This window comes from Streptomyces afghaniensis, from assembly GCF_044327915.1.
GTDB classification, from domain to species: Bacteria; Actinomycetota; Actinomycetes; order Streptomycetales; family Streptomycetaceae; genus Streptomyces; species Streptomyces afghaniensis.
The window spans coordinates 279,652-336,419 of the sequence record NZ_JBIRGJ010000007.1 but is presented as its reverse complement, the minus strand read 5'-3'; the positions used below and the strand labels follow the sequence as shown (position 1 = coordinate 336,419).

Sequence of the window (56,768 nt, the reverse complement as noted above, 5' to 3'; positions counted from 1 at the left end):
CGTCCAGGGCGTTCTGGTACAGCTCGCGCACCGCCAGCATGGGATCGCCGTAGAGCTGGGTGCCCATCAGCAGGGGCCGGATCTCGTCCTCGGCCAGCCGGAAGCGTTCCAGCGGCTGCTTGTACCGCTCGGCCACGGGGACGAGCTGGTCGGTGGTGACGCGCTCGGGGAATCCGCGCAGCAGGGCCGGCGGGGTCGTACGGGCCTTCTGGCACTCCTGGTGCAGCAGGCTCACCGTCGCGTTCGTCCGCGCGGCGAGCTCCTCGACGGCCACGTGCAGCGCCGGATGAGGGCAGGCGAACCGGACGGTGAGTTCGTAGGGGCCGTCGTCCTGTTCGCCCAGGAGCGTCACGTCGTAGCCGAAGTCGGCGGACAGGGCGGCCACCACGTCGTCCGGGTCCAGGGGTTCGTGGGCGCCGAGGTGGTCGACGAGGACGCTCGACATCCGGCGCGGGTCGGCGGCCTGGAGGCCGGCCGTCCACAGCAGACGGGCGAGGTCCGAGGCGCGCCACTGGTTCCCGGGCACCGGCGGGTAGGTGCTCCAGTCGTCCCCGCCGCGTGCGTCGTTGATGCGCGGGCTGGTGCTCGGGTGGACCGTCAGATGGCCGAGGACCTGGCGCACCTGGCCGTCGATGGTGAGCCTGGTCGCCTCTCTGACCGGTGCTCCGGTGGGGTCGGCGGCCGCGTCCAGGATCGCGCTCACCAGCAGGTCGAGGATCGTGTCCACGGCCGAGTAGTCGCCCGTGCGTTCCCACAGCAGGTCCCAGTCGGTGATGAAGCGGTGCCGCAGCCAGTGGTCGGCGGCCGCCGTCTGCTCCTTCAGACCGCGGCGGCGCAGCGTCGCGACGGTGCGCCGGACCTGGGAGTGCGCGCGGGCCACGTCGTGGGCGGCGTCCCGGACCAGGCGGTCGTGGCCTTCGAGGGCATCGTCCGCGGCGCTCTTGACGTCCATTCCCTCCGGCATCGTCCGGCGCAGCTCTTCCAGCGCGATCGCGACGACGCCCTCCTGCACGACGGGCGCGGCGAGCAGCGCCGCCGTCTCGGCGGGCGAGAGCTGGTCGCGGCCCTCCAGACGGGCCCGCTTGACCAGGGTCTCCGTCCGGTCGACCACCCGGACCGGATAGGTGGGGTCGGTCCACGGGTCGTCGCGGTGCGCACCCTCGGTGGAGAGGGAGTCCACGATGTGCTCGACCAGCTCGCCGAGCCGCTTCTTGACCCGCTCGTGCACGGCCGGGGTGCCCGACGTGTACTCCCACAGGGACGACTGCTCGATCATGGTCGTCCACCGGTACGCCTCCTGCGCGCCCTCGCACAGCACGGGGCCCGGGCCCTCCGCGTTGAGGCCGTGCGGGAAGTACCGGTCGACGGTGGGCGGCATGACGCCCGCGTCGGACGCGTTCCGGCGCACCGTCGTGCGGGTGTAGCGGACGAGGTCGGCGAAGGTGGTGGGCTGGGTCGTCGGCGCGAGCGCCTTGGCGAGCGCCCGGCCGAACCAGCTGCCTTCCTGGGGGTCGGCGTAGGAGCGCTCGCCCCGGCTGCAGCTGTACAGCCAGTACACGTCCTCGGCGGCCGAGAGCACGGTCTTCCTGCTCTGCTCGGCCAGGGGCGTGGGCTCCTCGGTGCGGCAGATGTCCAGGCAGACGACCATCGTCACGCCGGCGGGCAGCCCGTCGAGCAGTCCCTCGGGGTCGGCGGCTATGAGCGTGCGGTCGAGGAGCGCCCGGCCACCGGCCGGGTCCGTACGGCCCGGCTGTACGTCGGCGGGCAGGAGATGGTCCCGCTTGCCGACGGTCGTGCCGTGACAGGACACGTAGAGGAACGCCGTGTCGCCGGGGGAGCACTCGTCGAAGAACTCCTGGAGGGCGCCGAGCAGTTCGAAGCCGCCCGGATCGTGCAGCGGCCGAACCTCGTAGTGTGACTGGCGCAGCGCACGGCTCACCAGTTCGACGTCCTCGACGGCGCTGTCCAGAGCGGGGAAACGCCGGGCCAGATGCTCGTCCCGCTCCAGCGCGGGGGTCCGCCCCACCCCGACGACCAACGCCCGCCGTCTGCCCGCTCCAGGGGCCTCAGCCTGTCCCGGTTTCACGCGTCCCCCTCATGCGATTCACGAGTAGGACATCATCGCAGAGCACGGGGGCCGGGGTGCCGTACTCTCGGGAGCCGTCCCCGGTGATCGACAGCCGGCGACCGAGGGGGGAGGGCCCGGATGGCCGCGATCAGTCTCAGCAAGGTGGAGGAGACCGCGCCCGCGCTGGTCAGCCTGTACAAGAGCGCCGGGGTGTCGCTGCGCAATCACGGCCTCGACGGCCTGCGGGCCGCGGTCTATCTCGTGGTCGACCACTCCGGCTCGATGAGGCCGTACTACAAGGACGGCAGTGTGCAGGCGCTGGCCGACCGGGTGCTCGGGCTGTCGGCGCACCTCGACGACGACGGCACCGTGCCCGTGGTGTTCTTCTCCACCGACGTCGACGCCGAGACCGAGATCGCCCTGGCCGGCCACCAGGGGCGGATCGACCGGATCGTGGCCGGGCTCGGGCACATGGGCAAGACCAGCTACCACCTGGCGATGGACGCCGTCATCGACCACTACCTCGACAGCGGGGCGACCGAGCCGGCCCTCGTGGTCTTCCAGACCGACGGCGGGCCCATCAACAAGCTCGCCGCGGAGCGGTACCTGTGCAAGGCGGCGAGGCTGCCGCTGTTCTGGCAGTTCATCGGCTTCGGCGACCCGGGCAGCAAGCAGTTCGACTTCCTGCGCAAGCTCGACGAGCTGGCCGTGCCGGGCAAGCGCGTCGTGGACAACGCCGGGTTCTTCCACGCGGGTGAGGATCCGCGGAAGGTGCCGGACGCCGAGCTGTACGACCGGCTGGTGGGCGAGTTCCCGAAGTGGCTCGTGGCTGCCAGGGCCCTGGGGATCGTGCGGGATCCCGGCAGCCGCTGAGCTGCCTGCTCGCTCCCCTGGCCCAACCGACCCGCCCCTTGGCCCAACCGCCCGTACGCCCCGTTTGCGCCGCCGCGCTGCCGTGCCACGCTGGGAAGGATCCCATGGGGAGGCGACGACGTATGGGCGACGACGGCGCACGACGGGTGTACGGGACGGCTTCCGCTCGCCGGAGCCCTCCGGCCGGCAAGGGCGAGAAGCTCGCCGACTGGGCGGACGGGCGGCTCGGGCTCTACGGGCTGGCCAGGGCCAACATGCGCAAGGTCTTCCCGGACCACTGGTCCTTCATGCTGGGCGAGGTCACCCTCTACAGCTTCGTGGTCCTGATCCTCACCGGCGTCTACCTCACGCTGTTCTTCGAGCCGAGCATGCAGGAGGTCGTCTACCAGGGGTCCTACACGGAGCTCAACGGCGTGCTCATGTCCAGGGCGTTCGAGTCCACCCTGGACATCAGCTTCGACGTGCGCGGCGGGCTGCTGATGCGGCAGGTCCACCACTGGGCGGCGCTGGTGTTCATCACGGGCATGATGGTGCACATGATGCGGGTGTTCTTCACGGGCGCCTTCCGCAAGCCGCGCGAGCTCAACTGGGTGTTCGGCTGGACCCTGCTGATGCTCGGCATCATCACCGGCCTGACCGGCTACTCCCTCCCGGACGACCTGCTGTCCGGCACCGGCCTGCGCTTCGCCCACGGCGCGATCCTGTCGATCCCGATCGTCGGGACGTACGTGGCGTTCTTCCTCTTCGGCGGGGAGTTCCCGGGCGACGACATCATCTCGCGCCTCTTCCCGGTCCATGTGCTGCTGCTGCCCGGGATCATGCTGGGCCTGGTGACCGTCCATCTGATCCTGGTCTTCTACCACAAGCACACCCAGTTCCCGGGGCCCGGACGCAAGGAGCGGTCGGTGGTCGGGATGCCCTTCCTGCCGGTCTACATGGCCAAGGCGGGCGGCTTCTTCTTCCTCGTCTTCGGCGTCCTGACCGTCATGGGCGCGATCGCCCAGATCAACCCCGTGTGGGCCTTCGGCCCCTACCGCCCCGACCTGGTCACCACGGGCGCCCAGCCCGACTGGTACCTGGGGTTCTCGGAGGGGCTGATCCGGGTGATGCCGGGATGGGAGATCAATCTGTGGGGGCACACGCTGGTGCTCGGCGTGTTCATCCCGTTCGCGCTCTTCCCGCTGGTCATGCTCGCCATCGGTGTCTATCCCTTCATCGAGGCGTGGATCACCGGCGACAAACGCGAGCACCACATCCTGGACCGGCCGCGCAACGCGCCCGTGCGCACCGGCCTGGGCGTGGCCTGGCTGACCCTGTACGCGGTGCTGCTGATCGGCGGCGGCAACGACATCGTGGCCACGCATCTGCATCTGTCCATCAACGTGATCACCTGGTTCGTGCGGATCGGCGCCTTCGTGCTGCCGGTCGTCGCTTTCATCGTCACGAAGAAGATCTGCATGGGCCTCCAGCGCCGCGACCGCGCCAAGGTGCTGCACGGCAGGGAGACCGGCACCATCAAACGGCTGCCGAACGGCGAGTACATCGAGGTGCACGAGCCCCTCTCGCGGGCGGAGCTGTTCACCCTCACTCAGCACGAGCAGCGCCCGCCGTACGTGATGGGGCCCGTGGTCGACGCGGGCGGCGTGCACCGCAAGGTCAAGCGGTCCGAGCGGCTGCGCGCCCGGCTCGCGAAGGCGATGTTCGGGCCGGACGCGCGGATCGAGAAGCCGACCGTGGAGGAGTACCGGCAGATCACCAGCGGCGATCACCAGCCGCACTGACGACCAGGGCCCGGCACGTGTGGGGATCGCCCCAGGCGGTGCGCAGGGCCCGGGCCTTGGTCAGCCACAGCGACAGGCCGTACTCCGCCGTGTAGCCGATCGCGCCGTGCAGTTGCAGTGCGGTGCGTGCGGTGCTGTACGCCGCCTCGCACGCGGCGGCCTTGGCGGCGGCGACCTCGGCCGGCCGCATGGTCAGGGCGGCCCCGAACACCAGCGGGCGGGCGAACTCCAGGCCGGTCTTGGCGTCGGCCAGCCGGTGCCTGACCGCCTGGAACGACCCCACGGGCACCCCGAACTGGCGGCGCTGCTTCACGTGGGCGACGGTCCGGTCGAGGAGTGCCAGGCCCACGCCCAGGGCCTGTGCGGCGGTGGCGAGGCGGGCCCAGGCCAGGGCCTGTTCCGTGAGCGGCCCGGCAAGGAGGAGTTCGCCGCCGGGGGCGAGGGGCGTGAGGCGGCGGGCCGGGTCGAGGGAGGGCCGGACGGGACCGTGGCCGGGGGACAGGCGGATGCCGTCGGGGGAGCAGGCGAGACGGAGACCGGCTGCGTCACCGTCGAGGGCGTACGACGTCCCGGCCCCTACCGTCGCGATCGTCCCGCCCGACGCCAGCGGCGGCAGCAGTCGCTCGGCCGTGCCCGGATCCGCACCGCTGAGGAGCATCGCCGCCGTGACCGTCTCGACCAGCGGCCCCGGTACCGCGTGGCGGCCCAACTCCACGAACGCCACGGCCAGTTCCACCGGTCGCGGCCCCAGGCCGCCGTCGTGGGCCTCCGGAACGGCCAGCGCGAACACGCCCGCCTGCGCGACACGGGACCACAGCGCCCGCCCGCTCGTATGGTCGCCCCGGCTCCAGTCCCGTACCACCGCCCGTGTGTCCGCCGCCGTGAGCAGGGCGTCCAGCGAGGCGGCGAAGGCGCGCTGCTCGGCGTCGAGGAGGAAACGCATCAGCGGCGGCCCTTCGGCAGTCCGAGCAGGCGCTCGGCGATGATGTCGCGCTGGATCTCGTTCGTGCCGGCGTAGAGGGGACCGGCCAGGGAGAAGACATAGCGCTCGGCCCAGTCCGTGTCGGCGAGCTCGCCCTCCTCGCCGAGAAGGTCGAGGGCCGTCTCGTGCAGCGCGATGTCGTACTCCGACCAGAAGACCTTGTTCAGGCTGGACTCGGGACCGATCGGCTCGCCGTCCAGGAAGCGGGAGGCGGCGGCGTAGGTGAACAGCTGGTAGGCGCGGGCGCCGATCAGGGCGTCGGCCACGCGGTCCCGGGCGCTCTCCGGGCTGCCCTGTGCCCGCCAGAGCCGGTGGAGCCGGTCGGCGGCGGCGAGGAAGCGGCCGGGGGAGCGCAGCATCAGACCGCGTTCGCTGCCCGCCGTCGACATCGCGATCCGCCAGCCCTGGCCGGGCTCGCCGATCGCGTCCTCGTCCGGCACGAACACCTCGTCCAGGAAGAGCTCCGCGAAGGCCGGCTTTCCGTCGAGGCGGGCGATGGGGCGGACGGTCACGCCGGGGGCGCGCAGGTCGAACATCAGGTACGCAAGGCCCTGGTGGGGTTTCGGCGCGTCCGGGTCGCTGCGGAACAGGCCGAAGGCGCGGTCCGCGAAGGCGGCCCGGGACGACCAGGTCTTCTGTCCCGTCAGCAGCCAGCCACCTTCGGTGCGCACGGCTTTCGAGCGCAGGGACGCCAGGTCCGAGCCGGCCTCCGGCTCCGACCAGGCCTGGGCCCAGATCACCTCACCGGTGGCCATGGAGGGCAGCACCCGGGCCCGCTGCTCGGGCGTGCCGTGATCGAAGAGCGTCGGGGCTAGCAGATGGATGCCGTTCTGGCCGACCCTCCCGGGTGCACCCGCCGCGTAGTACTCCTCCTCGAACAGCAGCCACTGGACCAGCGTGGCGTCCCGGCCGCCGTACTCCCTCGGCCAGTTCACCACCGACCAGCCGTCCGCGGCGAGCTCCGCCTCCCAGGCGCGGTGAGCGGCGAAGCCGTCCTCGGTCTCCAGGGAGGGGAGCGGCTCGGACGGCACGTGCGCGTGCAGCCAGGCGCGGGCCTCGGCGCGGAACGCCTCGTCGGCGGGGGAGTGGGTGAGGTCCACGACCGGCGTCCTCCTTCCCGGACCGGTATCTTCCCTAACAAGTGTTTGGTAGGTTAGCGTGCTGCCATGACAAACGTCGAGGCGCCGACCAGGGTTCCCGGACACGGGCTGCTCGGCGGGCGCACGGCCGTCATCACCGCGGCGGCGGGCGCGGGGATCGGCGGGGCGACCGCCCGTCGTCTCCTGGAGGAAGGCGCCCGCGTGCTGATCAGTGACGCGCACCCGCGGCGGCTGAAGGAGTACGAGGCGGAGCTGTCCCGGGAGTTCGGGGGCGCGGTGGCGTCCGCCGTGTGCGATGTCACCGACGAGTCGCAGGTGCGGGCGCTGTTCGACACCGCCGTCCAGCAGCACGGCCGGCTCGACGTGGTCGTCAACAACGCGGGCCTCGGCGGGACCGCGCCGCTCGCCGACATGACCGACGAGCAGTGGTCGAAGGTCCTCGACGTGACCTTGAACGGCACCTTCAGGTGCACCCGGGCCGCCCTGCGCCGGATGCGGAACACCGGCGGCGTGATCGTCAACAACGCCTCCGTGGTGGGCTGGCGCGCCCAGGCGGGACAGGCGCACTACGCGGCCGCGAAAGCGGGAGTGATGGCGCTGACCCGGTGCGCCGCCGTCGAGGCCGCCGAGTACGGGGTGCGGGTCAACGCGGTGTCGCCGAGCCTCGCCATGCATCCCCACCTCGCGAAGGTGACGACCCCCGAACTGCTGGAGGAACTGACGGCCCGCGAGGCCTTCGGGCGCTGCGCCGAGCCCTGGGAGGTGGCCAACGTGATCGTGTTCCTGGCGTCGGACTACTCCTCGTACATGACGGGCGAGGTCCTCTCCGTCAGCAACCAGCACCCCTAGGACCCTTCTGATGGATCTCCGCAGCGTCGGAAGGGCTCCAGGACAATGGACAGCGTGCCGACCAAGAAGAAGCCCCAGGTGACAGCCGACCCCCCCGCCGCCCCGGACCGCCGCAGCGAACTCCTCGGCACCGCCGCCGAGGTTTTCGCCGAGCAGGGCTACAACGCCACCACCGTCCGCAAGATCGCGGACCACGCGGGGATGCTCGCGGGCAGCCTCTACTACCACTTCGACTCCAAGGAGTCGATGCTGGAGGAGATCCTGCGCACCTTCCTCGACGAGCTCTGGGACGGCTACGACGCCGTGCTGGGTGCCGGACTCGGGCCCCGTAAGACGCTTGAGGCCCTGGTCACCGAGTCGTTCCGGGAGATCGACCGGCATCGCGCGGCCGTCGCGATCTACCAGAAGGAGAGCAAGCAGCTCGTGTCGCAGGAGCGGTTCGCGTTCCTCGCCGAGTCGCAGCGCAGATTCGAGAAGGCGTGGCTGTCCACCCTGGAGCGCGGCGTCGCCGAGCGGGCCTTCCGGGCCGACCTCGACGTCCGGCTCACCTACCGGTTCGTGCGCGACACGGTGTGGGTGGCCGCGTCCTGGTACCGCCCGGGCGGCCAGCACAGCCCGGACGAGATCGCCCGGCAGTACCTGTCGATGGTGCTGGACGGGATCGCCGTACGCGAATAGCCATTGTCTGTCAGGGAGTTGCCATGGCCGAGGCCTACATCGTCGAAGCGGTCCGTACACCCGTCGGGCGGCGCGGGGGAGGACTGAGCGGGGTCCACCCGGCTGACCTCGGCGCCCACGTCCTCAAGGAGCTGATGACCCGCTGCGGCGTCGACCCGGCCGCCGTGGAGGACGTCGTCCTCGGCTGCCTGGACGCCGTGGGGCCGCAGGCCGGGGACATCGCGCGGACCTGCTGGCTGGCGGCCGGGCTGCCCGAGGAGGTGCCGGGCGTGACCGTCGACCGGCAGTGCGGTTCCTCGCAGCAGGCCGTGCACTTCGCGGCGCAGGCCGTGCTGTCCGGCACCCAGGACCTGGTCGTCGCCGGCGGGGTGCAGAACATGTCGATGATCCCCATCGCCTTCGCCACCCGGCAGGCCGCCGAGCCGCTGGGGCTGACCGAGGGCCCGTTCGCGGGCAGTGCGGGCTGGCGGGCGCGGTACGGGGACAAGCCCGTCAACCAGTTCGCGGGCGCCGAGATGATCGCCGCGAAGTGGGGGATCGACAGGCGGGACCAGGAGGAGTTCGCCCTGCGGTCCCATCAGCGGGCGGTGCGGGCGATCGACGAGGGCCGCTTCGACCGCGAGACCGTGCCGTACGGGAAGGTCACGGCCGACGAGGGCCCGCGCCGGGACACCTCCCTGGAGAAGATGGCCGGACTCAAGCCGGTCATCGACGGCGGCACGATCACCGCCGCCTGTTCCTCGCAGGTCTCCGACGGGGCGGCGGCGATGCTGCTGGCCTCCGAGCGGGCCGTGCGCGAACACGGGCTCACCCCCCGCGCGGGGGTGCACCATCTCTCGGTGCGCGGCGAGGACCCGATCCGCATGCTCACCGCGCCGATCCCTGCCACCGCCCACGCCCTGAAGAAGACCGGCATGACCATCGGCGACATCGACCTCGTGGAGATCAACGAGGCCTTCGCCCCGGTCGTCCTGGCCTGGCTGAAGGAGACCGGCGCGGACCCGGAGAAGGTCAACGTCAACGGCGGTGCCATCGCCCTGGGTCACCCGCTCGGCGCGACCGGCGTGAAGCTGATGACGACGCTGCTGCACGAACTGGAGCGCACTGGCGGCCGGTTCGGCCTGCAGACCATGTGCGAGGGCGGCGGACAGGCCAATGTGACGATCATCGAGAGGCTGTGAGACGCCTGCGGGTGTCCTCGGCCTCCCGCATGATCCGCTCCACCAGCTCCGCGCACGAGGGCAGGTCGCCGATCACCCCGGCGACCTGCCCGGACGCCATCACCCCGAGATCCGTACGGCCGTCCACCATGGACGCCTTGAGGAGCATCGGTGTGTTCGCGGCGAGCAGGACCTGGCTCCAGGTCAGGTCCTTGCCGTGCCTGAGGGCGAGACCGTCGCGGACCATGCGACGCCAGGTGAGGCCGGAGAGCCGCCGGAAGCGGGACGCCCTGCGCGTCGCGTGGAACAGGGCCCGCACATGGCCCGAGTTCTCCAGCGCGTCCACCAGCTCCGTGCGCAGCATGCGGTGCGGAAGCCCGTCCACCGCCCTGGTGACCGTCACGTCCCGCACCGTCGCCGCCAGGTACCGGGCCTTCACCGCCTCCGGCACCGTCGAGTCCGAGGTGAGCAGGAACCGCGTGCCCATGGCGACGCCCGCCGCGCCATAGGCCAGCGCCGCGACCAGTCCCCGCCCGTCGAAGAACCCGCCCGCCGCCACGACCGGTATGTCCACGGCGTCGACCACCTGCGGCAGCAGCACCGTCGTGGCCACCTCGCCGGTGTGCCCGCCGCCCTCCCCGCCCTGCACGAGGACCGCGTCCGCGCCCCACCCGGCGACCTTCTCGGCGTGCCGGCGCGCCCCCACGGTCGGGATGACGACGACCCCGGCCTCCTTGAGCTCGCCGATCAGCTCCCGGGAGGGGGCCAGGGCGAAGGAGGCGACCCGGACGCCCTCCTCGATCAGGATCCGCACCCGGTCGCCGGCGTCCGCCGCGTCCGCGCGCAGGTTCACTCCGAACGGAGCGTCGGTGCGGGCCCGGACCTCCCGGACGGCCGCGCGCAACCGGGCGGGCGTCATCGTCGCGGAGGCGAGGATGCCGAGAGCGCCCGCGTTCGCCGTGGCGGAGACCAGGCGTGGCCCCGCCACCCAGCCCATCCCGGTCTGCACGATGGGGTGGCGGACGCCGGTCAGCCGGGTCAGTGCCGTCTCCATCACGCGGCGACCTCCCTGGTACGCGTGCCGGCCGGGTCGACGACCTCGCGGATCAGCCGGAGCTCCTCGGCGGTCGGCTCGCGGGTCGGCGGCACCTGGTCGGGGACGGTCAGCTCGAAGCCCGTCGCCTCCCTGACCTGCTCCACCGTGACACCCGGATGCAGCGAGGCCAGCCGCATCGAGCGGTCGGGGGTGGCGAAGTCGAAGACGCCCAGGTCGGAGACGACCCGCGGAATGCGGTGGTGACGTGCCCCGGCCGAGTGGTCGTACCCCACTCCGCAGACCAGGTCGACCCGCTCGACGAAGACCCGCCGGGAGTGCCGCGGGATCCAGTAACTGGTCGGATGGTTGAGGGTGTTGACCGGTGCGCCGCGCACGCCGAGCAGCTGCCGCCGGGGCCGCTCCCAGTCGCCGATGCAGGAGATGTTCTGGTTGCCGAACCGGTCGATCTGGCTCGCGCCCATCATCACGTGCCGCCGGCCCCCGGTGACCAGGGCCAGATGCTGCCGGTACGGCAGCCAGCCCTCGGTCGTCCCGTCCGGGCGGACCAGCAGCGCCTCGCCGTCGGTCAGCAGCAGGTCCGGCGCGAAGGTGAGCCGGGCGAGCCGGGCACCCACGGACGGGATCAGCCCCATGGGACTCGCGAGCACCTCACCGTCGCCCCGCCAGGCCTCGGCGCACGCGACCACGCAGTACTCGGCGCGGGTGACGCCCGTCATGTCCCCTCCCTGACGGCCGACTGGTACGCCTGCTCGTCCCCGGCGAGGAAGCGGCCGGCGAACTGAGGCCAGGGTGTCGTCGCGTACGTCTTCTGGAACGCCTCGTCCCGGCCGTAGTCGGGCGCGCAGGACGTGAAGTGCGCCCCGTTCGGCGCCTCCACGACGCCTGTCACCGTGTGCCGCTTGACCAGGAGGGTCTGCGGCGGTGCCGCCTTCGTCAACTCGGCCGTGTCGACGATCCGTTCGCAGCTGACGTACGCCGTGTCCGCAGCCTCGCAGAACAGATCGTCGAAGTAGGGGTCCGGGCCCAGGTACTGCCCGTTGCCCAGCGGGTCGGCGCGGTTCACGTGCACCAGGGCCGCGTCGAGGCGCAGGGCGGGCATCGCCACGAAGGTCTCCCCGTCCTCGTACGGTGAGGTGACCGTCCGCAGGCCGGGGTTGACCCGCATCACGTCCGAGCCGAGGCCGGCCCGCACGGGCAGGAACGGCAGCCGGTTCGCCGCCGCGTGCAGGCCCCACATGAACATCGCCTCGTCGATCTCCGTCAGCGCGAAGGCGCCATGCTCCCGGGCCGCGCGGTAGTGCGGCTCCAGGGGGATCGAGTCCAGGGTGACGAAGGCCGTGACCAGCTTCCGGATCCGCCCGGCGGCGGCCAGCATGCCGACGTCAGGGCCGCCGTACGAGACGATCGTGAGATCGGTGATCCGGGACCGGAGCAGTGCTCTCACCAGGGCCATGGGCTTGCGGCGCGAGCCCCAGCCGCCGATGCCGAGGGTCATCCCGCTGGACAGGCGGGACACGGCCTCGTCGGCCGTCATCGTCTTGTCACTCACCTAAGCGCCCTCCTTCCGGGAACTCCCGGAACTCCCGGAACCCCCGGAACTCCCGAAGGTGCCTCGCACCCGGTCGCCCACGCCGCTGAGCCCCGCCTCGAAGGTGAAGCCCTGCTCGAAGCGGTAGCTGCGGCGCACGTCGACCGGGTCGATGCCGTTCAGGGCGGCCTTGGCCAGGCGGAGCAGCCGCCCGTCCTTCGCGGCGATCTCGCGGGCCAGCTCCAGGGCGGCCGCCCGTAGTTCCTCGCGCGTGACCACCCGCCACACCGATCCGTGCGCGTGCAGTTCCGCCGCGCTCGCCGTGCGCGCCGTGTAGTACAGCGCCCGCATCAGGTGCTGGGGGACCAGCCGGGCCAAGTGCGTGGCCGCGCCCAGCGCCCCGCGGTCCAGCTCGGGCAGCCCGAACACCGCGTCCTCGCTCGCCACGATCGCGTCCGCGTTCCCCACCAGGCCGATGCCGCCGCCCAGGCAGAAGCCCTGCACGGCCGCGACGACCGGCACCTCGCACTCGTAGACCGCCGCGAAGGCCTCCGCGCAGCCGCTGTTCGCGCCGAGCAGCGTCCCGTGCCCGTCGTCCGCCTGGATCTCCTTGATGTCCACGCCCGCGTTGAACCCCCGCCCCTCGGCCGTCAGCACCACGCACCGCACCTCCGGGTCGCGCCCGGCCGCGCGCACCGCGTCGGCCAGGGCGAACCAGCCGGCCACCGGCAGGGCGTTCACCGGCGGGAAGTCGACGGTGACGACGGCTATGCCCTTCTCCTCGCGCGAGGTGGAGACACCCATGGCCGCATCAGCTACCTTTCCACCAAACGTTTGTTAGGTGGAAGGTAGCAGCGAATGGAGCTGGACGGGAAGGTCGCCGTCGTCACGGGCGGGACCCGGGGCGTCGGGGCCGGCATCGCGCGTGCCTTCGTACGGGCGGGCGCCGAGGTCGTGGTCTGTGCCCGCCGCCCGCCGGAAGTCCCGGTGCCGGGAGCGCAGTTCGTGCCGCTGGACGTCCGGGACGCCGAGGCCGTCCGGCGCCTGTGCGGCGAGCTGCCGCGGCTGGACGTCCTCGTCAACAACGCGGGCGGCAGCCCCCACCGCCCGCTCACCCACGCCGACGCCGACCGGCACGCGCGCGTGGTGGAGCTCAACCTCGTGGCTCCGCTGACCGTGTCCCTCGCCGCGTACGAGCACCTGCGGCGGGCCAGGGGCTCGATCGTCATGATCGGCAGCGTCAGCGGGGGCCGCCCCTCCCCGGGCACCGCCGCCTACGGCGCCGCGAAGGCGGGCCTGGAGAGTCTCGCCCGCTCGATGGCCGTGGAGTGGGCCCCCGACATCCGGGTCAACACGCTCGTCGTCGGCATGGTCCGCACCGAGCTGTCCCACCTCCACTACGGCGACCAGGACGGCGTCGCCGCCGTCGCCCGCACCGTCCCGCTCGGCCGTCTCGCCGAGCCGTCCGACGTCGGCCGGGCCGCCGTCTTCCTCGCCTCGGACGCCGCCGCCTACATCAGCGGGGCGAGCCTGCTCGTCCACGGCGGCGGGGAGCGCCCCGCCTTCCTGGACGCCTCGACGGCGAACGTCCTGGACGCCTCGACCACGAACAAGGAGACCTGAGATGACAGGAGAGCCGGGATGAGCGGAATCTGCGACGGGCGGGTCGTCGTCGTCACCGGCGCGGGCCGGGGGCTCGGCCGCGCCCACGCCCTCGCGTTCGCCGCCGAAGGCGCGCGGCTCGTCGTCAACGACCTCGGCGTCGGCCTCGACGGCACATCCGGAGCCGACGGGACGGGCGGGCCCGACAGCCCGGCGGCCCGCGTCGCCGAGGAGATCCGCGCGGCGGGCGGCGAGGCGGTACCGCACGGCGGCGACATCGCCACGACCCAGGGCGCGGCCTCCCTCGTCCGGACGGCCCTGGAGACGTACGGCCGGCTCGACACGCTCGTCAACAACGCGGGCTTCCTGCGCGACCGGATGCTGGTCAACCTCGACGAGGACGACTTCGACGCCGTCGTACGCGTCCACCTCAAGGGCCACTTCCTCCCCCTGCGGCACGCCGCCGCGCACTGGCGGTCCGAGGCCAAGGCGGGCCGCCGGCCCGAGGCCCGGATCGTCAACACCAGCAGCGGAGCCGGCCTGCTGGGCTCGGTCGGACAAGGCAGCTACAGCGCGGCCAAGGCCGGGATCGTCGCCCTGACCCTGGTCGCGGCGGCCGAACTGCGCCGCTACGGCGTCCAGGTCAACGCGATCGCCCCCGCCGCCCGGACCCGTATGACGGAGCGCACCTTCGCCGACACCATGGCGGCGCCCGACTCGGGCTTCGACGCGATGGCCCCGGAGAACGTCTCCCCCCTGGTCGTCTGGCTCGGCTCGGCCGCGAGCGCGGGGGTCACGGGCCGGGTCTTCGAGGCGGAGGGCGGCCGGATCACGGTGATGGAGGGCTGGCGCCCGGGCCCGAGCGCGGACAAGGCGGAACGGTGGGCTCCGGCGGAGGCGGGGGAGGCGGCCCGGAAACTCCTGGCGGAGGCGGGCGAGCCGGGGGGCGTGTACGGGGCGTAGGAAGACCGGCGAGCGATCCCTTTCCCACCCCCGCGCACACCTACGTGTCGCACTCCAGCACGCTCCGGCACAACGCACACCGCGCCCGCACCCGCCCCCGCACCGGCACCCTGATCCGCTGATGGCAGGTCGGACAGGGAAACGACACCCGCAGCCGCCCGCCCCCGTCGGGAGTGAACGAGTACCGCACACCCGGCTGCGGCGGGCCGGCCGGCGCGTGCCGCCGGTCGCGCGCGTACCGCCTGCGCCCCGCCCACCCCGCCGCGGTCAGCGGCGGCTGCTGCTCATCGCGTCGGGCCAGCTCCATCCCCTTCACGTACGCCGTGTACGCCTGCGGGCTGGTGAACCACACCGAGGGGTCCTCGCCGAAGACCAGCGCGCGCTTGGCCAGTACGTACCCGAACTCCTCCGGCGTGAGATACCCCAGCTTCTGGGACGACGCCCGGTCCTCCCGGTACGCGTCCAGCAGCAGCCAGCCCGCGCCCAGATACGTCGTCGCCGTGTCCGTCAGGATCTCGTTGTCCCGGACGCCGGGGAACGACAGGTCGAGGCGGTGCAGGTACACATGCATCACCTCGTGCGCCAGGGCCGCCCCGATGTCCCGCCGATGCGTACGGAACCGGTCGTTCAGCTCCACGAAGTACTCCGGCCCGGCCGCGAGCTCGACATTCGCCGCGTGCCGCATCTCCCGGAAGCTCACGATCAGCCGGGCGTCCGGCAGCCGGTAGTGCCGCACCAGCTCGTGCGCCACCCGCTGCGCCCCCAGATACAGGTCGTCGGTGTCGCAGAACGCCACGTCGGCGGGGAGCACACTGGTCGCGAACGTCTGGATCGTGTCGTACGACAGCCGCCTGTACAGCGCCGTGATGGCGGCCCGCACCGTCTCCAGATGCGGGTAGCCGTGCTCGACCGGCCCGTCGTTCGCCACGCCTCACCCCCAAGACGCCCTGAACCCGGTTCCACTGTACGGAAGTGTGACGCCCCTGGGGCCGCGCCGCGGCTGTGAAAACCGGTCGTCGCCGCCCCGGGCCGCTGGCAGAATCCGGGTCGTGACCGGCGAACAGCGCTCCGTCGCCGCCTCGCTCCAGGTGGGCGGCCAGGACGACGCACTCGAGAAGCGGCTCGACGAGGAGCTCACCGCCTTCAACACCGCGGCCGCCGACGGTGCCACCACCGAGCCCCTCTCCGTCCGCGTCGCCGACGAGACCGGCGACCTGATCGGCGGGCTCACCGCCTGGACCTGGGGCAGCCTGGCCTGCGTGGACATGCTCTGGGTGCGCGCGGACCAGCGGCACGCCGGCTGGGGCAGCCGCCTGATGCGCGCCGCGCAGGAAGAGGCCGTCCGGCGCGGCTGCACGGACATGATCGTCTCCACGTACAGCTTCCAGGCGCCCGGCTTCTACCCGCGGCTCGGCTTCCGGGAGCGGGCCCGCATCGAGGGCGTGCCCGGCGGACACGAGGACGTCTACTTCCACAAACGGCTGAGCCCCGCCGAGTCGTGAGACGGCCCGCGGCCGCCGGGCGTGCGCCCCTTAGGCTGACCTGCCATGACCACCAGCAACACCGGCACCGGTGACGTCGACCCTGCCGTCGTTACGGAACTCGCGCGCCTGCGCGACAGCATCGACAACATCGACGCGGCCGTCGTCCACATGCTCGCCGAGCGCTTCAAGTGCACCCAGCAGGTCGGCCACCTCAAGGCCCGGCACCAGCTGCCGCCCGCCGACCCGGCCCGTGAGGCCCGCCAGATCGCCCGGCTGCGTGCCCTCGCCGAGAACGCCAAACTGGACCCGGCCTTCGCGGAGAAGTTCCTGAACTTCATCGTCGCCGAAGTCATCCGCCACCACGAACGCATCGCGGACGAGACGCTCAACGGGTCGGCACCGGGCGGTAACTGACCCGGCCCGGTCCCTGACCCGCCCAGGCCAAGGATCAAGTCAGGTCACCCCTTGAGGAATTCGGTGATCTGCGGGGCGATCTTCTTCGGTGCCATGACGACCGCGCCGTGGTTGAGGCCCGGCAGGGTGCGGTGGTCGGCCTGCGGCAGGATCTCGGCGACGGCGCGGGCGGCGCGCTGGAAGGCGGCCGGGCTCCTGCCGCCGGTCAGCACCCGGGTGGGCACGCTCGCGCCCTTCCACTCCTCGGCGTTGAGCGGCTTGCCCTGCTGGGTGTCGCCCATGACCGCGATGTCGTAGGGCAGGGTGTGCGCCAACCCGGTGAGGTTCGCCCACACCTTCGGCATCAGCCTCATGAAGAACACGGCGATCCCGGGCATGCCCTGCACCCTCGTCATGAAGTACTTGACCGCGTCGCTGTCGCGGCCCTGCGCGAGCAGCGCGGTGACCTGCCGCGCGAGGTCGCCGGGCGGGCCGTCGTCGCCGTCGGCGACCACGAACGGCGGCTCGTACAGGGCCAGGCGGTCGATGTTCACTCCGGCAGCGGCCGCACGCAGGGCGAGGACCGCCCCGGAGGACGAGCCGAACAGTGACGCCGAGCCGCCGGCGTGCTCGACCAAGGCGGCGATGTCCTCGATCTCGCGCTCGACGGCGTAGGCGCCGGCGTCACCGCTGGCGCCCCGGCCGCGCCGGTCGTAGTTGATCACTGTGAAGTGCTCGGCGAGGAGGGCGGCGAGCCTGGTGGTGTCAGAGCGGTCGGCCAGGGCCGAGGCCACCAGGACGACAGCCGGCCCGCTGCCCGACTGCTCGAACGCGATCTCCGTGCCGTCGGCGGAGACGACACGAACGCCGGCCCCGGCTGCCTGCCCTCGGGTTGCTTTCATGACCTTCTCTCCCGTTCCCATGGGGTCCGTCCCGCTGCGGCGTGAGCCGCTGCCGTTGAGACCCCTGTGGTACGGAAAACTCATCGGTACCCACGGGCGGATGCGTCTGCCGAATCCCCGCCCGCTCCCCCGGGGGAGTGACACCGCGCCCCGCGCGGGGCATGCTGCGCTGTGCACAGCATGTCAGCTGACGAGTACTGCCCGTCAGTGTCCCGGACTTACTCTGGATCCTCCACGAGGGAGGGGCGTCGGGCCATGCCGTCGGATACCAGGATCCTCATCGTCGACGATCACGAGGACACGCTGTACGCGCTGGAGAGCGCCCTGGCCCCGCTGGGCTATCAGCTCGGCCGGGCCACCAGCGGCGACGAGGCGCTCAAGGAGGTGCTGCGCGGCCAGGTCGGCCTGCTCCTGCTCGACGTGCGCATGCCCGGCGTGAGCGGACTGGAGGTCGTGCGCTACATGCGGGGCGTGGAACAGACCCAGCACATCCCGGTGATCCTGCTCACCGGCTTCGGCCCCGACCAGGAACTGACCACCGCCGCCTTCGGCCTCGGCGTCGCCGACCTCGTCATGAAACCCGTGGACCCCTGGGCCCTGCGCACCAAGGTCCGCTACCTCTACGACGCCCACCAGCACCACCTCGCCCTGGAGCAGGAGGTGCGCCGGCTGCGCGCCCAGGTCCGGGAGCACACCGAGACCGCCGCACACCCCCAGCGGCCCGCCCTGCCCCACCCCGAGGCGCGCGTACCGCCCCAGCGGCCCGCGCAGGCGCACGCAGGGGAGCTCGAAAAGGACCGCACGTAGACCGGACATCGGTCGCATACCGATCCGCCTCTGTGCCATGCCAGTGCCATCAGGCAGCATGTCCTGCATGTCCGTACTGACGCGCGACGAAGCGCAGACCCGAGCAGGGCTCCTCGACGTCCACCGCTACACGATCGAACTCGACCTGACCACCGGGGACGAGACCTTCGACTCCCGCACCCTGATCAGGTTCAGCGCCCGCGCGGACGGGGACACCTTCGTCGAGGTCAGGCCCGCCGAGCTGCACTCCGTCACCCTCGACGGACAACCCCTGGACCCGGAAGCCCTCGACGGCAACCGGCTGCCCCTGAAGAACCTCACCGCCGGCGAACACGAACTGCGCGTGCACGCGCACATGCGCTACTCCCGCACCGGCGAGGGCATGCACCGCTTCACCGACCCCACCGACGGCGAGACCTACGTCTACACCCAGCTGTTCATGGAGGACGTCCAGCGCGTCTTCGCCGCCTTCGACCAGCCCGACCTCAAGGCCGTCTTCGAACTGTCGGTGCGCGCCCCGGAGGACTGGACCGTCCTCGCCAACGGCGTCACCGAGCACACCGGCGACGGCCTCTGGAAGGCCGCCGCCACCCCGCTGATCTCCACCTACCTCGTCGCCGTCGCCGCCGGCCCCTGGCACTCCGTGCGCACCGAGCACCGCGGCCTGCCCTTCGGCCTGCACTGCCGCCGCTCCCTCGCCCCCTACCTGGACACCGACGCCGACGAGCTCCTCGACGTCACGCGCGCGTGCTTCGACCGCTACCACGAGAAGTTCGACGAGCCGTACCCCTTCGACTCCTACGACCAGGCCTTCGTCCCCGAGTTCAACGCGGGCGCCATGGAGAACCCCGGCCTGGTCACCTTCCGCGACGAGTTCGTCTACCGCTCCGCCGTCACCGACACCGAGCGGCAGACCCGCGCCATGGTCGTCGCCCACGAGATGGCCCACATGTGGTTCGGCGACCTCGTCACCCTCAAGTGGTGGGACGACATCTGGCTGAACGAGTCCTTCGCCGAGTACATGGGCTACCAGACCCTCACCGAGGCCACCCGCTTCAACGACACGTGGACCGACTTCGGCGTCAGCCGCAAGGCCTGGGGCTACGACGCCGACCAGCGCCCCTCCACCCACCCCGTCGCCCCCGAGGCCGTCGACGACACCGCCTCCGCGCTGCTCAACTTCGACGGCATCTCCTACGCCAAGGGCGCCTCCGCGCTGCGGCAGTTGGTCACCTGGCTCGGCGAGAAGGACTTCCTGGCCGGCATCAACACCCACTTCGCCCGCCACAAGTTCGGCAACGCCACCCTCGCCGACTTCATCGACTCCCTCGCCGGCGCCACCGAACGCGACGTCCACGCCTGGGCCGACGCCTGGCTGCGCACCACCGGCGTCGACACCCTCACCCCCCGCGTCACCCCCGGCGAGAACGGCACCTGCGCCCTCACCGTCGACCGCACCGGCAGCCGCCCCCACCGCATCGCCGCCGGCCTGTACGACCGGGACCTCGGCGACGACGGCAGGCAGCTCGTCCTGCGGACACGTCTCCACCTGGACCTGCCGCAGAGCGACGCCCACCCCATCGGCAAGCGCCCCGCCCTGCTCCTCCTCAACGACGGCGACCTCAGCTACGCCAAGGTCCGCTTCGATCCCGAGTCCTTCGAGACCATCCGCAAGGACCTGTCCGGCCTGCCCGAACCGCTCACCCGCGCGGTCGTCTGGAACGCCCTGCGCGACGCCGTCCGCGACGGCGAACTGGCGCCCGCCGCCTACCTGGAGACCGCCCGGGCCCATCTCCCGCTTGAGACCGACCTCGCGATCGTCCAGGGCGTGCTCGCCTTCGCGTCCACGTACATCACCGACCGCTACGTCACCCTCGAGGAGCGGCCCGCCGCGCTCGCCACGCTCTCCGAGCTGTGCCGCGACCTCATCCGCCGCACCGAGGACGGCGACAACCCCGGCCTGCGCCTGATCGCCGTACGCCACCGCATCGACGTCACCGCCCACCCGGACACCATCGCCGCCTGGCTCGCCGACGGCACCGTGCCCGGCGGCCCGGAACTCGACCCCGAGCTGCGCTGGCGCGTCCTGGGCCGGCTCGCCGTCCTCGGCGCCGTCGACGAGGCCGCCGTCGCCGCCGAACTCGAACGCGACCCGAGCGCCACCGGCCTGGAGGGCGCCGCCCGCTGCCGGGCCGCCCTGCCCGACCCGGAGGCCAAGGCCCGCGCCTGGGAATCCATGTTCGGCTCCGACGACCTGTCCAACTACCTGTTCACCGCCACCGCCCAGGGCTTCTGGCAGCCCGAACAGGCCGACCTGGTACGCCCGTACGTGCCGCGCTACTACACCGACGCGGTCGACCTGGCCGACCGACGCGGCCCGGCCATCGCCGAAGCCGCCGGCCGCTGGGCCTTCCCCGCCGACACCGTCGACCCCGCGAACCTCCGCCTCGGCGAGGAGTGCCTGCGGGACGCGGCGCCGATCCCGGCGCTGCGCCGCAAGCTCGTCGACCAACTCGACGACCTGGCACGGGCGTTGCGGGTCCGCCAGGGCAAGGAGGTCTAGGACCGGCGACGTAGGGCGCGGGCGGGCCGGCTGGTCCCTGACGACGATGCGGCGGGCCGGCCGGCCTTCATAGCCTCGGGCAGACAACGACGATCGAGCCCGAGGAGCCCTTCGTGATCGCAGTGACCGGCCCCACCGGAAACGTCGGCCGTGCCCTGGTCGAACGTCTCGTCACCGCCGGACGGCCCGTGCGGGCGCTCACCCGCGACCCGCAACGCGCCCGCCTGCCCGCGGCCACCGAGACGGTACGGCTCGGCCTCGACGAGCCGGCCGCCCAGTTCGAAGGCGTGACCAAGCTGTTCCTGTACGTCCAGGCGGGCGGCGACCGCACGGCCGGCCTCCTGGCGGCGGCCCGTGCCGCCGGAGTGCGTCACGTGGTCCTGCTGTCCTCCGGGATCATCGACTCGGGCGCCGACGAGACCCACCCCATCCACGTCATGCACGCCGGCGCCGAGCAGCAGGTCCGCGACAGCGGCCTGGAGTGGACCTTCCTGCGCCCCAACGCGTTCGCCGCCAACGCCTTCCAGTGGGCCCCGCAGATCCGCACCGGCGACACCGTCCGAGGCGTCTTCGCCGACGGACAGGCCGCCCCGGTCCACGAGGACGACATCGCCGCCGTCGCCGAACGCGCCCTCCTCGACGACGGCCACCAGGGCGCAGCCCACCGCCTCACCGGGCCCGAGGCGATCACCAACGCCGGGCAGGTCGCGGCGATCGGCCGGGCCCTCGGCCGCGAGCTGCGCTTCGCCGAGATCCCACCGGACCAGGCCGGCCCCGAACTGTTCCCGCACGTCCCGCCGGACATGCTCCGGGCCCTGATGGACAGCTTCGCCGCCACGGTCGGTACACCGCCGGAAATCACCGGCACGGTAGGGGAGATCACCGGCCGGCCGGCCCGCCCCTTCGCCGTCTGGGCCGAGGACCACGTGGACGACTTCAAGGGCTGAGACGGCCGGAACCCTGCAGCGGCCTCTTCCGTACGGAAGTACGTCCATCCGGTTTTCTCGTACGGAAGTACCTCCATCCGGGTCCGGTCGTTGGGCTTTTCGGGCGCGTCGCCCCGCGCCCCGGAGGACAGCCCATGAGCACGCCGCCCCTCGCCTCAGGTCCCGAAGGCCCCCGCGCCCTGCGGCCGTTGCTCGACACCGTGCTCGACGCGCTGGACGAGGGCGCCCGGGCGCGCGGCGGCCCCCTGCCGGCGGGCGGGCCGGACGCCGTCGCGGCGCGGATGCGGGAGGCGCTGGGCGAGGCCCTGCCCGACAAGGGCGACCCGCACGCCCTGCGCACCCTCGTCCGCGCCTTCGCCGAGGGCGCCGCCGACCCGGCACACCCCCGGTGCGCCGCCCACCTCCACTGCCCGCCCCTCGCCCTCGCCACCGCCGCCGACCTCGCGGCCTCGGCCCTCAACCCGTCCCTGGACTCCTGGGACCAGGCCCCGGCCGCATCGGAACTGGAGACCCTGGTCGCCGGAGCGCTGGCCACGGAGATCTACAGGGCCGGGTCAGACGCGGGCACGGACCCCGACTCCCTGATCACCACCGGCGGCACCGAGTCCAACCAGCTCGCCCTCCTCCTCGCACGGGAGACCTACGGCGGGACCGTGCGGCTGGTGTGCGGGGCCAACGCCCACCACTCGCTGGCGCGGGCCGCCTGGCTGCTCGGACTGCCCGACCCCGTCGTCGTACCCGCCCCGGCCGGCACACTCCACCCCGCCGCGCTCGACGAGGCCCTCTCCCACCTGCCCGGCCCGCTGCTCGTCGCCGCCACCGCCGGCACCACCGACGCCGGACTCATCGACCCCCTGCCCGAGATCGCCGCCCGCTGCGCGGCGCACGGCGCCCGGCTGCACGTCGACGCCGCCTACGGCGGAGGCCTCCTCTTCAGCGACCGCCACCGCACCCGGCTCGCCGGGCTCGACACCGCCGACACCGTCACCCTCGACCTGCACAAACTCGGCTGGCAGCCGGTCGCCGCCGGCCTCCTGGCCGTCAAGGACCGCCGCGACCTCACCGCCCTGCGGCACCGCGCCGACTACCTCAACGCCGCCGACGACACCGAGGCCGGCCTGCCGGACCTGCTCGGCCGGTCCCTGCGCACCACCCGCCGCCCCGACGTCCTCAAACTCGCCGTCACCCTCAGGACCCTCGGCCGCGGCGGCCTCGGCGCGCTCGTCGACCAGGTCTGCGCCATTGCCCGGGAGTTCGCCGCCCTCGTCGACGAGCACCCCGGCTTCGAACTCCACGCCCGGCCCGCCATCAGCACGGTCCTGTTCCGGCCCGCCGGCGCCACCGACGACACCGTCGCCGCCGTACGCCGCGCGCTCCTCACCGACGGCCGCGCCGTCCTCGGCCGGGCCCTCCTCGACGGTCGGCTCTGGCTCAAGGCCACCCTGCTCAATCCCCACACCGGGCCCGCCGACCTGGCCGCGCTGCTGCACCTGGTGTCAGCGCGGCAAGCGACACTCGTGGAAGGACACACCCCCCGATGAACCCCGCACAGACCCCCGGCCCCGACGCCCCCCGCGACCTGGTCGGCATCGGCATCGGCCCGTTCAACCTGTCCCTCGCCGCGCTCGCCCACCCCCTCGGCGAACTCGACACCGCCTTCTACGAGCAGCGCCCCGCGTTCGGCTGGCACCCGGGCCTGCTCATCGAGGGCGCGACCATCCAAGTGCCGTTCCTCGCCGACCTGGTGAGCCTGGCCGACCCCACCAGCCCCTGGACCTTCCTCAACTACCTCAGGTCCCGTGAGCGGCTGTTCCCCTTCTACTTCGCCGAGCGCTTCCACATCCAGCGCGCCGAGTACGACGCCTACTGCCGCTGGGTCTGCGACAACCTCCCGGCGCTGCACTTCGGCCACCAGGTCGACGCCGTCCGCTGGAACCCCGAACAGGACGTCTTCGAAGTCGACTTCACCCAGCTCGACGCCGACGGAGAAGGCGAAGCCCTCGGCCGTACCCACGCGCGGAACGTCGTCCTCGGCATCGGCACCGAACCCTACGTCCCCGACCCCCTCAAGCCCCTCGTCGAGGCCCCCGGCGTGCCCGTCGTGCACGCCGCCGACTACCTCCACCACCGCGCGGCCCTCCTCGCCGCGGAACACGTCACGGTCGTGGGCATCGGACAGTCCGGCGCCGAGATCTTCCTCGACCTGCTGCGGGGCAGGCCCGCCGGACGCGAGAAGCTCCACTGGCTCGGCCGCACCGAGGCCTTCGCACCGATGGAGTACTCCAAGCTCGGCCTGGAGCACTTCACCCCCGACCACACCCGCTACTTCCACGCCCTGCCCGAGTCCGCCCGCGACCGGCTCGTCGCCGGACAGTGGCAGCTGCACCAGGGCATCGACGCCGCCACCATCACCGCCATCCACGACGAGTTGTACCGCCGCACCCTGCACGGCGGCTGGCCCGACGCCGTCCTCACCCCCGGCGTCCGGGTCCGCACCGCCGGCCGCGTCGCGACGACCAAGGTGGAACTGCACCTGGAGCACGGCCCGCAGGACAGCCGCTCCCGCCTCACCACCGACGCCGTCGTCCTCGCCACCGGCTACCGCGAACGCCCCCTCGACCGCGTCCTGGCCGGCCTCGACCCCTACATGCGCCGCGACAGCCGGGCGCGGCCGCGCATCGACGAGGACTACCGCCTCGTCCTCGACCCGTCCGTCACCGGCACGGTGTACGTCCAGAACGCCGAGACCCACACGCATGGCGTCGGCACCCCGGACCTCGGCCTCGCCGCCTGGCGCAGCGCGATCATCCTCAACTCCCTGACGGGCAGGGAGGCCTACGCGCTCCCGCGCCGCACCGCCTTCACCACCTTCGGCCTCACGCAGCGGCAGCAGGTCCCGCCGCCCCGTGAGGCACCGGTGCTGACCCCGCTCGTCGACGACCGAAGGTGACGAAGCACGCGGCTCAGAAGACGGGCGTGCCGTTCCGCGTCAGCCTCCAGTCCACCGCCGCGAACCCGGCCGGGTCGACGGCCCCCTTCGCCTTCACCCAGGCGATCATGGTGTTGCGGATCTCCTCCGAGTTCGACCACAGCACCGGGGCGGCGGCGACATGCGGGAAGTTGCCGCCGCCGTTGGCCCGGTAGTTGTTCACCGCGAACACGAACTTCGCGTCGTCCGCGAGCGGCTGCCCCTCGAAGCGCACGTTCGTCACCCGCGAACCGGCCGGCTTCGCGATGTCGATCTCGTACGAAAGGCCGCTCACCACGTCGTAGTTGTAGTCCGGCGTGCCGTTCGCGTTGGTCAGCTTCGCCGGGTCCACCGGAGCACCCGGCGCCGTCTGCACGTAGTAGTTCGCCGAGAACTCCAGGTACGCCTTCATCTGCGCACCCGTCATCAGACGCGCCTCCAGCGTGTTCTCGAAGACGTACAGCCCCGCCACGTCCCGGATGGTCACCTCGCCCGCCGGGATCCGGGCGGACCGCGAGAAGCACGCCGCCTGCGACAGCACCGGCAGCGCGGCGTGCTCCGTGCCCGCCAGGGCCTGCTTCACCGTGTCCGCCTGGATGTGGTTGATCAGATCGATGATCGGCACGTCCTTGTACGGCGCCTCGGCCGACGTCATCTCCGCCGCGTTCGTGCCGATGACCTGGTTGACGTACGCCACGACCTTCTCGTGCTCGTCCGACAGCAGCCGGACGATCTCCGGGTCCTCCTGAACGGTGTTGGAGTTCAGGACCTGGGCACCCACCTTCTCGACCTTCCAGCAGCCCTTCTCCCAGACCAGCTCGAAGTCGAAGAGCGTCAGCCGCTGACCCCACTTGAGCGGCTCCGACAGCACGACCTGCTTGCCGGTCTTCTTGTTGGTGACGAAGTACTCGGGGATCTCCGTGTGCGCGTGCCCGACCAGGATCGCGTCGATGCCCGGCACCTGCTCGGCCACCAGCCCCGCCGCGTTCTCGATGTACGGCAGCTGGTCACCGTAGGACGACGTCCCCGACGAACCGCTGTGCGCCGACACGATGACGACGTCCGCGCCCATCGACCGCAGCTTCGGCACCCACTTCGCCGCCTGCTCCTCCAGCCCCGGGAACGTCATCTTCCCCTGCACGTTCGCCTTGTCCCAGATCGCGATGCCCGGGTTGGTCAGACCCAGCACCGCCACCTTCACGTCACGCCCGAACGGCGTACGCAGCCGGTGCATGCTGTACGGCGGGAAAGCGGGCCGCAGCGTCTTCGCGTCCAGCGCGTTCGCCCCCAGCAGCGGGAAACGGCACTGCTGCTGGAACTTCCGCAGCACCGGGATGCCGTAGTTGAACTCGTGGTTGCCGAGCGCCGCCGCGTCATAGCCCATGGCGTTCATGGCCTGCGCCATCGGGTGCACCGGGCCGCCCTCGGCCGTGATCGGATCGACCTTCGCGTAGTAGTACGACAACTGCGTGCCCTGGATGGTGTCACCCGCGTCGATCAGCAGCGTGTTGCGGCGGCCCTTCTCCTCACGGACGCGGTTCACCAGGGTCGAGACCTTGGCGAGACCGACGTCGTTGTGGTCCTTGTCGTCGAACTCCTTGTCCGTGAAGTAGTCCCAGTTGAAGACGTTGCCGTGCAGGTCCGTCGTCCCCAGCACGGTGAACGCGTACCGCTTGGGGCCCCGCTTGTCCGCGCTTGCCTCGGCCGCCTGCGCACCCGGCGCCCCGACCGCCCCGGCCAGCGCCACCCCCGCCCCGGTCACGGCGGACTTCCCCAGGAACTTCCGGCGGTTCAACGGCATGTCTGGCTCTCCTCGCGGAATCTGTGAACGACGCGCGTAGATAACGCGCGTAGATTCTGACCCGGTCATGACCGGCAGCAACAGACCCGGCAGGTTGCGATCTGATGACTCGGCCCACCGACTCCACCCCTGTGGCCAGCCAAGACATGACAGAGTGGGACGTATGACCGCGCCCACGTCAGACGCCTCCCCGACCGCCGTCCCCTACGGCACACCCGACGCCCCCCGCATCGCCGTCCGCGGCGAAGCCCGCCTCGAAGTCGACCCCGAGATCGCCCGCATAGGCATCACCGTCGCCGCCCGCGGACGCGACCGCCGCTCCGCCCTCGACGACCTCACCCGCCGCAACGCCGGCGTCCTCGACCTCGTCAAGTCCTACGGCGACGCCGTCGAACGCCTGGAGACCGGCGCCTTCTCCATCACCCCCGAACTCACCAAGCACGGCCGCGGCGAACGCGTCCGCACCTACCACGGCACGGTCCACGTCACCGCCGAACTCACCGACTTCACCGCCCTCGGCGAACTCACCACCCGCCTCGCCGACCTGGAACTCACCCGCGTGGACGGCCCCTGGTGGGCCCTGCGCCCCGACTCGCCCGCCCACCGCGAAGCCCGCAAGAAAGCCGTAAGGGAAGCCGTCCAGCGCGCCCGCGAGTACGCCGAGGCACTCGGCACCACCCTCTCCGCCCTGGTCGAACTCGCCGACATCGGCGCCGAGAACGCACCGCCTCCGTACCCCCAGGCACCCGGCCGCGCACGCTCCGCCGTATACGGCGGAGCCGCCGAGAACGCCCCCGCCGCCCCTCTCGACCTCGAACCCCAGCGGCAGCGGGTCCACGCCCAGATCAACGCCCGCTTCACGATGGTGCCGCCGGAGCTCTAGGGGACGTCAGTCCCATTTCCGAAAACCCGTCCGATCACCCGTCCGAAAATCCGACCGAATTCCTCTGGGGTGCTCATCGGAGCACCCCGCCGCACAATTCAACACTTGTCAATAACGTTTCACGCAAAGTCTGTTGAGTAGTCACTCACGACCAATTCTCTACCAGTCGGTAACTCATAGGCTCAGACCATGCGCCGAGCAAAGATCGTCTGCACACTGGGGCCCGCCACCGACTCGTACGACCAGATCAAAGCCCTGGTCGACGCCGGAATGGACGTAGCCCGCTTCAACCTCAGCCACGGCGAACACGCCGAACACGAGGAGCGCTACCACCGGGTGCGAAAGGCCGCCGACGAGACCGGCCGCAGCGTCGGTGTCCTCGCCGACCTTCAAGGCCCGAAGATCCGGCTCGGCCGCTTCACCGAAGGCCCCGTACTCCTCGAACGCGGCGACACCTTCACCATCACCATCGAAGAAGGCGTCGAAGGCGACCGCAACATCTGCGGCACCACCTACGCCGACCTCGCCGCCGACGTCACCACCGGCGAACGCATCCTCGTCGACGACGGCAAGGTCTGCCTCGAAGTCACCGAGGTCGACGGCCCCCGCGTCCACACCACGGTCGTCGAGGGCGGCGTCATCTCCGACCACAAGGGCCTCAACCTCCCCGGCGTCGCCGTCTCCGTCCCCGCCCTCTCCAAGAAGGACGAGAGCGACCTCCGCTGGGCCCTGCGCACCGGCGCCGACGTCATCGCCCTCTCCTTCGTCCGCACCGGCCGCGACATCCAGGACGTCCACCGCATCATGGACGAGGAAGGCCGCCGGCTCCCCGTCATCGCCAAGGTCGAAAAACCCCAGGCGGTGGAGAACATCGACGACATCGTCGCGGCCTTCGACGGCATCATGGTCGCGCGCGGAGACCTCGGCGTCGAAATGCCGCTGGAACAGGTCCCGATCGTCCAGAAGCGCGCGATCAAACTGGCGAAGCGCAACGCCAAACCGGTCATCGTCGCCACGCAAATGCTCGACTCGATGATCGACAACGCGCGTCCGACCCGCGCGGAGGCCTCCGACGTCGCCAACGCGGTCATCGACGGCACGGACGCGGTGATGCTGTCCGGCGAGACCAGCGTCGGCAAGCACCCGATCGAGACGGTCCGCACGATGGCCCGCATCGTCGAGGCGGCAGAGGAAGACATCCTCGCCAAGGGCCTCCCGCCCCTGACGGAACGCAACAAACCCCGCACCCAGGGCGGCGCGGTAGCCCGGGCGGCGGCAGAAATGGGCGACTTCCTGGGCGCGAAGTTCCTCGTCGCCTTCACCCAGTCCGGCGACACCGCCCGCCGCCTCTCCCGCTACCGCTCACCCATCCCACTGCTGGCCTTCACCCCCGACCAGGCGACACGCTCCCAGCTCGCCCTGACGTGGGGCGTGGAGACGTTCCTCGGCCCGGAAGTCGGCTCCACAGACGCGATGGTCGACCAGGTCGACGAACTACTGCTCCGCTACGGCCGCTGCGCCAAGGGCGACACGGTCGTCATCACGGCCGGCTCCCCACCCGGCGTCTCGGGCTCGACGAACATGGTCCGCGTCCACCACATCGGCGAGGACGACAGCCCGAAGTAGGGCGTCGTCAGTACTTGGGGCCGACGTGGGCGTCCATGAGGGCTACGGAGGCTTTGCGGGCGACGGAGATGTTGTACGGGTTGCCGTTGCGGGTGCAGTGGGTCCACTCGATGCCGAGGGTGTCGAGGGTGTCGGTGTAGAGCCGCCGGATGTCCTCCGAGGCGTTGGTGAAGAAGTACCGGGGATACTCGTACCGCTTGCGCTCCCCGGCGACCATGCGGGTCGTCCAGTTGGTGACGCGGCAGCCGTCGGAGTGAATGAGGCCCCGGATGAATTCCCAGGGGTGGGCGTCGACGATTTCCTGCTGCCAGGGTTCGAGGGCGATCCGACGCTCATGCTTCTTGCCGGGGCCGTGCTGAGGGAACATGCAGGTCCAGTGCTTCGTGTAGGACTTCACCTCGACACAGCCGGGCTTGTAGCGCTGCTTGACGCTGGGTAATGGCATCACCTTGCGCATGGCGTCTTCGGCAGCAGAGATCAGGCCGGTCTGCATTGCATTGCAGAAGACGGACAGGTGGTGCTGCTTGCGCTTCGAGATGATGTGGCCGTCGCCGAGGTAGAGCCCGAGCAAGTAGGCGTATGCGACCTGGTCGAACTCGCGGCCTGTGCACCGGGGGCAGTCGGTCGGTTGCTCGTAGGTCTCGCCGCGCGCTCTGCGGTCTTCGCTACGCCACCAGCCGACCGTGCCTCGCGGGACATTCAGGCGCTCCGCGACTGTGCGGTTCGGTACGCCCTGGCGCATCAGTGCGACGGCTTGGGCTCGAATCGAAGGGCTGTGCTGCTCCATGGGGTAACTCTGCGCCACTGGTCGTGACTGTTTGCAGCAAAAAGCGGAGAACCACGCGAACGTGATTCTCCGCTTCTGACCTCGTTGTGCCCGGTGTGGGATTCGAACCCACATGCCCAAAGGGCACGGCATTTTGAGTGCCGCGAGTCTGACCAGTTCCTCCAACCGGGCAAGTCAGGGGACCGATGAGCAGTGTACCGGTTCACCGTGCGGCCCTGCTGCTAGGTACGCTCTTGGGAGCAGTACCGGCCTGCCCCTACCAAGGAGCCCACGTGAGCGCCCCCGAGTCGCCCCAGCCTGTTGACGTGCCTGAAGACGACAAGTCGCACGTGCCTCCGATGACGACGCGGGTCGTCATCGCCGAGGACGAGGCCCTGATCCGGCTCGATCTCAAAGAGATGCTGGAGGAGGAGGGGTACACCGTCGTCGGTGAGGCCGGGGACGGGGAGCAGGCCGTGGAGCTGGCCCGTGAGCACCGGCCCGATCTGGTGATCCTGGATGTGAAGATGCCGAAGCTGGACGGTATCTCCGCGGCCGAGAAGATCGCCGAGGAGAGCATCGCGCCGGTGCTGATGCTGACGGCGTTCTCGCAGCGCGACCTCGTGGAGCGGGCCCGGGACGCCGGTGCCATGGCCTACCTGGTGAAGCCGTTCAGCAAGACGGACGTCGTGCCGGCGATCGAGATGGCCGTCTCGCGTTTCACGGAGCTGAAGGAGCTGGAGAAGGAGGTCGCGGACCTCACGCTGCGGCTGGAGACGCGCAAGCTGGTGGACCGGGCCAAGTCGATCCTCCAGACGGAGTACGGGCTGACCGAGCCGGCCGCGTTCCGGTGGATCCAGAAGACGTCGATGGACCGGCGGATGTCGATGCAGCAGGTCGCGGAGGCCGTGATCCAGGACGCCGAGGAGAAGAAGTCCGGCAAGGGTTGATCGAGCAGAGCAGAAGGGCCCGCCCTCCCTCCGGTCCGGAGGGGGAGCGGGCCTCTTCGTATGCGGGCCGGGGGCTCAGTCCTCGCCGAGGTACGCCTTGCGGACCGACTCGTCGTGGAGCAGGTCCTGCCCGGTCCCGGAGAGGACGACGTTGCCGACCTCCATGACGTGGCCCTGGTCGGCGAGGGAGAGCGCCGCCTGGGCGTTCTGTTCGACGAGCAGGATGGTCGTGCCCTGGGACTTCAGCTCCGAGATCGTCGCCATGATCTTCTGCATCATGATCGGGGAGAGGCCCATGGAGGGCTCGTCGAGCATGAGGAGCTTGGGCCGGGACATCAGGGCGCGGCCCATGGCGAGCATCTGCTGTTCGCCGCCGGAGAGGGTTCCGGCGGCCTGCTTCCTGCGTTCCCCGAGGATGGGGAAGAGGTCGTAGGCGCGCTGGATGTCCTTCTCGATGCCTTCCTTGTCCTTGCGGAGGAACGCGCCGAGCTGGAGGTTCTCCGCGATGGTGAGGCGGGGGAAGATGTGCCGGCCTTCGGGGGAGTGGGCGAGGCCGAGGGCGACGATCTTGTGGGCGGGGACGCCGGTCAGGGGCTTGCCGTCGAAGATGATCTTCCCGGAGGTGGGCTTCAGCAGGCCGGAGAGGGTGCGCAGGGTCGTCGTCTTGCCGGCGCCGTTGGTGCCGATGAGGGTGACGACCTGGCCGGCGTCGACGCTGAAGGAGATGCCTTTGACGGCTTCGATCTTGCCGTAGGAGACCCGGAGGTCCTCGACCTCGAGGAGTGCGGTCACTTGGCTTCTCCCTTGGTGCTGCTGGCGGTGCTGGGCGCGTCGGCGGCGGCGTCGGCCGCGGCCTCGGCTGCTTCGACCTCAGCGGCCTCGGCTTCGCCGGGGTCGCCTTCGAACGGCTCGCCGAGGTAGGCGGCGATGACGCGCTCGTCGGCCTGGACGACGTCGGAGGTGCCTTCGACGAGCTTCTCGCCCTGGACGAGGACGGCGACACGGTCGGAGAGGTTGAAGACGAAGCGCATGTCGTGCTCGATGAGGAGGACGGCGATGCCCTTGTCGCGGATGGCGAAGACGAGTTCCTCGGTGGCCCGCGTCTCCTGGGGGTTCATCCCGGCGGTGGGCTCGTCGAGGAGCAGCAGGCCGGGCTCGGAGGCCATGGCGCGGGCGATCTCCAGCTTGCGCTGCTCGCCGTAGGGGAGGTTGCGGGCGAGGTGGTCGCGCTTGTGGGCGAGGCCGATGAACTCCAGGAGTTCCATGGCGCGTTCCTCGCTGGCGCGTTCGGCCTTCTTGAAGCCGGGGCCGCGCAGGAGGGCCGACCACAGTCCTTCCTTGGTCCGCGTGTGGCGGCCGACGAGGACGTTCTCCAGGACCGTCATGTTGGCGAACAGGCGGATGTTCTGGAAGGTCCGGGCGATGCCGGCCTGTGTGACGAGGTGGGGCTTGGGCGGCAGGACGGTGCCCTTGTAGGAGACCGTGCCCTCCGTCGGGACGTAGAGGCCGGTCAGGCAGTTGAAGAAGGTCGTCTTGCCGGCGCCGTTGGGGCCGATCAGTCCGACGATCTCGCCGGCGTTGACCGTGAAGTCGACGGAGCGGACGGCGGTGAGGCCGCCGAAGCGCATCGTGACGCCGCGGGCTTCGAGTACAGGTGTCGTCATGTTGGTTACGCCCCCGCCTTGGTGACGGCCGGTTCGTCGGTCAGCGTGGTCTGTTTGGGTACGTCGAGTTGGCCGGTCTCGTGGAATTCGAGCTGGCGCCGGCGGTTGGCGATGATGCCTTCGGGGCGGAAGCGCATCAGCAGGATGAGCGCGATGCCGAAGGCCAGGAGCGACTTGTCCTGGAGGAACACCAGCTTTTCGGGGAGCAGGTAGAGCAGGGCCGCGCCGAGGAGCGGGCCCGCGACCGTGCCCATGCCGCCGAGGACGACCGCGGCCAGGAGGAACGCGGAGTTGGGCGGGGTGGAGCCGGCGAACTGGTACGGCGTGGGGACCACGCTGTAGGTGACGTGGGCGCTGACGGTGCCGGCGAGGCCGGCGAGGGCGGCGCCGAGGGCGAAGGCCACGAGCTTGACGCGGAAGCCGTTGATGCCCATGGCGGTCGCGGCGGTCTCGTCCTCGCGGATGGCGATCCAGGAGCGGCCGATGCGGGAGTCGGCGGCGCGGGTGTAGACGAGGACGACGATGGCCATGATGAGGACCATCAGCAGGTAGTAGTTGGCGAACCGGCCGAGGGTGAATCCGCCGATGTCGTGGGCCTGGCCGAAGTTGAAGCCGAGGAGGTTCAGGTCGGGGATGTTGGCGATGCCGTTGGGCCCGTTGGTGACGTCGGGTCCGGAGTCGCCGTCCATGTTGTTGACGGCGATGCGGAAGATCTCTCCGAAGCCGAGGGTGACGATGGCGAGGTAGTCGCCGCGCAGCCGCAGGGTCGGGGCGCCGATGAGGACGCCGAAGACGAGGGAGGCTGCGGCGCCGGCCAGGGCGGAGGCCCAGAAGGGCAGGTGGACGCCGGAGATGGTGGAGAACTCGGAGCCGGAGACGAGGGCGGCGGTGTAGGCGCCGACGCCGAGGAAGGCGACGTATCCGAGGTCGAGGAGTCCGGCGAGGCCGACGACGATGTTCAGGCCGAGGGCGACCGTCCCGAAGATCAGGATGTTGACGCCGATGTTGGCGTAGTGGTCGTCGGTCTGGGTGAAGGGGAAGGCGATGGCCGCGGCGAAGCCCATGGCGAGGGTGAAGCTGCGGTTGCCGGCGACCAGCTGGGAGAAGCGGTCGAGCAGGCCGGCGGTGTGCAGTGCCCACATCGCGAAGGTGACGACGAAGAGGTAGCCGACGAAGAGTTCGCCGTACTCGGTGTCGATGCCGTAGGTGAAGACGCCGAGGCCGATGATGGTGACGACGGTGATCACGGCCCGCTGGACCCAGGGCGCGATGGCCTGGGCGGCGGGGATGCGGTCCGGTTTGGCGATGTAGGCCTTGAGGGCCGCCTTGGTGCCGTCGGTGCCGGTCTTCTCCTGGGGGAGGGCGAAGGCGCCGAGGAGGGGCAGGAGCGAGGCGATGGCCGCGATCCAGCCACCGGGTTCGAGGTTGACGACGCCGCCGAGTTCGGCGCTGATGGCGATGACCGTGAACCAGGTGACGGTGAAGCCGCCGAGGGCGGTGAGGACGAGGGGTGCGTTGTTGCGGGCGGGCAGCAGCCAGCCGAGGCCGCGGATGCCGTATGAGGCGAGCGCGAACAGTGCGGTGAGGACGCCGGCGGTGAAGGTGAGCCACTGCAGGCCGCCGGGGTAGCCGTTGATGGTGAGGTCGCCGGGGAACTCGTCGGTCCAGGTCCAGGCGAGGAACGCGGAGGCCGCGGTGGCGATGCCGCCGGCGAGCAGGAGGGCGCGGGCGGCCGCCGCGGGCAGCGGTATGAGTCCGCGCAGTGCGGGCGGGGTGGGCACGGCGTCCGGGGCGGGGGTCTTGGTCGTCTCGGTCATGTGATCACGCCCTGTCCGCGACGCGCTCGCCGAGCAGGCCCTGGGGCCGGAACAGGAGCACGAGGATGAGGAGGCAGAAGGCCCACACGTTGGCCCAGCTCTGGCCGCCGAGCTGCGACATGCCGGGAATCTCGTCGATGTAGGCGGAGGCGAGGGTCTCGGCGATGCCGAGGACGACGCCGCCGAGCATGGCGCCGTAGATGTTGCCGATGCCGCCGAGGACGGCCGCGGTGAACGCCTTGAGGCCCATGAGGAAGCCCATGCGGTAGTCGACGTTGCCGTACTTGAGGCCGTAGGCGACGGCCGCGACGGCGGCGAAGAAGCCGCCGATGGCGAAGGCGATGACGATGATGCGGTTGGTGTCGATGCCCATCAGCTGCGCGGTGTCGGGGTCCTGCGCGGTGGCCTGCATGGCGCGGCCGGTGCGGCTGCGGCGCACGAAGAAGGCGAGGGCGGCCATGCAGATGACGGCGGCGAGGATGAGGAAGATGTCGGCGTCCTTGATGGTGATGGAGCCGATGTCGTGGGTGGCGTCGAGGCCGGGGAAGGCGCGGGCGCGGTCGGCGCCGGGGTAGAAGTTGCGCACGACCTCCTGGAGTGCCAGGGAGAGGCCGATGGCCGTGATGAGCGGTGCCAGTCGTGGTGCTCCGCGCAGTGGCCGGTAGGCGAACCGTTCCGCTCCTACGGCGATGAGGATGGCCACGAGGGCGCCGCCGATGAGCATCAGGGGTACGGCGAGGGCCATCGAGGTGCCGTCGGGGAGGATGTAGAAGTAGACCGTGAGGGCGCCGAACGCTCCGGTCATGAAGATCTCGCCGTGCGCGAAGTTGATGAGCTGGACGATGCCGTACACCATCGTGTAACCGATGGCTATCAGCCCGTACATCGAGCCGAGAAGCAGCCCGTTGGCCAGCTGCTGCGGCAGGGTGTTCACCGCATGGCCTCCATGTCGCTGGTGGTGGTGTGCACTGGATGCGTGCGTGGTCGCGTGCTGTGGGGGTGTGAAAACGGGCCGCGCGGTCGGGGTCGTCCTCCCGCGCGGCCCGTGGTGCTGCGTACTGGGGGGCCGGAACTACTGGAGGTCGGCGGTGCCGGTCTCCACGGCCTTCCAGGCACCCTTCTCGACCTGGTACACCGTCAGCTGCTTGTTGGTGGTGTCGCCGTACTGGTCGAAGGAGACCTTGCCGGTGAGGCCTTCGAAGTCGGACTTCTGGACGCCGTCGACGACCTTGGAGCGCAGGTCGTTGATGTCGCTGGGGACCTTGCCGTTGTTGGCGTCGGCCGCGGCCTTGACGGCCTTGATGATGGCCGTGGTGGCGTCGTAGGCGTAGGCGCCGTAGGCGCCGTAGTCGCCCTTGTAGCCCTTGTCCTTGTACGTCTGGATGAACTGCTTGGCCGCGGGCAGGGTGTCGGCGGGGACACCGATCGCGGTGACGAGGTCACCCTCGGAGGACTTGCCGGCGGCCTCGATGTAGGTGGAGGCGAACATGCCGTCGCCGCCGAACAGCGGGATCTTGACGCCGGCGTCCTTGAGCTGCTTGGTGATCAGCGCGGACTCGTCGTACTGGCCGCCGTAGTAGAGCAGGTCGGCACCGGAGTTCTTGATCTTCGTGACGAGGGAGCCGAAGTCCTTGTCGCCGGTGTTGACGTGGTCGGTGGCCACGACCTTGCCGCCGAGCTTCTTGAACTGCTCGTTGAAGATCTTCGCGAGGCCGGCGCCGTAGGTCTGCTTGTCGTCGACGACGAAGGCCTTCTTCTTCTTGAGGCCGTTGTACGCGTAGCCGGCCGCGAAGCTGCCCTGGAGTTCGTCGGTGGTGGCGGTGCGGAAGTACGTCTTGAACGGGCGCTTCTTGTCCGTCTGCCAGTTCTTGCCCTGCGTCAGCTCGGGGGCGGTGTTCGCGGGGGAGATCTGGACCATGTTGGCCGAGGCGAACACCTGCTGCATCGTCTGGGCGACGCCGGAGTTCAGCGGGCCGACGGCGCCGACGACGGTCTTGTCGCCGGTGAGGCTGGTGGCGTTGGACTGGCCGGTGGCGGGCTGCGCCTTGTCGTCCAGGGCCCTGAGCTTGAATTTCACGCCCGGGACCCAGTTGTTCTTGTTGGCGTCGTCGACGGCGATCTGAGCGCCGTACTGAATGCCGAGGCCGGTGGTGGAGTTCTCACCGGACAGGGGCGCGTCGACGCCGATGGTCAGCGTGGTGCCGTCGCCGCTGTCTCCGCTCTTGTCACCGCTGTCGTCTCGGGAGCCGCAGGCGGTGAGAGTCAGAGCTCCGGTCGTAAGAACGGAGGTAAGAATCACCAAGGAACGCTGTCGCACAATCAGTCCTTTCACAGGCAGGCCCGCCCTGGTCGGGGGGTGAGTGCCGCGCTGGTACCGAACTCCCGATGGAGCGGTGACTGGCCGTGACTCTAAGCCCGGTGTGGAGGCAGGGTCAGCGGCGTGGGGCGGCTTGTGACTTTCTTGTTATGACGTGATGGATGCCCGGCTTCGGCGGTGGGCCCTCTCGGCGGGTTTGGTGTGCTTTCTCCGAAGTCCGCATTCTGAGAACGTGCACTTCCGGTTGGCCGCGGCTGGGGTCGCCGTGGTTGCCGGGGCGCGGGCGGCGCGGACCGGATCGGAAAGGTCCCGGGGGCGGGCGCGGCCGAGGGTGAAACTGCGGTGTTGTATTGCGCGCGCGTTACGGAGCGTTACAGAGAGAAAGGGTTGGTCCGCGTCCATCCGCCTCCATCCGCGTCGAGGGGGAGTTCCGAGCAAATGGAAACGGCTATTGCAACGGTGGCGTCCCGGGTTTTTCGCGGGGGAAGTTGAGGTTTCGGTAAGGGCGAGGGTCGGTCGGGCGGGCCGTGTCGTCGCCGATGACGTCGTAACCGCCGTCCGCTTCCGCCGGGTCGGCGGGTTCGCCGGGTCCCGTACAGGGCGGTGCCCCGCCGCTTCGGGCGGTACCCGAGGCGGCGGGGCGGTGGTCGTGCCGGGCGGCCGGTGGTCGTCGGCGCGGGGTTACGGCAGCTTCGTGAACGGCGACAGGAAGGCGCGGGCGCCGGGGGTGTCCAGGCGGTAGGTCACGTTGGTCGCGTAGCAGGGGGTGTCGCCGGTGATGGTGGTGGCGGCAAGGATGCTCCTGCCGCCGATGACGGCGAAGTTGGGGCCGCCGGAGTCGCCGTAGCAGGCGCCTCCGTTGCCCTGCGGCGCCGTCATCGCCAGCCGGGCCCAGGAGTCGTTGAGGGCGTTGAAGGTGACGGGTGCCTTCATGCGGACGCCGCCGCCGGGGTGGGTCTGGCCGCCGGGGCCGTTGACGGCCTCCTGGGTGCCGTAGCCGGCGACGAGCCAGTCGGTGGCGTTCAGCCCCTGCGGGCCGAGTCTGCCGAGCTGGTCGGCGGTGGGCAGGGTGGCCGGAGTGAAGCTCCAGCGGGCCTTGACCTTGGCGGCGGGCAGTTCGATCACCGCGATGTCGTGGGTGTCCGAGGCGGGCCCCGGATAGCCGGGGTGCGTGTGGGCGGTGCCCGGGACGGCTACGGCGGCGGCCTGCGCGGCCGGGTCGCCCGGGTACTTCTTCGCCGCCGCGTCGAGCCCGGACTGCACGTCCTGGTCCAGGGACACGTAGAACCGGACGTTGTCGGGCCAGTCGGAGGTGCAGTGCGCGGCCGTCAGGAAGGTGTCCGCGTCGATCATGGTGCCGGAGCAGACCCAGTCGACCCGGTCGGGGGTCGCGGGGTCGCCGTCGTTGTCCCAGGTGGCCACGAGCGCGCCGACCTCGGTGCGTTCGGGGGCGGGTGTCGCGTTGTAGGAGTTGATGGCGGAGGACGGCAGCGCGGTGGCGAGCACGGCGGCACCGGCCGCGGCGGTGACGGCGAAGGCACGTACGGAGGTCAAGAGAAACCCTTCTACGGGTGGGACGGGTCTTCTCCTGTGGGGGTGGAGCGTCAGTGAAGCGCGCGGGGGCGGCCGCGACAAGAGCGCGCCCGCCCCTCCAGGGTTTTCCCTACGTCGGTCAGCTCGCGGCGCGAATGAGCTGCTCGTCGCCCGGGGTCACGTCGCGCAGCAGGCAGGTCAGCCGGGCCGTGCACACCCTTTTGTCGCTTTCGTCCGTGATGACGATTTCGTACGTGGCGGTCGAGCGCCCCCGGTGCACGGGCGTGGCCACGCCGGTGACCAGGCCGGAGCGCGCCCCGCGGTGGTGGGTGCAGTTCAGGTCGACCCCCACGGCGATCTTGGAGCTGCCGCCGTGCAGCATCGACCCGATCGAGCCGAGTGTCTCGGCCAGCACCGCGGAGGCCCCGCCGTGCAGCAGGCCGTAGGGCTGGGTGTTGCCCTCCACCGGCATCGTCCCCACGACCCGGTCCGCCGACGCCTCGCTGATCTGGACGCCCATCCGGGTCCCGAGGTGGCCGGCGGAGAACAGGGCCAGGAGGTCCACGCCGAGTGCGGCGTACTCGTCGATGACCTCTTGCGGGAATTTCACATGCTGCTGCTCACCCATGGGGCCCGGTCTCCGTTCGTCCAGATCATGCGGTTACCACTGTGGCTGAGCAAACGCTCAGTCGGTCGCCGATTGTTCCAGACGCACCACGACGGACTTGCTGGCCGGGGTGTTACTGGTGTCCGCCGTGGCATCCAGCGGCACCAGCACGTTGGTCTCCGGGTAGTAGGCGGCGGCGCAGCCCCGGGCCGTCGGGTAGTGCACGACCCGGAAACCGGGCGCCCTGCGCTCCACGCCGTCCTTCCACTCGCTGACCAGGTCGACGTAGTCACCGTCCGCCAGCTTCAGGGCCCGCGCGTCCTCGGGGTTGACCAGCACCACCCGGCGGCCGTTCTTGATGCCCCGGTAACGGTCGTCCAGGCCGTAGATCGTCGTGTTGTACTGGTCGTGCGAGCGCAGAGTCTGGAGCAGCAGGCGGCCCTCGGGCAGCTCCGGGTACTCCACGGGCGCGGTCGTGAAGTTGGCCTTGCCGGTGGCCGTGGGGAAGCGGCGCTCGTCGCGCGGGGCGTGCGGGAGCGTGAAGCCGCCGGGGCGGGCCGCGCGCGCGTTGAAGTCCTCGAAACCGGGGATCACGCGCGCGATGCGGTCGCGGATCGTCGCGTAGTCCTTCTCGAACTCCTCCCAGGGCGTGGCGCTGTTCTCGCCCAGCACCCGGCGGGCCAGGCGGCAGACGATGGCCGGCTCGGACAGCAGATGCCGGCTCGCGGGCTCCAGCCGGCCCCGGGAGGCGTGCACCATGCCCATCGAGTCCTCGACCGTCACGAACTGCTCGCCGCTGCCCTGGAGATCGCGCTCGGTGCGGCCGAGGGTGGGGAGGATCAGGGCACGCGCGCCCGTGACCGCGTGCGAGCGGTTCAGCTTCGTCGACACGTGCACGGTCAGCCGGGCCCGCCGCATGGCCGCCTCGGTGACCTCCGTGTCCGGGGACGCGGAGACGAAGTTCCCGCCCATGGCGAAGAAGACCTTCGCCTCGCCGTCGCGCAGCGCGCGGATGGCGCGTACGACGTCGTAGCCGTGCTCGCGCGGCGGGGCGAAGCCGAACTCCTTCTCCAGGGCGTCCAGGAACGCCGGTGCGGGACGCTCGAAGATGCCCATCGTGCGGTCGCCCTGCACGTTCGAGTGGCCGCGCACCGGGCACACGCCCGCACCCGGGCGGCCGATGTTGCCGCGCAGGAGAAGGAAGTTGACCACTTCCTTGATCGTCGGCACCGAGTGCTTGTGCTGGGTGAGACCCATGGCCCAGCAGACGATGGTCCGCTCGGAGGTGAGGATCATCCCGAGGGCCTTGTCGATGTCCTCCCGGGTCAGTCCTGTCGCCGCGAGCGTCTCGTCCCAGTCGGCGGCGCGGGCGGCCTCGGTGAACTCCTCGTAGCCGTGCGTGTGCTCCCGCACGAACGCCTCGTCGACCGCGCCCTCGGTCTCGACGATCAGCTTGTTGAGCAGACGGAACAGGGCCTGGTCGCCGCCGATGCGGATCTGCAGGAACAGGTCGGTCAACGCGGCGCCCTTGAGCATGCCCTGCGGGGTCTGCGGGTTCTTGAAACGCTCCAGGCCCGCCTCGGGCAGCGGGTTGACGCTGATGATCCGCGCCCCGTCGGCCTTGGCCTTCTCCAGGGCGGACAGCATGCGCGGGTGGTTCGTCCCCGGGTTCTGGCCGGCGACGATGATCAGGTCGGCCTTGTACAGATCCTCCAGCAGGACGCTGCCCTTGCCGATGCCGATCGTCTCCGACAGGGCCGAGCCGGACGACTCGTGGCACATGTTCGAGCAGTCGGGCAGGTTGTTCGTGCCGAGCTCGCGGGCGAAGAGCTGGTAGAGGAACGCGGCCTCGTTGCTGGTGCGGCCGGAGGTGTAGAAGACGGCCTCGTCCGGGGAGCCGAGGGCGGCGATCTCCTCGGCGATGATGTCGAAGGCGCGCTCCCAGGTGACCGGCTCGTAGTGCGTGCCCCCCTCGGGGAGGTACACGGGGTGGGTGAGGCGCCCCTGCTGGCCCAGCCAGTAGCCGCTGCGGCCGGCCAGGTCGGCGACCGGGTGCGCGGCGAAGAACTCGGGCGTGACCCGGCGCAGCGTGGCCTCCTCGGCGACGGCCTTCGCGCCGTTCTCGCAGAACTCCGCCTTGTGCCGGTGCTCCGGCTCCGGCCAGGCACAGCCCGGGCAGTCGAAGCCATTCTTCTGGTTCACGCTCAGCAGCGTCAGCGCCGTGCGCTTCACACCCATCTGCTGCTGGGCGACTCGCAACGTGTGCCCGATCGCGGGGAGGCCCGCTGCCGCGTGCTGCGGCCCGGCGACCTGCGGCGCGTCCTGAACCGGATCACTCTTGGGCGGCTTCGTCGCCATCGCACGCTCCCCTTCGACTGCACTGTGAGGTACGTCTCCGATCCTCGCACGCTGCTGTGACATCGCGTGAGGGGAGGGCTGGGGCGACCGCCCGCCCCGAGCACACGCGTCGGGCGGACCGGGGCGACGGCCGTCCCGGGCGCACGCGCCCTCGGGGGCGGGGCCGAGTGTCAGTGGGGCGTGGCAGGATCGGGGGCGTGGCAGAGACAGCATCGAAGACGACCGACCAGACCTCCGGCGGCAGCCGCCCGCGACTGATGCTCATGGACGGGCACTCGCTGGCCTACCGAGCGTTCTTCGCGCTGCCCGCGGAGAACTTCACCACCGCGACGGGCCAGCCGACGAACGCGATCTACGGCTTCGCGTCGATGCTGGCCAACACGCTGCGCGACGAGGCGCCCACGCACTTCGCGGTCGCCTTCGACGTCTCCCGCAAGACCTGGCGGTCGCAGGAGTTCACGGAGTACAAGGCGAACCGCTCCAAGACCCCTGACGAGTTCAAGGGCCAGGTCGAGCTGATCTGCGAGCTCCTCGACGCGATGGGCGCCGCCCGCTTCGCGGTCGACGGCTTCGAGGCCGACGACGTCATCGCCACGCTCGCCACGCAGGCCGAGGCCGAGGGCTTCGAGGTGCTGATCGTCACCGGCGACCGGGACTCCTTCCAGCTGGTCAGCGAGCACACGACCGTGCTGTACCCGACCAAGGGCGTCTCCGAGCTGACCCGCTTCACCCCGGAGAAGGTCTTCGAGAAGTACGGGCTGACGCCCGCGCAGTACCCCGACTTCGCGGCCCTGCGCGGCGACCCCTCGGACAACCTCCCCGGCATCCCCGGCGTCGGCGAGAAGACCGCCGCGAAGTGGATCAACCAGTTCGGCTCCTTCGCGGAGCTCGTCGAGCGCGTGGACGAGGTCAAGGGCAAGGCCGGGCAGAACCTCCGCGACCACCTGGAAGCGGTCAAGCTCAACCGCCGGCTCACGGAACTGGAGCGCCGGGTCGAGCTCCCCAAGGGCGTCACCGAACTGGAGCGGACCGCGTACGACCGCAAGGCCGTCGCGATGGTCCTGGACACCCTGGAGATCCGCAACCCCTCGCTGCGCGAGCGGCTCTTCGCCGTCGACCCCGGTGCCGAGGAGGCCGAGACCACCCCCATCAGCACCGACGGCGTGCAGCTGGACGGCACGGTGCTCGGCACCGGCGAGCTGACCGGCTGGCTCACCGAGCACGGCACCGGACAGCTCGGCGTCGCCACGGTCGACGCCTGGGCGCTCGGTGCGGGCTCGGTCGCCGAGGTCGCGCTCGCCGCGCCCGGCGGAGCAGCCGCCTGGTTCGACCCCTCCCAGCTGGACGAGGCCGACGAGAGGGCCTTCGCGGCCTGGCTCGCCGACGCCGGGCGGCCCAAGATCTTCCACAACGCCAAGGGCGCCATGCGGGTCTTCGCCGAGCACGGCTGGAGCGTCGAGGGCGTGACCATGGACACCGCGCTCGCCGCCTACCTGGTCAAGCCGGGCCGCCGCTCCTTCGACCTGGACGCGCTGTCCCTGGAGTACCTGCACCGCGAGCTGGTCCCCGCCGCCGCGGCCGACGGCCAGCTCGCCTTCGGCGCGGACGAGGGCGCCGAGGCCGAGGCCCTGATGATCCAGGCCCGCGCCGTCCTCGACCTGGGCGAGGCCTTCGAGAGCCGCCTGGAGGAGGTCGGCGCCGCCGACCTGCTGCGCGACATGGAGCTGCCCACCTCCGCGCTGCTCGCCCGGATGGAGCGGCACGGCATCGCGGCCGACCGGCCCCACCTGGAGGCCATGGAGCAGATGTTCGCCGGCGCCGTCCAGCAGGCGGTGAAGGAGGCCCACGCGGCAGCCGGGCACGAGTTCAACCTGGGCTCGCCCAAGCAGCTCCAGGAGGTCCTCTTCGGCGAGCTGGCCCTGCCCAAGACGAAGCGGACGAAGACCGGCTACACCACGGACGCCGACGCGCTGGCCTGGCTCGCCACGCAGACGGACAACGAGCTGCCGGTGATCATGCTCCGCCACCGCGAGCAGGCCAAGCTCCGCGTCACCGTCGAGGGCCTGATCAAGACGATCGCCGCGGACGGCCGCATCCACACCACGTTCAACCAGACGGTCGCCGCCACCGGCCGCCTGTCCTCGACCGACCCGAACCTCCAGAACATCCCGGTCCGCACGGACGAAGGCCGCGCGATCCGCCGCGGCTTCGTCGTCGGCGAGGGCTTCGAGTCCCTGATGACGGCCGACTACAGCCAGATCGAGCTGCGCGTCATGGCCCACCTCTCCGAGGACGAGGGCCTGATCGAGGCGTTCACCTCCGGCGAGGACCTGCACACCACGGCCGCCTCACAGGTCTTCTCGGTCGAGCCGACCGCGGTGGACGCCGAGATGCGCCGCAAGATCAAGGCCATGTCGTACGGCCTGGCCTACGGCCTCTCGGCCTTCGGCCTGTCCCAGCAGCTGAACATCGAGGCGGCGGAGGCCCGCGCCCTGATGGACGCCTACTTCGAGCGGTTCGGCGGCGTGCGGGACTATCTGCGCCGGGCGGTCGACGAGGCCCGGGCGACGGGCTACACGGCGACGCTCTTCGGACGCCGCCGCTACCTTCCTGACCTCAACAGCGACAACCGTCAGCGCCGTGAGGCGGCCGAGCGAATGGCCCTCAACGCGCCCATCCAGGGCACGGCGGCCGACATCGTCAAGATCGCCATGCTCAAGGTGGACAGCGCGCTGAAGGACGCCGGACTCGCCTCCCGCATGCTGCTCCAGGTCCACGACGAAATCGTGCTGGAGATCGCCCCCGGGGAGCGGGCCGCCGCCGAGGAACTCGTCCGCCGGGAGATGGCGAACGCCGTCCACCTCCGCGTCCCCCTGGGCGTCTCGGTGGGCGCGGGCCCGGACTGGGAGTCGGCGGCCCATTAGTCCGGGGTGCTGCGCGCACCAGGCCGGAGCGCTGCCTGCACCAGGCGGGGTGCTGCGTGCACCAGGCGGGGTGCTGCGTGCACCAGGCGGGGTGCTGTGCGCACCAGGGCCGGGGTGCTGCGTGCACCAGGGCCGGGGTGCTGCGTGCACCAGGGCCGGGGTGCTGCGAAAGAGGCCGGAGCGCTGCGCGCACCAGGGCCGGGGTGCTGCGCACCAGCCCGGAGCGGTGTGCGCGCCAGTCCGGAGCGGTGTGCGCACCAGTCCGGAGCGGTGTGCGCACCAGTCCGGAGCGGTGTGCGCACCAGTCCCGCGCGCTGCGCGGAGCGGTCCCGGAGGAGACGACGCGGGGTGCCCCCCGGCCGAGCCTGAGCCAGGGGCACCCGCCTCGTGTGCCCGCGCAACGCCCGCGGATCCGTCACTCGCGTGGCCCCCGAGAAAGGGCCGCCGCCCCCGGCGGTCGCAAGGATGCGGCCATGGGTATACGCATGCTCCTCCGTCGCACGGCCCCGGGCGTGGCGCTCCCGCAGGTCCCGCCGTTCGCGGTCGCCGCAAGCACGGTCCGCGTCCCCGCCGGTCTCACCACTGCACTGCGCCGCACGACGGCGGACCTCAGGCAGCGCCTGGCCGACGGCCTGCGGCCGGCCGGCCCCACGCCGGCCGCCGGGGTGCCCGCCGCGACCGGGCGCACCGGCGCCGGCGACGGGACGGCCGTCCCGGCCGTCCCGGGTGTCACGGGAGCCGGTGCCGTGTCCGCCGTCCCGGGTCTCGCCGACGCCGGCGACGTGTCCGCCATCCTCGGTCTCACCGGCGGCCCGGCCCCGGCCGCCCAGTACCCGGGCCATGCCGATCGCCGGGGCAGGACCGGCCGCCCTTGGGCGGACCTGGCCCGCAGCTACCTGACGCTCGTCCTCACCCTGCTGCCCCGGCCCCGCCGCCCTGCGCCCACCACCATCACCGTGTACATCACGACGACCGAGCCCCTCAGCGAGCGGCCGACCGGCTCGGCTCCGCGTCATCGACGCGGCCAGGACCGCCCGGGGCAGGGACCGGAGCCGGACGCCACGCCCTGACCCCCACGGCGTACAGCAGCAGCGCGGGCACGAGCCCCGCGCCCGCCCCGAAGCACACCGTCGGAATGATCTCCCACGGTTTCGCGTCAGACCCCCAGTACGCCCACCACCGCGACGCCCGCTGTACCGCCCCCACCAGCGCGAAGCCGCCGATCACCGCACCGGCCAGCCACCGGTCCCGCACCGACAGCGCCGGGACCCCCACCGGCTCGCGCACCGGCGCCCGCCGCACGGCCCGCGCCACGAACACGGCGATCACGACAGCGGCCACCGCCGAACCGCCGTACTGCAGGTACCAGTACAGCGGCGAGCCCGCCACCTCCCGCCCCAGCACCGGAAACAGCCGCATCCCCCACCGGTCGAGGTGCGTGAACGCGTCCCACACGACGTGCGTCAGCGCGCCGAGCACCGCGGACACGTACCACCGCAGCACCAGCGACGACCGCACGCGCGCGCGTGGCGTCCCGCACCGCACCAGCGCGGAGACCCGTCCCTGCCGGGCCCGCGGCAGCAGCGCCACCAGCGGTTCGCGCACCAGCAGCCACAGCCCCACCAGCGCCCAGGCGACGAGCACATCGACCGTGAAGACACCCGGGAACGAGTGCGTGACGTCGCCGAACTCCATCGCCCCGGACACCACACTCGCCGCGTAATAGGTCATGTCGGGCGCGAAGGAACCCGCCACGAGCACGGCGGGCACCAGCGGGCCCCGGCCGGTGCCGTCGGTGCGTACGGCGGGCAGTACGGCTGCCGCGTGGCTCAGCGTGAACGGCAACTCGGCTCCTCGTGACGGTCGTTGCCAGGGCGATCGGAGGGCCCAGTATGCGGGATGCCGAACACCGGGCCGCCCACCGCGCTCGCCTCCTGACCAACTGGTGAAAATCGGGCACGAACGGGTGCCCGAGCAAAGGAAGTTGTCGTAGGGTCGCCAGGGTCACCGTGCCGGTGGCAGGAGACGGGCCTGTGGAGGGCAACCACTCGGGCCGGTCGATCGTCACAACAGAGCGAGCGCAACAGAAGTACGCGTACGCAACACAAGCGCGCGACAGACAGAGACGGGCGCTCGGGCGTCCACGGGAGGGGTTCACTCTATGGCGGCGCAATTCGGCAGGAGGCTGCGCAAGGGGGCGGCAACCACCGCCGTGGCCGCGGTTGCGGTCGCGGCCCTGTCCGCCTCCCAGGCTCCGGGCGTGAACGACCACGGCAGACAGGCGGCCGCGGACGCCACACCCTCACCCGACGCGAGTGCCTCCGACGGCAGCGCCACCGGCAACTCGCCGTACTACACGGATCTGCCGCCGCTCAACAGCCCGAGCCCGTCACCGAGCACGGGGCCGGGCCCCACTCCCTCCGGTACCGCGGAGGCGGGCATCCCCGCGACCGTCCTCGACGCCTACAAGAAGGCCGAGGCCGCGCTGCGCGACTCCAAGCCCGGCTGCAACCTGCCGTGGCAACTCCTCGCGGCCATCGGCCGGGTGGAGTCGGGCCAGGCCCGCGGCGGCCGCGTCAACGCCGACGGCACCACCATCAAGCCGATCCTCGGCCCGCAGCTCGACGGCAACGGCTTCGCCCTCATCAAGGACACCGACAAGGGCGCCTACGACGGCAACAGCACCTACGACCAGGCCGTCGGCCCCATGCAGTTCATCCCGTCCACCTGGGCATGGGCGGGCCGCGACGCCAACGGCGACGGCAAGAAGGACCCCAACAACATCTACGACGCCGCGCTCGCCGCCGGCCACTACCTGTGCCGCAACAACTGGGACCTGTCCGACCAGAACGACCTCGACCGCGCGATCCTCAGCTACAACAACTCGCGTGAGTACCTGAACCTGGTCATGCGGTGGCTGGAGTACTACCGCAAGGGCACGCACGAGGTCCCCGACGGCACCGGCACGCTGCCCGGCAACCGCAGCGACGACGGCGCCGGAACGAGCCCGTCACCCTCCACGCCGTCCACGCCCTCCACGCCCGGCGCGCCGGCTGCGGGCGGCCCCAAGCCCAAGCCCAGCCCCAGGCCCGAAAAGCCCGGCGGGGGCGGCACGACGACTCCGCCGAAGCCGCCCACCACCCCGCCCGGCTCCCCGAGCGCGCCGCCCTCGGCGCCTCCCACGCCCACCGACACGGTGCACCACCTGGAGGACGCCGGGACGGCCAAGCTCACCGCGATGGCGGGCGACGCGTTCACCAAGCGGATCAGCACCCGCGCCGAGACGAAGGCCGGCAAGGCCGTCGCCAAGGTCAGGGTCCGCTTCACGATCGTCGGCGAAACGGACACCACGTTCGCGGGCGGCGAGAGCGTGGCCACGGTCGCCACCAACAGCTCCGGAGTGGCCGTCGCGCCCGCACTCCAGGCGGGGGAGAAGACGGGCGACGTCACCGTCCGGGCCACCGTCGTGGGCCGTACGATCGCGGGCCTCGACTACACGGCCACCGTCACCGAACGCGCCGCCGACGCCCTCGTCCGTACCGGTGACGCCGCGCTGACGTGCACCCCGGGCGGCGAGTTCGCCAACCAGGTCGAGGTGAAGGCCACGTACAAGGGCGCCGTCGCGGACGGCGTCGCGGCCACCGCCACACTGATCAGGTCGGCGGACGATCCGACCGCCAACGACAAGGGCCCCTACTTCAAGGACGCCGACGGCAAGGCCGTGCGCACCCTGACGGGCCTGAAGACGGACGCGAAGGGCCTGCTGAAACTGCCGAAGCTCTACGCGGACGACACCACCGGCACGTTCCTGCTCCGCGTCAACACCGAGGGCGGGGCGACGCTCACCGTCGAACTGACCGTGGCGGCCGCCGAGACGTCCTCGCCGAGCCCTTCGGCCAGTCCGAGCGCGTAGCTCTCAGGTACGACGGACGACGCCCCTCTTTCAGGAGGGGCGTCGTTGTGTGTGCAACGTGTTCTCATCTCCGCCGCTCGTTGCTACGGTGCCGAGAAACCTGACGGTGTATCAGTTCAACCGTGGGGAGGCCCCGAATGCGTGTACTCATCGCCGCCGCCACCGGTCTCGCCGTCGCGTTCGCCGTGGTCCTGACGCTGACCGCCCTCGGCACCCCCTCGGGCGGGACGTCCCCGAAGCCGCTGCTGACGACGGTGCCCGCACACCCCTGACCGCCCGCCCGGGAGGGAGGCCGAGATGCGCCGCAAGGCCGGCCTGGTCCTGCTCGCCCTCGCCGTGTTCTTCGCGGCACTGTCCCCGCTGCTGCGCTGGTACGCCTTCCCGCGCCTCGCCAAGGTCCCCGCGCACCAGTACCAGGACATGGTCCTGGAGGCGGAGAACGCCACCCTCCTCGACTACGGCACGATGCGGGCCCGCACGGTCCCCAAGGTCACCATCGTGCAGACCCTCAAGGGCAACGTCGAGGCCTCCGACCGGATCGAGGAGTCGGCGGGCCGTGACGTGGTCGTCTGGGACGGCCTGTCCTACGTCGTCGGCCCCGACGGCGAGATGGTGTCGAAGATCCCCGAGCGCTACATCTTCGACGCCCACACCCAGGAACCCGTCCACGCCACCGGCGAGACGGTCGACGGCGACCCGGTGCGCCGCGAGGGCATCGAGTTCAAATGGCCGTTCCTCACGGAGAAACGGGACTACGAGTACTTCGACGCCCAGGCCCGCGTCACCGCCCCCATCCACTACAAGGGCACCCGGGACTTCCGGGGTCTGGAGGTCTACTACTTCGAGCAGACCATCCCCTGGACCAAGGTGCGGATCCCGAAGACGCTGCCCGTGGAGGGCCTGACCCCCGAGTCGGTCGCCGGGACGGGCACGACCCGCTGGTACACCACGGTCCGCAAGTTCTGGGTCGAACCCCTCACCGGCGCCCCCGTCTACGGCGAGGAACTCCACAAGGAGGAACTGCGCGGCGGCACCCTCCTCGGCGACCGCGACAAGGTGACCGCGTTCGCCGGGCACGTGAAGATGCGCGAGGACTACATCACGCACACGGTCGACCTGGTGAAGTCCCAGCGCCTGCTCCTCCTGCTGCTGACGTCCTACCTGCCCTGGGGCTCCCTGGCCCTCGGCGTCCTCCTGCTGGCCCTCGCGCTGTACCTGGAGGCCCGCAGCCGCCGCCCGTCCGGCCCGGCCCCCACGGAGGCCGAGGAACCGTCACCGGTCAGTGCCTGAGCCGTACGGTGGTCAGCGCCCGAGCCGGGCGCTGGTGTGCCGGGTCGGCTCGGCCCCGGCCGGGTCCTCGGGCCACGGGTGCTTCGGATACCGCCCGCGCAGCTCCGCCCGCACGGCCTTGTAGCCGTCCTTCCAGAACGAGGCGAGGTCGGCCGTGACGGCGGCCGGACGCCCGGCCGGGGACAGCAGATGCACGAGCAACGGCACCCCGGCGACCCGTGGCGACTCCTGGAGTCCGAACATCTCCTGCAACTTCACCGCCAGTACGGGCTGCTCGGGCCGGGAGTAGTCGACGCGGATCCTCGACCCGCTCGGCACCGTGATCCGCTCCGGGGCGAGCTCGTCGAGCCGCCCGGCCTCCCCGGAGGCCCAGGGCAGCAGCCGCGCGAGCGCCTCCCCGGCGTCGATCCGCGCCAGATCGGCCCGCCGCCGGGCCCGGCTCAGCTCCGGCTCCAGCCACTCCTCCACGCGCGCGTGGAGCGCATCGTCGGATACGTCGGGCCACGGATCACCGAGATGCAGCCGCAGAAACGCCAGCCGCTGCCGCAGGACACCGGCCTCCGGCGACCACCGCAGCACCCCGAACCCCTCCCGCCGCAGCCCGTCGAGCAGCGCGTCGCGTACGAGCCCGGGGCCGGCGTCCTTCAGCGGCCGCACTGCCAGCTCCACGGCCCCCAGCCGCTCCACCCGCCGCGCCACGACGTCCCCGCCGTCCCACCCGACCTCGTCCCGCTCCTCCAGCAACGCGCCGGCCGCGAGCCGGGCCGTCTCCTCGTCGACGACAGCCCCGAGCTGCACGCGCGCGTGCCCCTTGCCGACGGGCCGGTCGGCCACGGCGACGGCGATCCAGGGGGAACCGCGCAGCGCGCTCCCGTCCCCGGCCTCGGCACGAGTCCCGGACACCATGAGATACGACCCACCGTCGGCCTTGGCGACACGCTCGGGAAACGCGAGAGCGGCGACGAGCCCGACCTGGTGCTCCTCCGAGGAGTTCACCCACGCGTCGACCTGTGCTTCTGGATGCGAGATTCGGGCGGGTGGGTGGGTAACGCCTGAAACGACGGCCCGCAGTCGCCTGACCTCCGCCCGCCACCGTCCGGAATAGGCGTCACTCCCACGCCGGGCACGACGCAACGCACCCGCCAGATCATCCCCGTACTCCCGCGGAGGCTCCTCACTGAGCAACGCGATGACCTCAGCGGCCCTCTCCGCCCCGACCGGGCCGGACCCGTCCAGCAGCGCCCGCCCCAACCGCGGATGCAACCCCAGCCGAGCCAGCGCAGCACCCCGCTCCGTGGCCCGCCCGCCGGAGTCGACGGCCCCCACCGCCGCCAGGACATCCCGCGCCGCCGCCATCGCCCCACCCGGCGGCGAATCCAGCAACGCCAGCCCGGACGCGTCCGGATCCCCCCAGCACGCCACCTGAAGCGCGAACGCGGTCAGGTCGGCCACCTTTATCTCCGGCGACGGAAAACGCGGCAGACGCGCGTCCTCGGCCTCCGCCCAGCACCGGTACACCGCCCCCGGCGCCTCACGCCCGGCTCGCCCCGCACGCTGCCGCCCGGATGCCTGTGACGCCCGTACCGTCGTCAGCGCGCTCAGCCCGCGCGCGTGGTCGACGCGAGGCTCCCGCGCCAGCCCCGAGTCGACGACCACGCGCACACCGGGAACCGTCAGCGACGACTCCGCCACCGACGTGGCCAGCACCACCCGGCGCCGTTCCCCGCCGGCCAGCACGGCGTCCTGGACGGCCGCGGGCGCCCGCCCGTGCACCTGGAGCACCTCGACGTCCCCGAGCCCCCCGAGCTGCCCGGCGACCCGGGCGATCTCGCCCACCCCCGGCAGGAAACACAGCACGTCCCCGTCCCGCTCGGCCAGTGCCCGCCGCACCACCGACGCCACATGCGTCAGCAGCGCCGGATCGACCCGCATCCCGTGCGGCGGCCGTACGGGCCGCACCGGCGGCGCCCACACGACCTCCACCGGATACGCCGCCCCCCGGGCCTCGACCACCTCAGCGCCGCCCAGCAGCGCCGCCCACCCCTGCGCGTCGGTCGTCGCCGAGGCGGCCACCAGCCGCAGTTCCGGACGGAGCGTCTGCCGTACGTCCCACAGGAACGCCGCCGCCGTGTCCGCGTCCAGATGCCGTTCGTGGCACTCGTCGAGCAGCACCACATCGACACCGGCCAGCTCCTGGTCCCGCTGCAGCCGCTGCACCAGCACGCCGGTCGTGACGACCTCCACGCGCGTGTGCCGCCCGACGACGCGTTCCCCGCGCACGGTGTAGCCGACGCTCTCGCCCACCTTCTCGCCCAGCAGCCACGCCATCCGCCGCGCCGCCGCCCGTGCCGCGATCCGCCGCGGCTCGGCGACGACCACCCGCCGCCGAGACCCCTCCCCGAGCAGCCCCGCCAGAGCCAGCGGCACCAGGGTCGTCTTGCCGGTGCCGGGCGGCGCCACGAGGACGGCGGTGCCGTGTCCCTCCAGGGCGTCGTCCAGGGCGGGCAGGGCACCGCGTACGGGCAGGGCGTCCAGGGCGTCGTAACGGATCACGCACTCAGTCTCGTACGCACACGAAGATCGCCGTCCCCGGGATCAGGTTCCCGCGCAGCGGCGACCAGCCGCCCCACTCGGAGGTGTTCCAGGCCGGCCACTCCGGCTCCACGAGGTCCACCAGCCGGAAGCCCGAGGCCACCACGTCCCGGACGCGGTCGCCGATCGTGCGGTGGTGCTCGACGTAGACCGCACGGCCCTCGTCGTCCTGCTCGACGTAGGGCGTGCGGTCGAAGTACGAACCCGACACCGACAGCCCCTCCGGTCCCGGCTCGTCCGGGAACGCCCAGCGGATCGGGTGCGTCACCGAGAAGACCAGACGGCCCCCGGGCCGCAGCACCCGGCGCACCTCCCGCAGCACCAGGCGCGGATCGGCGACGAAGGGCAGCGCCCCGTACGCCGAGCAGACCAGGTCGAACGAGCCGTCCGCGAAGGGCAGCGCGCCGGCGTCGGCGCACACCAGGGGGAAGGGCCCGCCGATGCGCAGCGCGTGCTGCAACTGCCGGTGCGAGATGTCCAGGGCCACCGGGCGGGCTCCCTGGCCGGCCAGCCAGCGGGAGCACTGCGCCGCGCCCGCGCCGATCTCCAGGACGTCCTTGCCCTTCAGCTCCTCCGGCGGGCCGAGCAGCTCGGCCTCCACCTCGTCCAGACCCTCGGGGCCCCACACGAAGCGGTCGTCGCCGAGGAAGGTGCCGTGCTCGGTCTGGTACTCGTCCGCGTTGCGGTCCCACCAGCCACGGTTGGCGCGGGAACTCTCCGTGACCCCCGCGACACGCCGGGTGGCCTCGGGTTCGGACGCTTCGGGCTCTTGGATGATCGGCTCCCTCGTCGTACTCTTCCGTCCAGCCGGTCCCGGAGGTGGCACGAAAGGGGCGTCGCCCGCCCTGCGTGGCCTCGGACGACACGACTTGTGCCGGGTATGCGGTGTTCCGCCCCGGGTGGGCGGCTTCGCGCATTGACCCTGCCCGGCTGCCCCCGTATGCTACAAGTTGCGCTGCGGGCCTGCGCACCTCAGACGTAGCAGGCTGCGCTCGCATCTGTATGTATGTCCCCTCGGTTGTCGAGGCGCCACCGATCTTGTGTGGCGCTTCCTTGGCTGTCCGGCTTCTGCAGAGCGAAACGGGCTCCCGGCGTAGCAGTACCTACGACTTCAATGTCCGTACCGGAGCCCTTTCCCACATGACGAGCAGCACCGAGACCACCGCCACCACCCCGCAGGTAGCGGTCAACGACATCGGTAACGAGGAAGCCTTCCTCGCCGCGATCGACGAGACGATCAAGTACTTCAACGACGGCGACATCGTCGACGGCGTCATCGTGAAGGTCGACCGGGACGAGGTCCTGCTCGACATCGGTTACAAGACCGAAGGTGTGATCCCGAGCCGCGAGCTCTCGATCAAGCACGACGTCGACCCGAACGAGGTCGTCGCCGTCGGTGACGAGATCGAGGCCCTTGTTCTCCAGAAGGAGGACAAGGAAGGCCGCCTGATCCTCTCGAAGAAGCGCGCCCAGTACGAGCGTGCCTGGGGCACCATCGAGAAGATCAAGGAAGAGGACGGGATCGTCACCGGTACCGTCATCGAGGTCGTCAAGGGTGGTCTCATCCTCGACATCGGCCTCCGTGGCTTCCTCCCGGCCTCCCTGGTCGAGATGCGCCGCGTTCGCGACCTCCAGCCCTACGTGGGCAAGGAGCTCGAGGCCAAGATCATCGAGCTCGACAAGAACCGCAACAACGTGGTCCTGTCCCGCCGTGCCTGGCTGGAGCAGACCCAGTCCGAGGTCCGCCAGACGTTCCTCACGACCCTCCAGAAGGGTCAGGTCCGTTCCGGCGTCGTCTCCTCGATCGTCAACTTCGGTGCCTTCGTGGACCTGGGTGGCGTCGACGGTCTGGTTCACGTCTCCGAGCTGTCCTGGAAGCACATCGACCACCCCTCCGAGGTCGTCGAGGTCGGCCAGGAGGTCACGGTCGAGGTCCTCGACGTCGACATGGACCGCGAGCGCGTCTCCCTGTCGCTGAAGGCGACCCAGGAAGACCCGTGGCAGCAGTTCGCCCGCACCCACCAGATCGGCCAGGTCGTGCCCGGCAAGGTCACGAAGCTGGTTCCGTTCGGTGCGTTCGTCCGCGTGGACGAGGGCATCGAGGGTCTGGTCCACATCTCCGAGCTGGCCGAGCGCCACGTGGAGATCCCGGAGCAGGTCGTCCAGGTCAACGACGAGATCTTCGTCAAGGTCATCGACATCGACCTCGAGCGCCGTCGCATCAGCCTCTCGCTGAAGCAGGCCAACGAGTCCTTCGGTGCCGACCCGTCGGCGGTCGAGTTCGACCCGACCCTGTACGGCATGGCCGCGTCCTACGACGACCAGGGCAACTACATCTACCCCGAGGGCTTCGACCCCGAGACCAACGACTGGCTCGAGGGCTACGAGAAGCAGCGCGAGGAGTGGGAGCGCCAGTACGCCGAGGCGCAGCAGCGCTTCGAGCAGCACCAGGCGCAGGTCATCAAGTCCCGCGAGGCGGACGAGAAGGCCGCTGCCGAGGGTGGTGGCGAGGCCGCCGCTCCGGCCGCGTCCGGTGGTGGCGGTTCGTACTCCTCCGAGGGCCCGGACAACTCCGGCGCGCTGGCCTCGGACGAGGCGCTCGCCGCGCTCCGCGAGAAGCTGGCGGGTGGGCAGAGCTGAACGCCCACTGAGCTGTAGCTCCTGACTGAGGGCCCGCACCTTTCGAGGTGCGGGCCCTCAGCGTGTGTCAGGGCGTTGTCCCAGCCGCCAAGATCGATGTTCTCCTGCTCCCGGGAATGCCCATGCCCGCAACGGCGTTGTGGAGTATGAACACGAGGAGGAGCGGTCACTGTGCTAGATCCGCAGGGCTTGTACGCATGGGAGCCGAAGGGGCTGGCCGTCGTCGACATGGCGCTGGCCCAGGAGTCGGCCGGTCTTGTCATGCTCTACCACTTCGACGGATACATCGACGCGGGCGAGACGGGCGACCAGATCGTCGACCGCCTGCTCGACTCGCTGCCCCACCAGGTCGTCGCCCGATTCGACCACGACCGGCTCGTGGACTACCGGGCCCGCCGTCCGCTGCTGACGTTCAAGCGCGACCGCTGGAGCGACTACGAGGACCCCGCCATCGAGGTGCGACTGGTCCAGGACGCCACGGGAGCGCCGTTCCTGCTGCTGTCCGGCCCCGAGCCGGACGTGGAGTGGGAGCGTTTCGCCGCGGCCGTCAAGCAGATCGTGGAGCGGCTCGGCGTCCGCCTGTCGGTGAACTTCCACGGCATTCCGATGGGCGTCCCGCACACCCGGCCCGTCGGCCTGACCCCGCACGGCAACCGCACCGACCTCGTCCCGGGCCACCGCAGCCCGTTCGAGGAGGCGCAGGTGCCCGGCAGCGCCGAGTCGCTCGTCGAGTACCGCCTGCTCCAGGCCGGGCACGACGTCCTCGGCGTCGCCGCTCACGTCCCGCACTACATCGCCCGCTCCCCGTACCCGGACGCGGCCCTGACGGTCCTGGAGGCCATCACGGCGGCGACCGGACTGGTGCTGCCGGGCATCGCCCACGCCCTGCGCTCGGACGCCCACCGCACCCAGACGGAGATCGACCGGCAGATCCGCGAGGGCGACGAGGACCTCACCGCGCTCGTCGAGGGCCTTGAGCACCAGTACGACGCGGTCGCGGGCGCCGAGACCCGGGGCAACATGCTCGCCGAGCCGGTGGACATCCCCTCGGCGGACGAGATCGGCCGCGAGTTCGAGAAGTTCCTGGCAGACAGAGAAGGCGACAGCTGAGCCCCGGGGAGACCTGGACAGGGCCCTGTCTCGGGCAGGGCCTAAGCTCGGCTCATGCTGAAGGTGGGCCTGACCGGCGGTATCGGCGCCGGCAAGAGTGAGGTGTCACGGCTGCTCGTCGAGTGCGGTGCCGTGCTGATCGACGCGGACCGCATCGCGCGGGAGGTCGTCGCACCCGGGACCCCGGGGCTCGCCGCGGTCGTGGAGGCCTTCGGCGAGGATGTGCTCGCGCCCGACGGCAGCCTGGACCGGCCCAGGCTCGGCTCCATCGTCTTCGCCGACGCGGCGAAGCTCGCCACCCTCAACTCGATCGTGCACCCCCTCGTGGGCGCCCGCTCCCGCGAACTCGAAGAGGCCGCCGCCGCGGACGCGGTCGTCGTGCACGACGTCCCGCTCCTCACGGAGAACGGCCTGGCGCCGCTGTACGACGTCGTGATCGTCGTCGACGCGAGCCCGGAAACCCAGCTCGACCGCCTCGTCCGGCTGCGCGGCATGAGCGAGGAGGACGCACGCGCGCGGATGGCCGCCCAGGCGACACGCGAGCAGCGCCGGGAGATCGCGGACATCGTCATCGACAACGACGTCCCGCTGGCGCACCTGGAGCGCCGCGTGAAGGACGTGTGGGCCGAGCTGGCACGCAGGTCACAGGCGTCCCGGCCGTCCGCACAGGAATAGCGGCATCGCGCGGGGGCGTTGAACCCCTGCAGTGAGGGAAGGACTCTGCCGTGCCCGAGACCAGCGGTTCGACCGGACGTACCCCGGAGACGCACGTCATCGACTTCCGTGCCGCCGAGCAACTGCTCGCGGCGCGGGACCCGCGGGGCGCGGTGAAGCTGCTCGACGCAGTCATCGCCGCGCACCCGGAGAACACCGCCGCGCGGCTGCTGCGCGCCCGTGCCTTCTTCGCGGCGGCGCAGCTGCGGCCGGCGGAGCTGGAGTTCTCGATCGTCCTGGAGCGCGAGCCGGACAACGCCTTCGCGCACTTCGCGCTCGCTCGCACATATGAGCGGCAGAACCGCCCCGACCAGGCCAAGCGCCACTTCCGCCTGGCCGCCGCGCTGGATCCGAACCCGCGGTTCCTGAAGGCGGCGCGCTTCGACTCGTGAGCGGGCCTCCGGGTCTGCCCCGGGGGACCCGTCCGCCTCAGGGATGATCTCGCGGTGGACGGTAGGGCGGGATGTCGGGGCCCGGCTGGTAGTGCGGGCCCTGGCGGAGGTGCCTGAGGACGATGACGAGGTCGATCGTGACGACCAGCAGCAGCGCGCCACACGC

49 protein-coding genes and 1 tRNA gene (2 of these 50 only partly in view) are annotated in these 56,768 nt (G+C 71.2%); 26 read left to right on the top strand and 24 right to left on the bottom strand.

The features are described from left to right. Positions 1-2,086 carry the start of an HD domain-containing protein gene (locus ACH4G3_RS27335; protein WP_397626997.1) on the bottom strand. 3,092 nt of this gene lie to the left of the window's left edge, so 2,086 of the gene's 5,178 nt are visible here — the first part of the coding sequence; the start codon lies at positions 2,084-2,086; the stop codon falls past the left edge of the window. A 120-nt stretch (positions 2,087-2,206) separates the two neighbouring features. Here ACH4G3_RS27335 and ACH4G3_RS27330 point away from each other — a divergent pair, with 120 nt between their 5' ends. Both ACH4G3_RS27330 and qcrB read left to right on the top strand, forming a co-directional pair. Next, a complete protein-coding gene (locus ACH4G3_RS27330) occupies positions 2,207-2,941 on the top strand; it encodes a vWA domain-containing protein (RefSeq protein WP_397626996.1) in 735 nt (244 codons plus the stop codon). 122 nt (positions 2,942-3,063) lie between these two features. Then, a complete protein-coding gene (qcrB, locus tag ACH4G3_RS27325; protein ID WP_397626995.1) occupies positions 3,064-4,722 on the top strand; it encodes a cytochrome bc1 complex cytochrome b subunit in 1,659 nt (552 codons plus the stop codon). Here the strand turns inward: qcrB and ACH4G3_RS27320 are convergent. Both ACH4G3_RS27320 and ACH4G3_RS27315 read right to left on the bottom strand, forming a co-directional pair. Further along, positions 4,694-5,665, bottom strand: coding sequence for an acyl-CoA dehydrogenase family protein (locus ACH4G3_RS27320; protein ID WP_397626994.1), 972 nt, complete (start codon positions 5,663-5,665; stop codon positions 4,694-4,696). The two genes, qcrB and ACH4G3_RS27320, sit on opposite strands and share 29 nt — an antisense overlap. After that, positions 5,665-6,804, bottom strand: coding sequence for an acyl-CoA dehydrogenase family protein (locus ACH4G3_RS27315; RefSeq protein ID WP_397626993.1), 1,140 nt, complete (start codon positions 6,802-6,804; stop codon positions 5,665-5,667). The genes ACH4G3_RS27320 and ACH4G3_RS27315 overlap by 1 nt, the downstream gene beginning before the upstream one ends. Positions 6,805-6,870: 66 nt before the next feature. Between ACH4G3_RS27315 and ACH4G3_RS27310 the strand changes: the two genes are divergently transcribed. The 3 genes from ACH4G3_RS27310 to ACH4G3_RS27300 are packed head-to-tail and all read left to right on the top strand — an operon-like array spanning position 6,871 to position 9,512. Further along, entirely contained in the window at positions 6,871-7,653 is a 783-nt protein-coding gene (locus ACH4G3_RS27310; protein WP_397626992.1) for an SDR family oxidoreductase, read from the top strand. Between the two features lie 54 nt (positions 7,654-7,707). Continuing rightward, entirely contained in the window at positions 7,708-8,331 is a 624-nt protein-coding gene (locus ACH4G3_RS27305) for a TetR/AcrR family transcriptional regulator (protein WP_397626991.1), read from the top strand. Positions 8,332-8,354: 23 nt separating this feature from the next. Then, positions 8,355-9,512 carry an acetyl-CoA C-acetyltransferase gene (locus tag ACH4G3_RS27300; protein ID WP_397626990.1) on the top strand — a complete coding sequence of 386 codons (1,158 nt, stop codon included), beginning with the start codon at positions 8,355-8,357 and terminating at the stop codon, positions 9,510-9,512. Here ACH4G3_RS27300 and ACH4G3_RS27295 read toward each other — a convergent pair. The 4 genes from ACH4G3_RS27295 to ACH4G3_RS27280 are packed head-to-tail and all read right to left on the bottom strand — an operon-like array spanning position 9,496 to position 12,880. Continuing rightward, positions 9,496-10,545, bottom strand: a complete 1,050-nt coding sequence (locus ACH4G3_RS27295; protein WP_397627241.1) for an NAD(P)H-dependent flavin oxidoreductase — start codon at positions 10,543-10,545, stop codon at positions 9,496-9,498. The genes ACH4G3_RS27300 and ACH4G3_RS27295 overlap by 17 nt on opposite strands. After that, positions 10,545-11,264: a CoA-transferase subunit beta gene (locus ACH4G3_RS27290; RefSeq protein ID WP_397626989.1), complete on the bottom strand. Its 720-nt coding sequence runs from the start codon at positions 11,262-11,264 to the stop codon at positions 10,545-10,547. The genes ACH4G3_RS27295 and ACH4G3_RS27290 overlap by 1 nt, the downstream gene beginning before the upstream one ends. Continuing rightward, the gene (locus ACH4G3_RS27285) at positions 11,261-12,097 is read right to left on the bottom strand and encodes a CoA transferase subunit A (protein WP_397626988.1); all 837 of its coding nucleotides are present in this window, start codon (positions 12,095-12,097) and stop codon (positions 11,261-11,263) included. The genes ACH4G3_RS27290 and ACH4G3_RS27285 overlap by 4 nt, the downstream gene beginning before the upstream one ends. Continuing rightward, positions 12,098-12,880 carry an enoyl-CoA hydratase family protein gene (locus tag ACH4G3_RS27280; RefSeq protein WP_397626987.1) on the bottom strand — a complete coding sequence of 261 codons (783 nt, stop codon included), beginning with the start codon at positions 12,878-12,880 and terminating at the stop codon, positions 12,098-12,100. It lies immediately after the preceding gene. A gap of 54 nt (positions 12,881-12,934) precedes the next feature. Here ACH4G3_RS27280 and ACH4G3_RS27275 point away from each other — a divergent pair, with 54 nt between their 5' ends. After that, complete coding sequence (locus tag ACH4G3_RS27275) at positions 12,935-13,699, top strand: SDR family oxidoreductase (protein WP_397626986.1); 765 nt, start codon at positions 12,935-12,937, stop codon at positions 13,697-13,699. An 18-nt stretch (positions 13,700-13,717) separates the two neighbouring features. Continuing rightward, complete coding sequence (locus ACH4G3_RS27270) at positions 13,718-14,641, top strand: SDR family oxidoreductase (protein ID WP_397626985.1); 924 nt, start codon at positions 13,718-13,720, stop codon at positions 14,639-14,641. 40 nt (positions 14,642-14,681) lie between these two features. On the opposite strand, the gene ACH4G3_RS27265 is transcribed toward ACH4G3_RS27270, so the two are convergent. Beyond that, the gene (locus ACH4G3_RS27265; protein ID WP_243381013.1) at positions 14,682-15,569 is read right to left on the bottom strand and encodes a hypothetical protein; all 888 of its coding nucleotides are present in this window, start codon (positions 15,567-15,569) and stop codon (positions 14,682-14,684) included. A gap of 121 nt (positions 15,570-15,690) precedes the next feature. Here ACH4G3_RS27265 and ACH4G3_RS27260 point away from each other — a divergent pair, with 121 nt between their 5' ends. Beyond that, on the top strand, positions 15,691-16,143 hold the full coding sequence (locus tag ACH4G3_RS27260) for a GNAT family N-acetyltransferase (RefSeq protein ID WP_397626984.1): 453 nt from the start codon (positions 15,691-15,693) through the stop codon (positions 16,141-16,143). A gap of 45 nt (positions 16,144-16,188) precedes the next feature. Beyond that, positions 16,189-16,539: a chorismate mutase gene (locus ACH4G3_RS27255; RefSeq protein WP_397626983.1), complete on the top strand. Its 351-nt coding sequence runs from the start codon at positions 16,189-16,191 to the stop codon at positions 16,537-16,539. Between the two features lie 44 nt (positions 16,540-16,583). Here ACH4G3_RS27255 and ACH4G3_RS27250 read toward each other — a convergent pair whose 3' ends face one another. Next, on the bottom strand, positions 16,584-17,420 hold the full coding sequence (locus tag ACH4G3_RS27250; RefSeq protein ID WP_397626982.1) for an alpha/beta fold hydrolase: 837 nt from the start codon (positions 17,418-17,420) through the stop codon (positions 16,584-16,586). A gap of 255 nt (positions 17,421-17,675) precedes the next feature. On the opposite strand from ACH4G3_RS27250, the gene ACH4G3_RS27245 reads away from it, so the two are divergent. From ACH4G3_RS27245 to ACH4G3_RS27225, 5 genes are all read left to right on the top strand, one after another. Then, on the top strand, positions 17,676-18,227 hold the full coding sequence (locus ACH4G3_RS27245; RefSeq protein ID WP_397626981.1) for a response regulator: 552 nt from the start codon (positions 17,676-17,678) through the stop codon (positions 18,225-18,227). A gap of 67 nt (positions 18,228-18,294) precedes the next feature. Continuing rightward, entirely contained in the window at positions 18,295-20,790 is a 2,496-nt protein-coding gene (pepN, locus tag ACH4G3_RS27240; RefSeq protein WP_397626980.1) for an aminopeptidase N, read from the top strand. A 113-nt stretch (positions 20,791-20,903) separates the two neighbouring features. Beyond that, positions 20,904-21,737: an NAD(P)H-binding protein gene (locus ACH4G3_RS27235; protein ID WP_397626979.1), complete on the top strand. Its 834-nt coding sequence runs from the start codon at positions 20,904-20,906 to the stop codon at positions 21,735-21,737. A gap of 134 nt (positions 21,738-21,871) precedes the next feature. After that, the gene (locus tag ACH4G3_RS27230; protein ID WP_397626978.1) at positions 21,872-23,278 is read left to right on the top strand and encodes a pyridoxal phosphate-dependent decarboxylase family protein; all 1,407 of its coding nucleotides are present in this window, start codon (positions 21,872-21,874) and stop codon (positions 23,276-23,278) included. Then, positions 23,275-24,687, top strand: coding sequence for a lysine N(6)-hydroxylase/L-ornithine N(5)-oxygenase family protein (locus ACH4G3_RS27225; protein ID WP_397626977.1), 1,413 nt, complete (start codon positions 23,275-23,277; stop codon positions 24,685-24,687). Before ACH4G3_RS27230 ends, ACH4G3_RS27225 begins: the two co-directional genes overlap by 4 nt. 13 nt (positions 24,688-24,700) lie before the next feature. On the opposite strand, the gene ACH4G3_RS27220 is transcribed toward ACH4G3_RS27225, so the two are convergent. After that, on the bottom strand, positions 24,701-26,506 hold the full coding sequence (locus tag ACH4G3_RS27220) for a bifunctional metallophosphatase/5'-nucleotidase (RefSeq protein ID WP_397626976.1): 1,806 nt from the start codon (positions 26,504-26,506) through the stop codon (positions 24,701-24,703). A 163-nt stretch (positions 26,507-26,669) separates the two neighbouring features. On the opposite strand from ACH4G3_RS27220, the gene ACH4G3_RS27215 reads away from it, so the two are divergent. Next, a complete protein-coding gene (locus ACH4G3_RS27215) occupies positions 26,670-27,389 on the top strand; it encodes an SIMPL domain-containing protein (protein WP_397626975.1) in 720 nt (239 codons plus the stop codon). Between the two features lie 189 nt (positions 27,390-27,578). Continuing rightward, the gene (pyk, locus tag ACH4G3_RS27210; protein WP_397626974.1) at positions 27,579-29,015 is read left to right on the top strand and encodes a pyruvate kinase; all 1,437 of its coding nucleotides are present in this window, start codon (positions 27,579-27,581) and stop codon (positions 29,013-29,015) included. A 7-nt stretch (positions 29,016-29,022) separates the two neighbouring features. Here pyk and ACH4G3_RS27205 read toward each other — a convergent pair whose 3' ends face one another. Beyond that, the gene (locus tag ACH4G3_RS27205; protein ID WP_397626973.1) at positions 29,023-29,802 is read right to left on the bottom strand and encodes a helix-turn-helix domain-containing protein; all 780 of its coding nucleotides are present in this window, start codon (positions 29,800-29,802) and stop codon (positions 29,023-29,025) included. 87 nt (positions 29,803-29,889) lie between these two features. Then, a tRNA-Leu gene (locus ACH4G3_RS27200) sits at positions 29,890-29,973 on the bottom strand. Between the two features lie 101 nt (positions 29,974-30,074). On the opposite strand from ACH4G3_RS27200, the gene ACH4G3_RS27195 reads away from it, so the two are divergent. Then, the gene (locus ACH4G3_RS27195) at positions 30,075-30,731 is read left to right on the top strand and encodes an ANTAR domain-containing response regulator (RefSeq protein ID WP_397626972.1); all 657 of its coding nucleotides are present in this window, start codon (positions 30,075-30,077) and stop codon (positions 30,729-30,731) included. Positions 30,732-30,806: 75 nt separating this feature from the next. Here ACH4G3_RS27195 and ACH4G3_RS27190 read toward each other — a convergent pair whose 3' ends face one another. From ACH4G3_RS27190 to ACH4G3_RS27155, 8 genes are all read right to left on the bottom strand, one after another. After that, on the bottom strand, positions 30,807-31,523 hold the full coding sequence (locus ACH4G3_RS27190) for an ABC transporter ATP-binding protein (protein ID WP_397626971.1): 717 nt from the start codon (positions 31,521-31,523) through the stop codon (positions 30,807-30,809). Continuing rightward, positions 31,520-32,395: an ABC transporter ATP-binding protein gene (locus ACH4G3_RS27185; RefSeq protein WP_397626970.1), complete on the bottom strand. Its 876-nt coding sequence runs from the start codon at positions 32,393-32,395 to the stop codon at positions 31,520-31,522. The genes ACH4G3_RS27190 and ACH4G3_RS27185 overlap by 4 nt, the downstream gene beginning before the upstream one ends. Before the next feature lie 5 nt (positions 32,396-32,400). After that, complete coding sequence (locus ACH4G3_RS27180; protein WP_397626969.1) at positions 32,401-34,212, bottom strand: branched-chain amino acid ABC transporter permease; 1,812 nt, start codon at positions 34,210-34,212, stop codon at positions 32,401-32,403. A gap of 4 nt (positions 34,213-34,216) precedes the next feature. Beyond that, positions 34,217-35,146 (bottom strand): branched-chain amino acid ABC transporter permease, encoded by a 930-nt coding sequence (locus ACH4G3_RS27175; protein WP_356923086.1) that lies wholly within the window; start codon positions 35,144-35,146, stop codon positions 34,217-34,219. A 138-nt stretch (positions 35,147-35,284) separates the two neighbouring features. Beyond that, positions 35,285-36,514 (bottom strand): branched-chain amino acid ABC transporter substrate-binding protein, encoded by a 1,230-nt coding sequence (locus ACH4G3_RS27170; RefSeq protein ID WP_397626968.1) that lies wholly within the window; start codon positions 36,512-36,514, stop codon positions 35,285-35,287. A gap of 696 nt (positions 36,515-37,210) precedes the next feature. Then, a complete protein-coding gene (locus ACH4G3_RS27165; RefSeq protein ID WP_397626967.1) occupies positions 37,211-38,083 on the bottom strand; it encodes a trypsin-like serine protease in 873 nt (290 codons plus the stop codon). 118 nt (positions 38,084-38,201) lie between these two features. Beyond that, the gene (locus ACH4G3_RS27160) at positions 38,202-38,690 is read right to left on the bottom strand and encodes a PaaI family thioesterase (RefSeq protein WP_397626966.1); all 489 of its coding nucleotides are present in this window, start codon (positions 38,688-38,690) and stop codon (positions 38,202-38,204) included. A 57-nt stretch (positions 38,691-38,747) separates the two neighbouring features. After that, positions 38,748-41,027, bottom strand: a complete 2,280-nt coding sequence (locus ACH4G3_RS27155; protein WP_397626965.1) for an FdhF/YdeP family oxidoreductase — start codon at positions 41,025-41,027, stop codon at positions 38,748-38,750. Between the two features lie 197 nt (positions 41,028-41,224). Here ACH4G3_RS27155 and polA point away from each other — a divergent pair, with 197 nt between their 5' ends. Next, entirely contained in the window at positions 41,225-43,951 is a 2,727-nt protein-coding gene (gene polA / locus ACH4G3_RS27150; RefSeq protein ID WP_397626964.1) for a DNA polymerase I, read from the top strand. A 473-nt stretch (positions 43,952-44,424) separates the two neighbouring features. Then, positions 44,425-45,021, top strand: a complete 597-nt coding sequence (locus ACH4G3_RS27145; RefSeq protein WP_397626963.1) for a hypothetical protein — start codon at positions 44,425-44,427, stop codon at positions 45,019-45,021. Here ACH4G3_RS27145 and ACH4G3_RS27140 read toward each other — a convergent pair. Beyond that, the gene (locus tag ACH4G3_RS27140; protein ID WP_397626962.1) at positions 44,933-45,796 is read right to left on the bottom strand and encodes a DUF4184 family protein; all 864 of its coding nucleotides are present in this window, start codon (positions 45,794-45,796) and stop codon (positions 44,933-44,935) included. The two genes, ACH4G3_RS27145 and ACH4G3_RS27140, sit on opposite strands and share 89 nt — an antisense overlap. A gap of 316 nt (positions 45,797-46,112) precedes the next feature. Here ACH4G3_RS27140 and ACH4G3_RS27135 point away from each other — a divergent pair, with 316 nt between their 5' ends. The 3 genes from ACH4G3_RS27135 (at position 46,113) to ACH4G3_RS27125 (ending at position 49,154) form a co-directional block, all read left to right on the top strand. Continuing rightward, the gene (locus tag ACH4G3_RS27135) at positions 46,113-47,864 is read left to right on the top strand and encodes a lytic transglycosylase domain-containing protein (RefSeq protein ID WP_397626961.1); all 1,752 of its coding nucleotides are present in this window, start codon (positions 46,113-46,115) and stop codon (positions 47,862-47,864) included. 137 nt (positions 47,865-48,001) lie between these two features. Beyond that, positions 48,002-48,136 carry an SPW_0924 family protein gene (locus ACH4G3_RS27130; RefSeq protein ID WP_397626960.1) on the top strand — a complete coding sequence of 45 codons (135 nt, stop codon included), beginning with the start codon at positions 48,002-48,004 and terminating at the stop codon, positions 48,134-48,136. Positions 48,137-48,161: 25 nt separating this feature from the next. Then, positions 48,162-49,154, top strand: a complete 993-nt coding sequence (locus tag ACH4G3_RS27125) for a cell envelope lipid trafficking protein PgfA (protein ID WP_397626959.1) — start codon at positions 48,162-48,164, stop codon at positions 49,152-49,154. 12 nt (positions 49,155-49,166) lie between these two features. On the opposite strand, the gene hrpB is transcribed toward ACH4G3_RS27125, so the two are convergent. Next, positions 49,167-51,707: an ATP-dependent helicase HrpB gene (gene hrpB, locus ACH4G3_RS27120; protein ID WP_397626958.1), complete on the bottom strand. Its 2,541-nt coding sequence runs from the start codon at positions 51,705-51,707 to the stop codon at positions 49,167-49,169. A 4-nt stretch (positions 51,708-51,711) separates the two neighbouring features. Continuing rightward, the gene (locus ACH4G3_RS27115; protein WP_397626957.1) at positions 51,712-52,572 is read right to left on the bottom strand and encodes a class I SAM-dependent methyltransferase; all 861 of its coding nucleotides are present in this window, start codon (positions 52,570-52,572) and stop codon (positions 51,712-51,714) included. A gap of 314 nt (positions 52,573-52,886) precedes the next feature. On the opposite strand from ACH4G3_RS27115, the gene rpsA reads away from it, so the two are divergent. From rpsA to ACH4G3_RS27095, 4 genes are all read left to right on the top strand, one after another. Beyond that, on the top strand, positions 52,887-54,386 hold the full coding sequence (rpsA, locus tag ACH4G3_RS27110) for a 30S ribosomal protein S1 (RefSeq protein WP_397626956.1): 1,500 nt from the start codon (positions 52,887-52,889) through the stop codon (positions 54,384-54,386). A gap of 171 nt (positions 54,387-54,557) precedes the next feature. Then, positions 54,558-55,496 carry a PAC2 family protein gene (locus ACH4G3_RS27105; RefSeq protein ID WP_397626955.1) on the top strand — a complete coding sequence of 313 codons (939 nt, stop codon included), beginning with the start codon at positions 54,558-54,560 and terminating at the stop codon, positions 55,494-55,496. 54 nt (positions 55,497-55,550) lie between these two features. Further along, on the top strand, positions 55,551-56,171 hold the full coding sequence (coaE, locus tag ACH4G3_RS27100; RefSeq protein WP_397626954.1) for a dephospho-CoA kinase: 621 nt from the start codon (positions 55,551-55,553) through the stop codon (positions 56,169-56,171). Between the two features lie 50 nt (positions 56,172-56,221). Beyond that, positions 56,222-56,602 carry a tetratricopeptide repeat protein gene (locus ACH4G3_RS27095; RefSeq protein ID WP_086604915.1) on the top strand — a complete coding sequence of 127 codons (381 nt, stop codon included), beginning with the start codon at positions 56,222-56,224 and terminating at the stop codon, positions 56,600-56,602. 37 nt (positions 56,603-56,639) lie between these two features. Here ACH4G3_RS27095 and ACH4G3_RS27090 read toward each other — a convergent pair whose 3' ends face one another. Beyond that, positions 56,640-56,768, bottom strand: partial view of a DUF6343 family protein gene (locus tag ACH4G3_RS27090; RefSeq protein WP_397626953.1) — the 3' end only. 135 nt of this gene lie beyond the right edge of the window; 129 of the gene's 264 nt are visible here — the last part of the coding sequence; its start codon lies off the right edge, out of view; the stop codon is at positions 56,640-56,642.

What these genes read in the sequence shown, in the direction of transcription:
- ACH4G3_RS27330 (WP_397626996.1), top strand. Translation starts at nt 2,207, where the DNA reads ATGGCCGCGATCAGTCTCAGCAAGGTGGAGGAGACCGCGCCCGCGCTG.
- qcrB (WP_397626995.1), top strand. Translation starts at nt 3,064, where the DNA reads ATGGGCGACGACGGCGCACGACGGGTGTACGGGACGGCTTCCGCTCGC.
- ACH4G3_RS27320 (WP_397626994.1), bottom strand. Translation starts at nt 5,665, where the DNA reads ATGCGTTTCCTCCTCGACGCCGAGCAGCGCGCCTTCGCCGCCTCGCTG.
- ACH4G3_RS27310 (WP_397626992.1), top strand. Translation starts at nt 6,871, where the DNA reads ATGACAAACGTCGAGGCGCCGACCAGGGTTCCCGGACACGGGCTGCTC.
- ACH4G3_RS27300 (WP_397626990.1), top strand. Translation starts at nt 8,355, where the DNA reads ATGGCCGAGGCCTACATCGTCGAAGCGGTCCGTACACCCGTCGGGCGG.
- ACH4G3_RS27295 (WP_397627241.1), bottom strand. Translation starts at nt 10,545, where the DNA reads ATGGAGACGGCACTGACCCGGCTGACCGGCGTCCGCCACCCCATCGTG.
- ACH4G3_RS27290 (WP_397626989.1), bottom strand. Translation starts at nt 11,264, where the DNA reads ATGACGGGCGTCACCCGCGCCGAGTACTGCGTGGTCGCGTGCGCCGAG.
- ACH4G3_RS27280 (WP_397626987.1), bottom strand. Translation starts at nt 12,880, where the DNA reads ATGGGTGTCTCCACCTCGCGCGAGGAGAAGGGCATAGCCGTCGTCACC.
- ACH4G3_RS27275 (WP_397626986.1), top strand. Translation starts at nt 12,935, where the DNA reads ATGGAGCTGGACGGGAAGGTCGCCGTCGTCACGGGCGGGACCCGGGGC.
- ACH4G3_RS27270 (WP_397626985.1), top strand. Translation starts at nt 13,718, where the DNA reads ATGAGCGGAATCTGCGACGGGCGGGTCGTCGTCGTCACCGGCGCGGGC.
- ACH4G3_RS27255 (WP_397626983.1), top strand. Translation starts at nt 16,189, where the DNA reads ATGACCACCAGCAACACCGGCACCGGTGACGTCGACCCTGCCGTCGTT.
- ACH4G3_RS27250 (WP_397626982.1), bottom strand. Translation starts at nt 17,420, where the DNA reads ATGAAAGCAACCCGAGGGCAGGCAGCCGGGGCCGGCGTTCGTGTCGTC.
- ACH4G3_RS27245 (WP_397626981.1), top strand. Translation starts at nt 17,676, where the DNA reads ATGCCGTCGGATACCAGGATCCTCATCGTCGACGATCACGAGGACACG.
- pepN (WP_397626980.1), top strand. Translation starts at nt 18,295, where the DNA reads ATGTCCGTACTGACGCGCGACGAAGCGCAGACCCGAGCAGGGCTCCTC.
- ACH4G3_RS27230 (WP_397626978.1), top strand. Translation starts at nt 21,872, where the DNA reads ATGAGCACGCCGCCCCTCGCCTCAGGTCCCGAAGGCCCCCGCGCCCTG.
- ACH4G3_RS27225 (WP_397626977.1), top strand. Translation starts at nt 23,275, where the DNA reads ATGAACCCCGCACAGACCCCCGGCCCCGACGCCCCCCGCGACCTGGTC.
- ACH4G3_RS27220 (WP_397626976.1), bottom strand. Translation starts at nt 26,506, where the DNA reads ATGCCGTTGAACCGCCGGAAGTTCCTGGGGAAGTCCGCCGTGACCGGG.
- ACH4G3_RS27215 (WP_397626975.1), top strand. Translation starts at nt 26,670, where the DNA reads ATGACCGCGCCCACGTCAGACGCCTCCCCGACCGCCGTCCCCTACGGC.
- pyk (WP_397626974.1), top strand. Translation starts at nt 27,579, where the DNA reads ATGCGCCGAGCAAAGATCGTCTGCACACTGGGGCCCGCCACCGACTCG.
- ACH4G3_RS27205 (WP_397626973.1), bottom strand. Translation starts at nt 29,802, where the DNA reads ATGGAGCAGCACAGCCCTTCGATTCGAGCCCAAGCCGTCGCACTGATG.
- ACH4G3_RS27185 (WP_397626970.1), bottom strand. Translation starts at nt 32,395, where the DNA reads ATGACGACACCTGTACTCGAAGCCCGCGGCGTCACGATGCGCTTCGGC.
- ACH4G3_RS27180 (WP_397626969.1), bottom strand. Translation starts at nt 34,212, where the DNA reads ATGACCGAGACGACCAAGACCCCCGCCCCGGACGCCGTGCCCACCCCG.
- ACH4G3_RS27160 (WP_397626966.1), bottom strand. Translation starts at nt 38,690, where the DNA reads ATGGGTGAGCAGCAGCATGTGAAATTCCCGCAAGAGGTCATCGACGAG.
- ACH4G3_RS27155 (WP_397626965.1), bottom strand. Translation starts at nt 41,027, where the DNA reads ATGGCGACGAAGCCGCCCAAGAGTGATCCGGTTCAGGACGCGCCGCAG.
- ACH4G3_RS27145 (WP_397626963.1), top strand. Translation starts at nt 44,425, where the DNA reads ATGGGTATACGCATGCTCCTCCGTCGCACGGCCCCGGGCGTGGCGCTC.
- ACH4G3_RS27135 (WP_397626961.1), top strand. Translation starts at nt 46,113, where the DNA reads ATGGCGGCGCAATTCGGCAGGAGGCTGCGCAAGGGGGCGGCAACCACC.
- ACH4G3_RS27130 (WP_397626960.1), top strand. Translation starts at nt 48,002, where the DNA reads ATGCGTGTACTCATCGCCGCCGCCACCGGTCTCGCCGTCGCGTTCGCC.
- ACH4G3_RS27125 (WP_397626959.1), top strand. Translation starts at nt 48,162, where the DNA reads ATGCGCCGCAAGGCCGGCCTGGTCCTGCTCGCCCTCGCCGTGTTCTTC.
- rpsA (WP_397626956.1), top strand. Translation starts at nt 52,887, where the DNA reads ATGACGAGCAGCACCGAGACCACCGCCACCACCCCGCAGGTAGCGGTC.
- coaE (WP_397626954.1), top strand. Translation starts at nt 55,551, where the DNA reads ATGCTGAAGGTGGGCCTGACCGGCGGTATCGGCGCCGGCAAGAGTGAG.